Source organism: Nocardioides litoris (genome assembly GCF_006346315.1).
Taxonomy (GTDB): Bacteria; Actinomycetota; Actinomycetes; order Propionibacteriales; family Nocardioidaceae; genus Nocardioides; species Nocardioides litoris.
Genome location: NZ_VDMR01000002.1, coordinates 739,479 through 794,611, shown reverse-complemented (window position 1 = coordinate 794,611; position 55,133 = coordinate 739,479). Strand labels below are relative to the sequence as shown.

Genomic DNA, 55,133 nt, shown 5'->3' with positions numbered 1-55,133 from the left:
GCGAGTCCCGGCGTCCTGGACGCCGCGGCGGCGGGCTCGCCGATGGGTCGCCTGGCCGAGCCCGACGAGGTCGCCCAGGTGGCGGCGTTCCTGCTCAGCGACCGCGCCTCGGCCGTCACCGGTGCGGTCGTCCCTGTCGACGGCGGCGCGGGCGCCTGAGCGCCCGTCCGACCGGGCGCGGGCGGATGTTCCCGCCCCACGGCGGGGACTGCTAGGACTGACCCGTGGACGTGGGCGAGGCGTGGGAGGCGATCGAGCGGGTGCTGCGCGCCCACCTGCCCGCGGTCGCGGCGACGTTGCGCCCGCCCGCGGCGGCCGGCGACCTGGAGCGGCTGGCCGAGCAGGTCGGGCACGACCTGCCGGCCGACCTGCTCGCCAGCCTGGCCGTCCACGACGGCCAGGACAACCCGACCCGCCTCCTCGACGTCTTCGACCACCACACCCTGCTCGGCGTCGACGGCATGGCCGAGCGGCACCGGCTGCTCGACGCGGCGTTCGGGAGCGATCCCGACTCCGACGACTACGCCTGGATGACCCCCGACCAGGTGCGGACCGTCCCCAACCTGCGCGGCTGGCTACCGGTCACCGAGTCAGAGGGCACGGGGTACGCCGTCGACCTCGACCCCTTGCCCACCGGCACCGTGGGGCAGGTCATCTGGCTCCCCGTCGACGGACCGACGCCGGCGCCGGTGGCCGCGTCGTACGGCGCGTGGTTCTCCGGCCTCGCCGAGCAGCTCGCGGCGGGGGCCTTCGAGGTCGACGAGACCGGCGGCCTGTGGCTCACCGGCCGCTGAGCGCCCTCACCCGCGGACGCGCTCCTGCACGCACCGCGTGACGTCGGCCAGGTCGACGCCGTGCGTCGGCCCACCGCTGGCCGCGTACGACGCGAGGTGGTCCGCGGCGCGGTCCGCGAGCCGTTCGGCACCGACGGCGTTGCCCCGCTCGAGGTGCGTCAGGGCCACGCACAGCTGGGCCAGGCCCTGCCAGAGCTCCCGCTCCTCGGGTGGACAGCTCTTCCACTGCACCTCCAGCGCCTCGTGGGCCGCGAACGGCCGTCCCTGGTCGAGGAGCTCGCGGGCGTAGGTCAGGGTGGCGGCCGGCGGGCGCGGCGACTCGTCGATCGGTGGCACCCCCGGCGAGCCGTAGGGCAGCGGCCGACCGAGGGCGTCGCGCGGCCGCGCCTGCTCGGCACGACCCGCAGCGTCGCGGTCGCGGTCGGGTCGGGCGCTCGTCACGACCGCCACGCTACGCCCGGCCTACCGGCAGCTGCAGGTCAGCAGCACCGTCGCCGACCGCTCCCGCGACCAGGAGCAGCGCCGCCGTCGCGGCGCTGGTGGACTCGGCCCGTACCGGCGTCACGGCGGCGCCGCGACTGCCCCGCGCTCGCTCCGGCGCATGGCCGACGTGGTGAGAACCCCTCCGACGATCGGGCCTCGAGCAGGGCGAGCAGCACGCGGTCGACGAGCCCCTCGATGCTGTGCTCTAGCACGGCGTACGACCCCCGGTCGGCGATCACCAACGCATCGGTGAGGGGCCTCGAGATCGACTGGATCGTGCGCTCCACGCCCGCGTCGACGGCGACGTGCTCCGCGCCATCGAGCGTCGCAATCGCGACCGCCAGCCGGCCGGGTTCGACCGCACGCGTACAGCCCGTGTGGGGTCCGGGGACGACCTCCCCTGGAGCAGGCCGGGCGGTCGTCGGCACGGGAGCCGAACGTGCGCAGCACCGAGGACGCCCCTGCATGGGCGCGCGCCGCCCTGGGAAGATGCACCCCGTGGCATCCCTCCCCGCTCCCGGCGACACCGTCGGTCGGTACCGGCTCGACGAGCTGGTCGGGCGCGGCGGGATGGGCGTGGTCTACCGGGCCACCGACACCGCCCTCGGCCGCACGGTGGCCCTCAAGGTGATCGCGGCAGCGCTGGGTGGCCACCGCGACTTCCAGCGGCGCTTCGAGCGCGAGGCCGCCGTCCTGGCCCGGCTCGACTCGCCCCACGTCACCGCCATCTACGCCTACGGCGATCACGAGGGCGCGGCCTACATCGCCACCCAGTACGTCGCCGGGGGTGACCTCAGCGGGCTGCTGGCCCGTCGGGGGCGGCTGGCCCCGTCGGTGGCCCTGCCGCTGTGCGCGCAGGTGGCCGACGCGCTCGACGACGCCCACCGGGGCGGCGTGGTGCACCGGGACGTGAAGCCCACCAACGTGCTGCTGCGCGGGTCCACGCGGGCCGGGGGCGCGGCCGACCCCGACCTCGACCTCCACGCATACCTGTGCGACTTCGGCATCGCCCGCACCGACGACGCCCAGGCTGACGCGCTCACCGACCAAGGCGCCGTGGCCGGCACCTGGAGCTACCTGGCGCCCGAGTGCGGCCGCGGCGAGCCCGCCACCCCCGCCTCCGACGTCTACGCCCTCGGCTGCGTGCTCTGGGCGTGCCTCACCGGCCGCCCGCCGTACACCGGGAGCGAGGTGCAGGTCGCGGTCGCCCACCAGCACAGCCCGGTGCGGCAGGCCTCCGGCGACGACCCGGCGACACGGGCGGTCAACGAGGTCCTGCGCCGCAGCATGGCCAAGCGGCCCGGGGACCGCTACCCCGACGCCGGCGCCTTCCGCCGGGCGCTGCTCGCGGCCGCCACGGTGCTCGGCACCGACCGGCCGCTGACCGCCGTCCCGCTGTCCGACCCGCCCGCACCGCCCCCGCCGCCCGTGCGCCCGGTGCCGCCCGCGCACCACGGACCGCCGCCGGCGCCGGGCCCGCAGCCCGTCGGCCGACGGCGCCGCGTCCTCACCGGCCTAGCGGTCGTGGTCACGGTCGCGGCCGTGGGCGCCGGGGGCTACGCCCTCGCCGGGGCAGGGCCGGCCCCGGACCCGGGCGACGGGGCGACCGGTGCGGCCCGCCCGTCACCCTCTCCCGCCACCGGCCGGCCCGGCGGGCCCGGCGGGCCCGGCGGGGCCGGCGGGACCAGCGGCCCCGCGGTCGTGCCGGCCGCCGCGGGACCGACCACCGGCGACCTCGACGGCGACGGGCTCGGCGACCTCATGGTCGACTACAGCCCCCGCGACGCGGCCGGGACGGTGCGCAGCGCCACGTTCACCTCGAACGGCGAGGCGTTCGAGCCCGGCGGTGACCGCGAGCTCGCCCCGGCCGGCGAGGGCGACGACGTGTGGCGGCTCGCCGGCCACCTCGACCGCGACGACGCGACCGACGTGCTCACCTTCCGCCAGCCGGGCCGTACCGGTCCGGTCCGGATCTCCGCCACCCTCTCCGACGGTGGTCGGGTCGCGACGACGCTGCCCGGGGGCTCCAGGACCGAGCGCACGTTCGACGCCCTGGCCGACGTCGACGGCGACGGGCTCGACGACCTGCTCACGATCCAGGTGGCCGGCCCGGCCGGCCGGCAGCCGGTGACCGTCCGCACCTGGCGCTTCGACGGCGAGCGGCTCGGCGCCCCGACGTCCGGCGCCGTCGTACGGCTCGCCCCCGCCACCGACCGCATCCGCGCCGGCGACGTCGACGGCGACGGCCGGGCCGACCTGGTGGTCGTCGAGACGACCTCGGAGCGCAACGCCGACGGACGCCTCGACGCCACCGTCCGGGTGCTCCGGGGCGACGGCGCGGGCGGCTTCGACGCCCTGGCCGAGGCCACCACCGACCTCGGGTCGAGGGACTACGTGCTCCGCACCGGCGACGTCGACGGTGACGGTGCCGCCGAGGTCATCACCGCAGACCCCGCCGACGGCTTCTTCGACCTCGGCGTCCACGACCTGGAGGACGGCGTGATCCAGACCAGACCAGCAGCGGGCAGCCTGCGGTTGTCCGATGAGGGCGCGCTGCGGGCCGAGGTGGCCGTGGTCGACGCCGACGGTGACGGCCGCGACGACGTCGTCTGCGTCGACGCCGTCCGGCAGGGCGGCAACGCCCGGGTCACCGTGGCCCTGGCCACGGAGTCCGGCACGCTCGTCGGGCGCCGGTGGCTCATCTGGCCGCAGCGCTTCGCCGACGCCTCCGAGCCGGCCCGGTTCGAGGCCGTGGACGGTGCCCGGTGGTGAGCGCGCCGTCCCTGGCCCCCGGTGCCGCGTTCGGCCCCTACCGGATCGAGCGGGTCCTCGGCGTGGGAGGGGCCGGGGTGGTCTACCTGGCCACCGACCTGCGGCTGCAGCGCAAGGTGGCCTTGAAGACCCTGCTCTCGCTGCAGGGCGACGGGGCCGCGACGGCGCGCTTCGAGCGGGAGGCCGCGACCCTGGCCCGGCTCGAGTCGCCGCACGTCATCCAGGTCTTCGACCACGGCGTGCACGAGGGCACCGTGTTCCTCGCCATGCAGCACGCCGGGGGCGGTGACCTGGGACGGGTGCTGCGCGAGCGCGGGCCCATGCCGCCAGTGCTCGCCGCCACCCTGTGCGCGCAGGTCGCCGAGGCCCTGCGCGACGCCCACGAGGTCGGCGTGGTGCACCGCGACGTCAAGCCGGCCAACGTGCTGCTGCGTGACGACCGGCTCGACCGGCCGCACGCCTTCCTGGGCGACTTCGGCCTCGCGCACACCGCTGACGCCCCGGCCTCGATGCTGACCGCGCCCGGTGCGGTGGCGGGCACCTGGACCTACCTCGCCCCCGAGCGCGTCGCGGGCCGGCCCGCGACGGCCGCCAGCGACGTGTACGCCGTCGGGTGCCTGCTCTGGGAGACCCTCACCGGACGCCCGCCCTACGACGGCTCCGACGTCGAGGTTGCGGCGGCCCACCAGCGGGCTCCCGTCCCCCAGCTCGCCGGCGACGACGAGATGACCGTCCGGCTCAACCGGGTGCTCGCCGGGGCCCTCGCCAAGGACCCCGCCCTCCGGACGCCGTCGGCCGCCGCGCTGCGCGGCGAGCTGCGCGAGGTCGCCGGCCTCGGCTCCACGGCGTCCGGCCGGCCGCTGCCGCCCCCGGCGTACGGCCCCGCGCCCGTCGGCAGCCCTGTCGGCATCCCCGGCGCCACCTCGGTGCGCCCGCCGTCGTGGCCGCCGGGCACCCCCACCCCAGGCCGCCGGTCGGCACGGTCTCGATGGGTGCTGCCGGTCGCCACCGCCCTGGCGGTGGCGCTCGTGGCGGTCGGCATCGCGGTCGTCGTGGGCGGCGACGACGGCGATGGTGACGGCGGCACCGACCCGAGCGCCGGGACCGGCGCGTCCGGCGCTCCTGCCGACCCGCCGGCGTCGGCGGCCGCCCCGGTGACGGAGCGTCCGATCCGCGGCGACCTCGACCGCAACGGCTTCGGGGACGTCGCCCTGCTGACGCTCAGCAGCGGCCTGCAGGTGCTCCGCTCCGACGGGACCAGCTTCCGCGACCCCCGGGTGCGCCCGGCCGTCGACGTCGTCGGCCTCGTCGGTGACGTCGACGCCGACGGCCGCAGCGACGTGCTCCGGGTGCAGGGCGACCCGCCGCGGCTGAGTGTCTCGTTGGGGCTGGCCGGCTCGCCCACCTCTCCCGTCCGGCTCCCTGACAGCCCGGAGGTCCTGGGCTTGTTCGAGGTCCAGGCAGCACTCGGCGACGTGACAGGCGACGGTTTCCCTGACCTGGCCGCGATCACCCCGATCGGCGACGGCGAGCTGCAGGTCGACGTCTCGGTCGGCGACGGGACCGGGGTCTTCGCGCCCGCCGTCCCCTGGTTCACCGGCACCCACCCGGCCCACCAGGTGGCCGCGGCCGACGTCGACGGGGACGGTCGTGTCGACCTCGTGCTGCTCGACGACGGCAGCGAGGGCGAGGGCGGCGTGCGCGGCGAGGTCTCGGCCACGGTCCTGGCCTCGACCGGATCGGCGTTCGAGCCCCTCGGCGAGCCGAGCCCGGTCGAGGACGGCCTGTTCGGCATCCAGGCGATGCGCGCGGGCGACCTCGACGGCGACGGCGTCGACGAGGTCGTCGCGCTGTCCGGGGGCTACGCCCCCACCATCACGGCGTGGCGGTGGGCCGACGGCGCGTTCACCGAGGAGCCGTTCATCGCCGACGGGGAGTCCCTGGCCGACGACTCCAGCATCCTCACCTCCGAGCTCACCGTCTCCGACGTCGACGGAGACCGCCGCGACGACGTCGTCCTGGTGCTGCAGAGCAGCACGCTCGAGGGCGGGGCGTTCACCAAGCGCTTCGCCGTCTACACCTCCGACGGCCAGGCCCTGACCCGCGAGCCCAGCTTCGACCGCGAGGTGCCGGTCCCGGAGAACGAGTCGCTCAGCGTCCTCGACAACGTCGCCGGCCCCAGCTGACCGGGACGTCCACGCTGGGCGTCTCCCGGGTCTACGGCCCGCAGAAGGGCGCCGAGGAGGCGACCGTCGAGGTGCTGGAGAAGGCCCTGCTGCACCACGCCGACGTGGTCGAGGTCGTGACCGGCGCCGACGTGCGCACCGCCCCGGGCTCGGGTGCGTCCGGGGGCCTGGGCGCCGGGCTGTCGGCCCTGCTGGGCGCGACCCTGCACGTGGGGCCCGGTGAGCACGTTGGTCCAGTTGCAGGCCACGTCGAGGGTGCACTCGGCCAGCCGGGGGTCGAGGCCGTCGAGCTCGATCCGGTCCAGGCGCAGCAGCTCGCGACCCCCGGGACCGATCTCGTCGCCGTCGGCGTCGAGCAACCGGGCCCCGAGGGCCTGGGCCATGCCGGCCCCGCCGTCGCTGGTGCCGGAGTCGCCGCAGCCGACCAGGATGCGCCGGGCGCCCCGGTCGAGGGCCGCGGCGACGAGCTCACCCACGCCGCGGGTCGTGGTCTCCAGCGGGTCGCGGCGACCCGGCGGCACGTGCCGCAGACCGGCCGCGGCCGCCATCTCCAGCATGGCCGTCGGCACGGTCTCGCCCGCGAGCATCCGAAGTGGGCCTCGACCGGCTCCCCCACCGGCCCGGTCACCCGGACCGGGTGCAGCTCGCCCCCCACCGCGGCGACCAGCGCCTCGGCGAACCCCTCGCCGCCGTCGGCCAGCGGGGCCTTGCGAATCAGGGCGTCCGGCACCGCCCGGCGTACGCCGCTGGCGACGCAGTCGGCGACCTCACGTGCGCTCAGGCTCTCCTTGGAGCCGGACGGGGCGATCAGGATGCGCAGGCGCATGGCAGGGACTCCAACGTGGTCGACCGGGGTGGACGTCCACCAAGCTGTCGGGGCCGCGTGAGGCCGCCGTGAGCCGACGATGAGCGGCCTCTCACCGTCGCGCCGCACGCGGCGAGGCGCCACCGCGACGACCGTGGCCAGCCGGGCGCCCGGGGGACACCAGGCGGATGATGACCGCGTGACTCCTCGCTCTGGCCAGACGGTCGTCTTCGACATCTTCGGCGTCGTGCTCCGCGAGCAGGGGGACGCCGGAACCCAGGCGCTCGAGCGCCTGGCTGCCGGCCGGAGCGCCACCTTCTGGGACGCGTACTGGAGCGAGCGGCCCGGCTACGACACGGGCGCGCACACCGCCGCGACCTACTGGGCGGCGGTGTTCGACCGGCTGGGTCTCGTGCAGCCGCCCCTGGGCGAGCTGGTCGAGGCAGACGTGCTGACGTGCTCGGAGGACGATCCCGAGACCGTGGCCCTCGTGGAGGAGCTGGCACGGGACGGGTGGTCGCTGGCGCTGCTGTCGAACATTCCCGAGGAGATCGCTCGGCACGTCGTGCGGCGACCCTGGGTCTCGTGCTTCGGCCACGTCTCCCTGTCCTGCCGGACGGGCCTCGCCAAGCCGGACCCGGCGGTGTTCGAGCATGTCCGTGCCTCGCTCGCCGCTCGCGCCGGCGACCTCACCTTGATCGACGACCGGCAGGCCAACGTCGACGCGGCTGTGGCCGCAGGCTGGGCGGCGGTGAGGTTCGCGAGCGCTCCGCAGGCCCGGGCCGACCTGGGACCGGCCGGGCCGCGCCGCTCCTGACGCCGCGGCCCGCCCCACCCGAGTCAGCGGTCGAGCTCCCCCACCACCCGGAGGTCGCGGAGGGCGCGGAGGTAGCGGGCGGCGGCCTGGAGGTGGTCCTCGGCCAGACCACGCGCCGCCGGGTCGCGACCGGCGACCATCTGTGCGCGGTCGTGCCGGACGACGGCCTCGACGTACGCCGTCAGCGCGACCACCAGGCGCCGGTCCTGCTCGCGGCCGGGGCGGGTCGCCGGGGCGGCAGCGAGGACCCCGAGCAGGCCCTCCGCCAGGCTCGGTCGGCCGGCCGGTGCGGCCCAACGCTCCCCCCACGCCTCGAGCAGGGCGAGGGTGCGATCGGCGTCGACCTCGGAGGCCGTCCGCACCCGGTGGGCCGCCTCGCGCAGGCCGGGTGCGTACGCCGTCGCCTCGACGACGACGTGGGCCCGGCGCGAGTCCAGCGACTCCCGCAGGGCACACCGGACGTAGTCCAGGTCGGTGTCGGTGAAGGTGCGCCCGGGCACGGCCGGGGCGCTCACCGACCGATCCCCTCGGTCGGTCGCTCCGAGGCCTCGGCCCCGAGCCGCCGGGCGGGCACCTCGGCGGTGGGCAGCCGCAGCAGCCGCTCCAGGTCGCGGACCACCCGGAACGGGGTCGCCGGCTGGGGTGCCGCGAGTGCCCCGAGGAGGGCGTCGACGGACTGACCGACCGTGAAGCTCGTCGCCGCCGCGGCCCGCTCGACCGGGGAGACCGGAGGCAGGGAGAGCGCGTCGACGATGCCGCGGGCCAGGGCCTCGGCGTCGTCCGCGGCGACCAGGTGGAGCCCGCCGCACTGCGTCTCGGGCAGGCCCCCGTCGTCGGAGGCGACGACGCGCGCACCGGCGTGCTGCGCCTCGATCGAGACGATCCCGAAGGTCTCGTGCCAGTACTGGCCGTTGGACGGCATCACGACGACCTCGTGGTCGGCGACGAGCGCGGCCATCGCCTCGGACGTCACCCGCGCCGGGACCAGGTCGATGCGCGGGTGCACCCGCACCATGGCCTCGATCTCCTGCCCCTGGGGCTTGTCGGCCCCGGCGGTGGTCACCGTGAAGGACAGGGACGGGTCGTCGGCCACGAGGTCGGAGTGCAGCATCGACAAGAAGGTGTAGATGCCCTTCTCCGGGCTCAGGCGGCCGGCGTAGAGCACCCGGCGGCGGCCGTCGCGCGGCCTCGTGCGGCGCACCTCGCCGAACGCCCGCTCCGCGAAGGGGTGGACGACGTGCACGGTCGCGAGGTCCACGTCGAGGTAGCGCGCCCACAGGGCGGCGGCGTACCGGCTGGTCGCGATCGGGACGCGGTCGCGCATCCCCGCGAGCACCCCGGCTCGCCGCTCGGGACGCAGCGGGGGCGGGACGTGCAGCATCTGGTACGACGGGCGGCGCGTCGCCACGAAGGGCGCCTCGCAGACGAAGACGACGGTGGTGTCGAGGTCGCCGACGTCGGCCAGCCGGTCCAGGGAGACGAACGGCACGTCGGGGAAGTCCTCGCGACCGTCGTCGTCCCCGACCCCGATCGTCACGACCTGGGCCGCGATGCCGCGTCGGCCGAGCTCGCGCACCTGGCCCACGGTGTAGTTCTCCGAGCCGCCGGTGCCGGCGGGCAGGCGGGTGTGGGCGTCCCAGACGAAGGAGATCACCGCGATCCCCCACGAGGACCGAGCACGTGGTGGAGGGGACGCTGTCGATCGGTCACGGGGGTGCCGCCTCAGGTCGCTGCCCGCGTCGGGACGAGGGGCCGTGGAACACGGCAGGCCGTCCGACACTCGCAGTCTTGGGCCAGGGTAGCCGAGGCCGCGGCCCGCCAGGCGCTGCTAGACGTCGGAGGGGCAGCGTGGCCCGGATGCACCGGCCACCTCCGACCCTGGCTCGGGGGGCCCAGGCACCGGGAGCCCCGGCGCGAGGACGTAGCCGTCAGGGTCGGTGAAGGCACCGGGCGTCAGCATGGCCTCCGGGAACGGCCGCGGCCACACCAGCCCGTCGTCGGCGAAGTGGTGCCGCAACCGACGCACCTCCGCTCCGGAGCCGTCGAGCGCGACCCACCGCAGCAGGTAGCGGGCCCGGTCGCACTGGACGGCCGAACCCGGCGCGAGGCTCGTGGCATCGATCCCGTGGTGCTCCAACCAGGAGCCGACCAGGGACCGGTCGGTCCCGCGCATGGTCCGCAGCGGTTCGAGCAGGACCAGCGACTCGGGGGTGCACACGAAGGAGACCCGCTCGGCTCGTGGCTCGTTCGGTCGCACAGGTCCCCCCACCGGTAGCGGCAGTCATCGGGGTCCGGGACGACGTGGCTGGAGAGAGGTTACCGGTCCACCAGCCTCCTGCGCACCACGACGCCGGCCGGGTTCGGGGCAGCTCAGCCGAGGTCGCCGACCCGCCGGCGCACGCACGCCACCGCGTCGTCGAGGGCGACGCCGTACGTCGGGCCGCCCCGGGCGGCGTACGACACCAGGTGGCCGGCGGCGCGGTCGGTCAGCCGCCGGGCGCCGACGGCGTTGCCGCGCTCGTGGTGGGTCAGGGCCACGCACAGCTGGGCCAGGCCCTGCCACAGCTCGCGCTCGGAGTCGGGGCAGGACTTCCACCGCACCTCGAGCGCCTCGTGCGCCGCGAACGCGCGACCGACGTCGAGGAGCTCGCGGGCGTAGGCGAGGGTGTCGTCCGGCGACCGCGGCGTCTCGTCGATCGGCGCGACGCCGGGCGAGCCGTAGGGCAGTGGTCGGCCGAGCGCGTCACGCGGGCGGGCCTGCTCCGCACGGCCCCGCGCGTCGCGGTCGCGCCCGGGGCGGGTCGGACGCGGCGGTGTCGTCACGGCACTCCCCTCCTCGGGCACCTCGGCCTCTCCGGCCTCCTGGCCTCGGGCGAGGAACCGGGCGGTGCCCCGGGCCCGGCCGGCCACGTCCACCGTACGTCGAGCGCGCCGACGGTCGGGTCCGGGGTGGCGCGTCGGACGCGCGCGCCGAGCGCCGCCGACCAGGGTGGCTCGGCCTCACCCGCCCCCGCCTGGCGCGGGTCCCACGGGGCGCCTACTGTCGAGGAGAACCCGTCGTCCCGGACCCCGACGACCCCGCGCACGCTCGCACGCCGTGGAGGTCCTCGATGACACCCCGATCCGTCCCACCCGCCTCGTTCGCGCCGCCGGCGCCCGTTGGCAGCCGATGGCCTGGGGAGGGCCAGCCGAGCGGAACGCCGCCCGAGCCCGTGCCCAGCAACCCCGGTGCCGACGACCCCCACGACCCGCCGCCCGACAACCCGTCGGGCTCGCTGCGGGCGCGGCGTCGTGTGCCCGCCTGAGACCACCGCACCACCGAGGGAGACCCCCATGTCCGACCGCAGCACCGTCATCCGCAGCCTGCACGACGCCGGCCTGGCCGCCTGGTTCGGAGGGTCCCTCATGGGCGCCACCGGGCTCAACCACGCCGCCGGCCAGGCCCACGACCCGGCAGAGCGCACCCGGCTGTCCGCCCTCGGGTGGAAGAGCTGGGCGCCGTTCCAGGCCGGGGCCATCGCGGCGCACGGCATCGGCGGCGCCGGCCTCATCGTGGCCAACCGCCGCCGGGTCCAGCAGCACGGCGGGGCCGCTCTGAACACCTGGACCAAGGGCGCCTTGACGGTCGTGGCTGCCGGGCTCACCGCCTACAGCGGCGTGCTCGGCAAGGTCGTCGAGGCGCACCAGGACGAGGGCGCCGAGGGGGCGACCGAGCCGTCCGCCGAGGCCTCGACCGCGCTCGCCACCGCCCAGCGCAACCTCAAGGTGACCCAGTGGGCGATCCCGGCCCTGACCGGGATCCTGGTCGTCATGGGCGCTCAGCAGGGCGAGCAGCAGCGTCCCGGCCAGCAGCTGGTCGGCCGCCTGCCCGCCGCGCTCGGCGGCCACCGGTAGGACACGTCGGGCCGCCGGTAGTCCATCCCAGGCTGCGGCGCTGCGCCCACGAGCACCCCGTTGTGGTCCTCGCCCTCCGCGCACCGGTCGCCGGGGACCGGTCGCGGGGCGGACAGGCGGGGACGCGACAAGCACCCGCGAGGCACGGGTGACACCCAAGGTCGCCCCTCCCCCGCCGTATCCCAGGGTCAGGGGCTGGTTGCGAGTCCGACTGTTGGCATCGACCGTCACCAGCCGCGCACCGTCTCCTTCGACAAGCCGCGCCGAACTCAAGCTGGACGACCAGCGGAGTCAAACCGCGGCGCGCCCCGGAACGTCGCACCGAGACGGGCCGCGGCGCGGCAGGCGGCTACTTCTTGGTGTCGGTCCACGGCCGCAAGTGCTGCACGACGTCGGCGTAGAACGTCGTGCAGACAGTCTTCACCGACCCGATCAGCGTGCCGGTGCCTACGGCTCGCTTCGAGCCGAGCGGCACGTCCATGGAGACGGTGAATGACCGGATCTCGCGCTGGTCTTCCGGCAGCAGACAGGCCGGGTCCTGACGTGCTTTGCCCAGCAGGGCCGCCGTTGACGTCGACCGCGGGCCCGCAAGGTGGGCCTCGATCCGGATCGAGTCCTTGGCGTGCTCGGGCAGCTGGCGCAGCAGCCAGTTGACCCGGGTCAGGGCTCGGGTCTCACCGCGTGGCGCGGGCACCGTGATGGACGCGCTGGCGCGGTCGGCTCGCAGGTCGGCGCCGACCACCACGACGTCGACCGCGTCCGGGACCTTGAGACGACCGAAGAGCAAGCCGGAATCGGCGAGCTGCTGGCGACGGCTCGCGTGGTCGGGGGTCTCACGGGGCGAGAGCGCCTGCACCTCCACCCCGAGCAGGCCCGACAAGTGATGGCCGAGGTGCTGGACCAGCTCATCGAACCGGGCGCTGACCTCACCGGTGGCCTTGTCCGATGCGCGTGCGGTCTTCGCCTTCACCGCGTCGCGCACCTTGACCCAGCTCGGCCCCATGTCACCGAGGCCACCCATCCCGGAGCGCGCGTGCGCCATGTACCGGATGAATTCCTCCAGCACCGCGCCCTGCGTCGGGTCGGACACCCCACGGTGGCGAGCGGTGAGCACGGCCCCGGCGCGAATCTGGTCCCAGGAGAGGTGGTGCAGGGCGACCTTGCGGAGCTTGCGGCGGTCGATGGCCACGGGATGGTCGGCATCGCCGCCGGCGAGCTCGTTGCTGATGGTGATGACGGCGTCGAATCCCTTGGTCCGGGCAATCTCGACGTATCGGTCGATCTGGGTGGCGTCGAGCTTGCCGTTCGACGTCTTGACCTCCACCAGCGCGGTCCACTCCTTCTGACCACGGGTGACCCGCAGGACGCCGTCCGGTCGGTACGCCTCTTCGTCCTGGGCGAACGGCACCTCGATGAACGTCGTGAGCGCGCCGCGGGGCGCGCCGCACTTCGACGTCAGCGCGGCACCGAACTCGCGGACCATGCCCATGACCGCCAGCAACGCCGATGTGGCCCTGCGTTCTTGCTCCTCCCCGCTGCCGATTCCGGCAACGGGAAACAGTCGTGCGGGCTGCCAGTCGTTGCCGTCGGCTGCGGGGATGGAGGCGTCCCAGTCCGCCGGGAGACGAGGGGCCCGGGTCGGCCGGCGGACGGAGACCCCGCGCCTGGCAGGCGCGCCGGAACTGGTCTCGGCGGCCAGGTCCCTCTCGACCGGCACTCCCTTCTCACTCGTGGACAGACCGGCACGACCATCCAGCGCGGGCCCACTCGCCTGCGCCTCACCGCCGCCGCCGCCGCCGCCAGCGTCACTGGGTGGGGCATCGGCGTCGACGGCGCTCACCCCGTCCGTCACATCGACTCGATCAGCCGACGCGGTCTGGACGTCTGTCGAGGCGTCGTCGCCCGCGTCGGAACCACCATCACCTCTGTCGGTCTCGTTGTTGTCGTCGTTGTCGTCGGCGGCGACCTCGACGCCATGGGCCGAGACCAAGGCACCGAGACCGTCGGCGTACCCCTGGCCGACCGCACGGACCTTCCATTCGCCGTTGCGGCGGTAGAACTCACCGAACAGCAGGGCCAGTTCAGTGGTGACGTCCGTGATGTCGAAGACAAGGAGGTCGACCGCATCGGACGTGCGCTGGACCCGCATCCTGATCGCCGCAACATCCCCAAAAGTCACGCCCGCGCCGGCGTCGAGACTGGCCGAGACCACGATCCGGTCGACCTCGTCAGGCACGTCGTCGAGCTCGAGGGTGACCACGTCGGAGGACCACCCCTCCCCCGCCTCGACCGTGCCTGGCTCGGGGCGCAGCTTGTCCCGAAGGTGCACAGCCCCGCCGAGCGCGATCGGCTGGTTGTAGAACACGAAGTCCGAGCTGCTGCGCACCTTGCCGTCCGCGGCGAGCAGCAGGACGCTGACGTCGGCGTCGATCACCTCGTCGCCCTGGCCTCGGCTGTCGAGGTACACGGTGAGCCCGCCGAGCTCGGCTCCCAGCGCGGAGAGCGAGACGTTGCCGCCCTTGGTCAGTCGCGTCGGCTCGACAGTCCTGTCGTTCACCGGGCGATGGTCACACGAAGGCCCGTGACAAATGTCGAGATCCGATGTGACGACCGACCGTGCCGCCGGTCTCGCGCACCCGGGTCGATGGGTCCAACCCGATCTGCTGGGACCGCGACCCTCGACCTGGAGCAGCACGCCCAGCGCCGCGCCGACGTGGAAGCAGCAGCCCCCGTCGCCGAGCACGGCCCATCGCGACCGACCGCCTCCGGGGACCGGACCACGCTCCAGCACCAGCTGCCCTGCAAACGCCGCCACCCCCTCCGCCGGCGTCCTCGCGGCCAGGCCGGAGACCGCCTGCAGGTGCAGGTAGTCCTCGAGGCCCGCCCGCGTCGGGACCAGGTCGTCCTCGGCATCCGTCATCGCGGCCGCAATGGGGTCGCCCCGGCTCGTCCCTCCGCGGAGCGAGGCTCGCGGCGCCGGGTGGTCAGTCCTCGGTCACGCCAGGACGGCGGTGACCTCGACCTCCACGCGGGCGTCGGGGTCGTAGAGCGCCTCGACCCCGATGAGGGAGGCCGGGGGCATCGGCGCGGGGATCGCGAGCTCCTCCGCCACCGACTCGACGCCGCTCATGAACCCAGCCAGGTCGTCGGTCGACCACCGGGTGACGTAGAAGGTCAGGCGGACCACGTCGGCGTACGTCGCCCCGGCGGCCGCGAGTCCGGTGGCCGCGTTGCGCAACGCCTGTCCGACCTGGCCGGGGAGGTCGTCGGGATCCAGCTGCGCGCCGGCCCGCCAGCCCACCTGGCCGGCGACGGTGACGAACGTGGTGCCGCGGGCGACGGCGACGTGGTGGTACGCCTCCTGCTCGAGCATCCCGTGAGGGTCGAGGAGCTGGACGGTCATGGTGGTGCCTCCGGTGTCGGTCGTGCGGGAGTGGTATCTCATTGCTACCTGGTAGCCGGAGGGCACTTCAACTAGCCTAGGTGTCGTGCCCGACACCTCGCAGCGCCTCGTCCTCACCGCCGACCACCGGGAGGTGCTGGCCCAGGTGCTGGACAAGTGGTCGGTGCTGGTGCTCGAGGAGCTGTGCGAGGCCCCGCGCCGCTTCAACGAGCTGCGTCGCCTCGTCCCGGTCACCCAGAAGTCGCTGACCGCGACCCTGCGCCGGCTCGAGCGCAACGGCATCGTCGACCGAGAGGTCGTCGACGTCCGACCGGTCGCCGTCCGCTACCACATCACTCCGCTGGGCAAGACCCTGCGCGATCCCGTCGACGCCGTCCTCCGGTGGACCGTCGAGCACGGCGACGAGATCGAGCAGGCGCGCACCCGGTACGACGCCGAGCCCGCGTCGTCCGCGCCGGGACCTGAGGCCGGTCGATGACCAGCGAGCGACCTCGTCGGTGCGCCTCAGCGGGCCCGGGGCAGCACCGCGGCCAGCTCGCGGAGCGCGTCTCGCACGATGACGAGGCGGTCGCGCTCGTACCCGTCCAGGGTCTGCGCCAGGTGGGCCCGCGACGGCCCGAAGAACTGCTCGGCCCGCGACCGGGCCACTGCGGTCGCCCTCAGGCTGACGATGCGCCGGTCCTCGTGCTCGCGTGACCTCGTGACGAGACCGCGGGTCTCGAGCCGGTTGACCAGGGCGTTGGTCGCGCCGGAGGTCAGCGCGATGCGGTGGCTCAACGCGGTGGGCGACAGGGGCGCCCCCCGCTGCTCGGCGTACAGGACCTCACCCAGGCCGACGCCGTCGGGCACCGGCAGCCCCATGTGGTGGGCGAGGTCGCGCGAGGAGTCCTGGTAGGCCACCACGTAGCCGCGCAACGCCTCCAGGACCTCCGCCCCGAGCTCGTCCACCGCGCGCCTCTCCTCGTTCAGTCCTCCACCGCCGAGGGCAGACGATAGTCCGGGAGCTCCGGCTCGCCCTTGGCGCTGGTCAGGAGCGTCTTCTGGGCTCGCGTGCGCACCGGCCCCCAGGCCGCGACCCGGTGGACGGCCTGCAGCAGGCGCACCCCCAGGCGGGTCGAGGGGTGCAGGATGCGAGCACCGCCGGGCGGCAGGCCCTGGGAGCTGTCGACGTAGCGGCGGAGCAGCCGCTCGTACCGCGTGAACGCCGCGGCGACGTCCCCACGCTCCCGCTCACGGGCCAGCTCCCCCGCCAGGACGTGGGCGCCGACGAGGGCGAGCGTCGTGCCCATGCCGGTGGGGCCCGAGCCCCAGGCTGCATCTCCCACGAGCGCGACGCGGCCCTCGCTCCACGACGACACCACGACCTGCTCCATGCGCTGCACGTAGAACTCGTCCGGACGGGCCTCGAAGCCGTCGAGGATCCGCTCGGTGATCCAGCCTGCTCCCTGGTAGGTCCGCCGCAGCGCGGCGAGCTGCTGGGCCACCGGAGCGGTCTCGAAGCCCCGGTCGTCGGAGACGAAAGACAGGCTGGCGCGGGTGGTGCCGACGTTGTCGGGCCTCGTGGAGGCCACCCGCCCCCCGGAGGCGGTGAACCAGTCCCAGAAGTCGGTGTCGGCGTCGGTGCGTTCGATGGTCCCGTAGGTGATGGTCACCCCGCGGTCGCGGTGGCTGGTCTCGCCCTCGAAGAGGAGCCTGCGGGTGCGGGAGCTGCGGCCCTCGGCCACCAGGAGCAGGTCGTAGCGCTCCTCGGCCCCGCTGTCGAGCCGGACGTCGACCCCGTCGGGGTCCTGCGTCGCGGCGACCACGAAGTCTCCGAAGCGGCGCTCGACGCCGTCCGGCACCTGGTCGAGGACCAGGTCGGCCATCACGCCCCGCAGGATCTCGATCTCCGCGGTCGGGCCGTCCTCGCCCACCTGGCGAGGGAAGACGGCGTACGGCGCACCCGACCCGCGGACGAAGCGCGTGCCCGCCTCCCCGGTCAGGTTGGCCATCACGGCCTCCTCCAGGCCCATGCGCCGCAGCACCTCGCGGCCCAGGCCCCGCACATCGATGTTCTGGCCCGCCTGGCGCGGTTGCGCCGAGCGCTCGAGCAACGTCACCCGGAAGCCTGCCTCGTGCAGCCAGCGCGCGAGAGCGGGGCCCGCGATGCTCGCACCGGTGACGAAGACCCGGGGTGCGACGGAGGCAGTGGTCATGATCGGTCTCCCTGTTTCATCATGAGTAGATAACTTCATGGTGATGCTAACTGCGGCGGTCTCACCCCTAGGGGCCCGACCTGGCCGACCGTCACACGACGCCGGTGTGCTCGAGCAGGATCTTCAGGCCGATCCCGACCAGCACCAGGCCGCCGACGACCTCGGCCGGGCCGCGCCACCGCACGCCGGCGCGGTGCCCGACCAGCACCCCGACGGCCGCCAGCACGAAGGTGACCACCGTGATGAGCAGGGCGGCGCCGACGATGGAGACGTCGAGGAACGCGAACCCGACCCCCACCGCCAGGGCGTCGATGCTCGTCGCGACCCCGAGCAGCAGCAGCTCTCCCAGCGGCACCGTGCCGTCGCCCGGCTCCCCGTCCTCGTCGTCGCCGGCCACGGCGTCCCACAGCATCTTCGCGCCGATGGCGCCGAGCAGGCCGGCCGCGACCCAGTGGTCGATGCCCGTGATCTGGTCCGCGAACGTGGTCGCCACCGCCCAGCCCAGGACCGGCATGAGGCCCTGGAAGAGCCCGAAGGTCACCGCCAGGGCGAGGAGGCCGCGCAGCGAGAGCCGGCGCATCTGCAGGCCCTTGCCGAGCGCGACGGCGAAGGCGTCGGCCGACAACCCGACCGCGACGAGGAGCAACGTGGACAGGGACATCGAGGAGGGACCTCCGGTGCTCGTGGCCGAAGGCACCAGGGGTCACTTCGGCACAGGGTCAGTGCCGAAGGTCTCGTTCACCCGGAGCCGACCTACCTGGCCGGACCGGGCGGTACGCCGGGTGGCCGGAGCCACCAGCATGTCGACGTACCTCCGCGTCCCTCGAACGGGACGATGGACGGGAACTACTCCCCTTCGATGGCGACAAGGATGCCACGGCCCTGCGACTGGCGCCCATCGAGGTCGACAATCGCGCGTGGGGAGCACCCCGGACCAAGGCCCAGGAGGGCCGACCGGCCGGACCCGCAGGTCCGGCCTGCGTGGGTCCGGTCACCGAGTGCGGAACGACCAGCTCGTGCTGCGGGCGGCGACGCCGTTGAGGTCGCGGACGAGCGCCGGGCTTCCGAGCAGCCGCACCTGGTAGCGGGTCCGTGGACGGAGCGCCCGGCGGGGGTCCAGCACCCACCGGCGGCCGGCGGCCGACGCCACCCGGGTGGCCTTGACGGGTCGGCCGGTCCGCAGGTCGACCAGCTGGAGGATCGTGGCGGCGACGCCGGTGACCGGTGAGTCGAAGGTGAGCGCGACCGACGTGCCCCGTGGCGTCCGACGCGCGGACGGCGCGGGCGTGCGGGCCAGCAGCACCGGCGCGGTGGTGTCGCGTCCGAGGACGAGCACGGGCACCCGGGTCGACGCAGCCTGGTCGGCCGCGGAGAGCACCAGGTCGGTCCGGCGCTCGCCCACCTGGGTCGGCGCCGCGGTGATGCGCAGTCCACAGGACTCACCGACGGCCAGGACGGTGGTCCCGGCGACGCACGGCCGGGTGCCCTGCCCGGCCAGCGAGACGCCCGTGGCGGCCGGGGTCAGCGTCGCTCCGGTGAGCGACAGCGGCGCGGTGCCGTCGTTGGTCACCGTGACGGCGCGGGACGTCGCTCGGCCGAGCTCGACCGCGCCGAGGTCGAGGTCGGCGATGGTGGCGAAGGACGAGACGGGTGCGCTGGCCGCGAGCGGCACGATGCGCACACCGGCGGCGCTGTCGTCGCCGAAGACGAGGGAGCCGGTGATGCGCGACCCGGGCCCGGGAGCGAGCTCGACGGTGGCCGTGCACGAGGTGCCCGGCGGCAGCGACGCGGTCAGGCAGTCGGTGGCGAGCAGCGAGAGGCCCGGGTCGCCGTCGACGGCGACCGAGGTGACGGTCAGGTCGGCGGTGCCGACGTTGGTGTAGGTGACGTCGCGGACCTGGGCCGTGCTCACCGAGCCGACGTCGACGGCGTCGGGGGTGGCCACGCCCTGGGGCCCGTTGGCGAGGCGGCCCGCGACGAGGAAGTCGGTGGTCTGCGCGCAGCCATCGGCCGCGGGCTGCGCGGCGAGGGCCGGGCACGACCCCGTGAGGCCAGGTCCGGTGACCCGGACGGCGTTGAAGCCGGTCGGGGAGCCCAAGACCGCGTGGGCGATGGCCGGGTCACCGATGTACCCCTCTGGCGGCGCGGCCGGGCCGGTCCCGCCGAAGGTGTCCCAGGTCAGGAACGGTCCGATGCGGTCGCTGGTGACGACGCTCGAGACGTCCCCGCCCTCGGCCCCGCCCTCGTCGAAGGTGCACGCGGGACCACTCAGGCCGCCGAGCTCGTCGGTCGTGCAGGTGTCGGTGCCGTAGGGCCCGGTGAACGTGTACGTCGCACCGGGCACGCCGTCCCCGGTGTAGCGGGTGCGGGCGAAGACGACCTCCTGGCCCGGCCCGTCGCCGGCGTACGCCGCCTCGAGCGCGTACTCGGCGGTGAACCCGCCGACGTCGGCGGTGGCGATGGCGTAGAAGGCCTCGCCGGCCGCGCCGTTGCCCAGGAGGTCGGCCTGCGTCGAGAGGCACTTCTCGAGGCTGTCGTCGAGGCACAGCTGCAGGGCGAGGCCGTCGGTGTCGGTGTAGAAGGACGGGAACCCGGTGGCGGGATCGATGTCCCCGATCGTGCCGCCGAGGGCGGCGTCCGCGGACGGCGACCCGACGACGGGCAGCGCGAGGGCGAGGGGCAGGGCGAGCAGCGAGGCGAGCCGTCGCCGCCGCGGGTGGGGGCAGGGGGTCATGGCGTTCTCCTGAGGGGTGAGGGGTGGGAGCGGTCGGGGGGGGGCCGGCGCGACGGCATGGGTCCGTCGCGCCGGCCGGGCTGGCCGCATGGGGTCGGTCGGCCCTCCGCGGGTGGGTCGCTCCCTACCCGCCCGCGGACGAAGGGGCGGTCAGCCGGTCAGCCGGCCAGCCGCCAGACGAGGGCGACGACGGCGCCGACGGAGGCGCAGGCGGTGACGACGTCGAGCCAGCGGCGCGGCAGCAGCCACGAGACCGCCACCACCGCCGCGAGCTGGGCCCCGGCACACAGGGCGTCGACGGCCCCGACCGCCTCGGTGCGCGAGCCCGGGAGGTCGGGCACCCCGTCGCCCACGGCCCCGGGCACGGGCAGGCCGGACCCGTGGTGCCCGGTGTGGGCGGGCAGGAACGGCAGGTCGCCGGTGCGGCTCATGACGTAGAAGACGAGGGCGGCCACCGTGACCAGCGTCCCGGCGGCGACGAGGGAGGGGGCCTGCAGCCGCGACTGCACCAACCAGGCCGTCGCGAGCTGGACCATGCCGATCACGGCCATCCCCCAGCCCAGCAGCGCCCACTCCTCGAGGTGCGACCACGAGGCCACGACGTGGACCCAGCCGGCGAGCGCGAGGCAGGTCCAGGCCACGGGCCGGGCCCACCGGGCCGTGTCGTCGGTCGGGGTCGTGGTGGCCGGCGGCCTGGCCCCGCCGGCGTACCCGCGCGCGGTCCGGGCCACCACCTCGGCGCTCACAGCTCCCCCGCCGGGAGCCAGAGGCTGGGCTCGGACAGCGGGTCCGGGGCCGTGCGCTCGGGGTCGCGGATCTCGAACTGCGTCATCATGTCGTGGTCCTCGTGGACCAGGTTGTGGCAGTGCATCATGTAGCGGCCCCGCCCCCGGTCGAAGTGCACGAGCACCCGGGCGGTCTCCTTGGGGCCGAGGTAGACGACGTCCTTGCCTCCCTGCTCGTACGCCGCGGCGGGCCGGCCGTTGCGGCTGAGCACCCGGAAGTCGACGAAGTGGATGTGCACCGGGTGGAACCAGCCGCCGGATTCGTTGACCAGCTCCCACACCCGTGGCGGGTCGTTCTTCGCAGGATCGTCACGGTCGCCGGCACCGGGCAGGACGAGGGAGCCGGTCCTGACGGCGGTGACGGGGTCCTCGGACAGGCCCCGACACCGTCCGCTCCCACGACTGCTCGGTGGCTCGGGGCCCTCACCGCGCGGGAGCACCAGGTGCTCGTGGCCCTGGCCGGGGGCCGGGCCGTCAAGGACGTCGCGGTCGACCTGGGCATCACGGTCAACACGTGTCGTGGGTACGCGCAGCAGGTGCTGGAGAAGCTCGGCGCGCACAACCGCCTCGAGGCCGTCGCCGTGGCCCGCCGAGCCGGCCTCCTGGACTGACCCGTTGCCTGTGGGCGGCGGCGGGGACCCGACCACCGTTCGGGGGGCGTGGTGGCCGGGTCCGTCCGTCGGGGCCTCAGCGCCCGCCGTGCCCGCCGTGCCCGCCGTCGTCCTCGTCGAGCCCCGCCCGGTTGAGCTGGCCGGGTCCGAAGACCGGTCCGGTCTCCCAGAGCACGTCGTCGTCGACCTCGACCCCGCCCGGCAGGACCACGCCGTCGTCGGCGACCACCTCGACCCGGGTGCGCCCGTGGCGCCGGGTGATCCGGTGGATCGAACCCTGTTCGGCACCGGGGAGCCCGAGCTCGACCGCCAACCAGCTGCGGTCGGACAGCGTGGCGGCGTACAGGTCACGTCCGTCGACCGCGAGGTCGACGACGGACGTCAGCCCGTCGGCGGCCCGGCGGCAGTCACCGCGCCCGTCGCCGTCGTCGTCACCACGCGCGTCCTGGTCGTCCTGGCCGTACGGGTCGGCCGGGTCGCACACCGCGCCGCGGGCGTCGTGGTCGATGCGCCACACCTGCGCGGTGCCGGGCGTGCCCGGGAACCCGCGCAGCTCGGAGAGGTAGTAGTCACCGTCCCGCCCGACCACGACCGAGGTCGCCACACCCTCCGACGGCAGCATCGTCCCGGCCGGCGGCAACGGTGAGCCGTCGGGCGCGGTGGCCGGCAGGCCCTCCGGCACCGCCACGGTGCGAGGTCGGATGCGCGCCACCGAGCGGACGTACCCGCTCTTCCAGACACGCAGCAGCTCGTTGCCGCCCGCGTCGGCTACCAGGACCGAGCCATCGTCGAGCGCGGCCAGCCCGAACGGGTTGCTGTCTCCGGGCTCGCCCTCGAGGTCGTCGGGGTCCGGGTGCGCCTGCTGGTACGCCGCCAGGTCGGCGACCGCGCGCGGCTCGCTCCACCCGCGCCTCCACCGGTAGAGCGTGGCCATGCCGGGGCCCTCACCCTTGCCGGTGAGGACCCAGACGGTGCCGCGGCGGCCGAAGACCGCCGCGGGAGCGAAGCCGCCCGGCACCGAGCCGAGCCGGGTGACCGAGACGTCCCCTCCTCGCAGCTTCACGATGCTGAAGCTGCCGTCCGCCTCGGTCACCAGGACGCGACGACCCTGGACATCCAGTCCACGCGGACCGTCCAGCGCCGTCACCGGCTCGAGCGCCACGGTGCCGGGCGGCTCGCTCCCCCCTCGCCCCTGGCGCGCGGCCGCACCCTGTCCGTCTGCCGACGGCGCCGCGAAGGTGGCAGCCCCGAGGGCGGCGGCGACGATCAGGACGGCTTTACGACGGGTCGGACTCATGACGCTCCTCCAGGTGGCGGGAGCACCAGTGAAGAAGGGATGCCGGCAGCCGACCACCTGCATCTGCAGGGTCAGGCTCGCGACCTCGCCACCAACCTGACGACCACCCTGGAACGACACGGCGGCACCAGCTCGTGCAGCCCCTACGGCACCCGTCGCGATTCCGGTCTCACGGTCGGTGGGCCTCGGCAAGGGTGTCCAGGTCGAGCACGCGCACGGTGCCCTCGTCCTGGCGCGCGGCGAGCGACCAGATGGTGGTCCGATGGTCCGCGGACGGCAGCTGCACGACGGCCTCCCCGGCGACGTGGAAGTGGCCGTGGGCCAGGAACGCAGGTCTCACGCCGAGGACCGCCCGGGTCATCCGGGCCAGCCCCTCCTCGGCGTCGTCCAGGGAGGACTGCGGCCAGTCGCTCGGGTTGTCGTCGGCGTTGCGACGCAGGATCTCGGCGACCGGAGGCGTGCACCACGGCGCGCTCGGGCTGTCGTGCGTCAGCATCACGTCGGCGTACCCACCGGCGACGACGGCGTCGACGTGCTCGTCGAGGACGACCTCCGAGGGCCACCAGTCCACGCCCTCGGTGAGCAGGTGCCGGTTGATGGACGGGGCTCCACCGAGCGCGACGAACGTGCGCCCGCCCAGGCTCCACCGGTGACCGCGTGGCAGCAGCGTGACCCGGTCGGTGACCGCGAGCGGCGCGAGCCGCCCCTCCGCGTCCACCGACGCCGGCGCGCGCCACCGCCGGTCGAGCTCGTCCCAGTTCTCGTGGTTGCCGTTGATGCCGTACAGCTCCAGGTCGTACCTGGCGCACACCTGGTCGATGGCCGCGAGGTAGGCCTGCGGTTCGGGTCCCATCCCGAACCTCAGGTCACCGAGCTGGAAGACCACCTGCACGTCCCCGCGATTCCCGAGGGCTCGCAGCCACCGGACCGCAGCGTCGCGCTCACCTTCGAGGTCACCCACGAGTCCCACCAGCACGCCGGCCATTCTGCCCCGCGCCACCGTGTTGACTGGGCCGATGACGACGTGGAGCGGCGTGGCGGAGGCCTACCGGGTCTCTTTCGCCACCTTGTGCGCGGGCACGATCGACCGGCTGCTGGACGACACGGCCGGTCCCCGGCACCTCGACGTCGGCTCGGGCACCGGCGAGCTGGCCCGCCGCGCGCAGGCCCGTGGCCGCACGGTGGTGGCGGTCGACGCCGACCCCGAGATGGTCGCCCTGTCGAGTCAGCAGCACGCGGGGACGACGGTCCAGGCTGCCCTTCCCCACCTCCCGCTGCACTGCCGGTTCGACGCCGTGACGGCCAACTTCGTCATCAACCACACGCCCGATCCACGGGCCGCCGTCCGCGAGCTCGCTCGACTGGTACGGCCGGGGGGCCGGGTGGCGATCACCATCTGGCCTTCGGACCCGCCGGCCTGGGCTTCGCTGGTGCAGGAGGCGTTCGAGGCCGCGGGCGTCGTCTCGCCCCCCAGCCGGCGGCTGGAGCCCGGCCTCGACTTCGAGCGGTCCGTGGCAGGGCTGACGAGCCTGGCCACCTCGGCCAGGCTGGCGCCGCTCGGCGCTCGGGAGCTGCGCTGGGAGTGGCGGACAACAGTCGACGACTTCTGGAGCGGCCTCGCCGGAGGCGTCGCCACCGCGGGCCAGGTGCTCGCCGCACAGACCGCTGACGTGCGGCGTGCTGCGGAGCGGGCCTTCCGGGACCTGACCAGCGCGCTCGTGGGTCCCGACCAGGTGCTCGCCCTCCCGAGCCGGGCGGCCTACCTCCTCGCCACCCCGGCCCCGAACTCGCTCACGGGCCCGACACGACCGACGGCCGGGGACCGGACCGGCGGTGGGCGTCGAGCCCGACGATCACCGCGGAGGTGAGCACAGCGAGGAGCGCCGTACGCCGGGGGACCGAGCGGCGCGCGAAGGCGTGCCAGAAGACGACCTGGTCGAGGGCCTGCAGGTGGCCGATCGCGTCGATCGCGGCCTGGTCGCCGGTCGCGGCCCGCGCCGTCAGGTACAGGTTGCGCGTGGCGAACAGGCGCCAGCCGAGCTCGTTGGCGCCGGTGACGTCCGCGGCCGGGATGCCGAAGGAACGCTGCAGGAGCGAGGGGGCGACGGCGGCCGCGAGGCCCACCGCGCCGCCGACCCCGACCATCGCGCGCTGGGACTGCTCGGGGCTCCAGGGCACGGCCGCACCCTGCCATGCGCCGGTGCGTCCGTCGAGGTCCAGTCAAGGCTCCAGCACGATCTTGCCGACATGGGCTCGGCGCTCGAACTGCTCGTGCCCCGAGCCAGCGGCGCGCAGGGGGTGGGTCTGCGCGACGACCGGGGCGATGGCCCCCTCATTGGCCGCGGCGACCAGGACCCCGAACTGCTCCGGGGTGTGCATCGTCGAGCCCAGCAGGGCGATGCTGCGCAGGTAGAGCGAACGCAGGTCGAGCTGCACGATCGGCCCGGCGACCGCGCCGGCGACCACCCAGCGTCCGCCCGGCCGCAGGCGGGGCATCGCTGTGGCGAGGAGGTCGCCTCCGACCACATCGGCCACAGCGTCGAGCCCGGCGGGCACCAGGTCCGCGAGCTGCTCGGCGATGTCGCCTTGGCGTCGGTCGACCACGACCTGCGCCCCTGCCTGCCGTACGGCGTCGGCCTTGTCTGCGGAGCTGAGCGCGACCACGTGGGCGCCGCGGGCGGCGGACAGGGCGACAAGGGCGAGACCGACACCGCCGGAGGCCCCGCTTACCAGCACGGTCTCTCCCCGTCGTACGCGGGCGCGCTCGAGCATCCCGGTGGCGGTGCCGTAGGAGATGGGCAAGCAGGCCAGCTGCGCGGTGGTCAGGGGCGAGTCGGTGACGTCGTGGACCCGGTCGGCCCGGACCAGCACCCGCTCGGCGTACCCGCCGTCGGCTTCGCTGCCGAGCACGGCCTCGACCAGCGGCTCGGGCCCGTCGGCGTAGCGCAGCACCGGGTCGACCAGCACCCGGCGCCCCAGCAGCCCCTCGTCGACTCCGGCGCCGACCTCGACGACCTCGCCACAGACGTCGGCGCCCTGGACCCGGGGGAAGTCGATCGGACCGAGCCAGCCGGCCGGCTCGTCTGTCCCGTAGGCACCGGCCCGGGTCCACACGTCGGTGTTGTTGATCGAGACCGCGCCCACCCGGACCACGACCTCACCAGGTCCTGGGTGGGGGTCGGGGAGCTCCCGCTCCTCCAGCACCTCGGGTCCGCCGAAGCGGGTCAGCACGACGGCACGCACGCGCGTCCTCCTGGTGGTCGGGTCGTCATCCTCCCGCACGGTCGGGCGGGGGCGTTCAGGCCAGGGCGAGGAAGAGCTTCTCCATCTTCTTGACGTCGACGTTGTCGAGGCCCTCGTCGCCGGCGTCCTCGAGGCAGTGCTGGAGGCCGGTGGCGACGATGGCGTAGCCGGCGCGGGACAGGGCCTTGTTGACCGCGGCGAGCGGGGTGAGCACGGACTCGCAGTCCGAGCCCTCCTCCAAGATGCGGATGACCGAGGCGAGGTGGCCGTTGGCCCGCTTCATCCGGGTGATGATCGCCTTGATCTCGGTGGGTTCGAGCTCCATCAGTGCTGTCCTCCTGCGTCGGTCCGGGTGTCGTCGTGGGTGTCGGCGAGGGCCGCGAGGGCGGATCCGAGCCGGGCGCGTGCGTCCTCGGACACCGTGCGCAGGGTGTCGCTGGGCTCGGCGACGAACGAGGTCATCATCGCCGGGTCGAAGGCCTCGACCACGGTGGTGTGCTCGTCGACGGCGCGGACCACGACGTTGCACGGCAGCAGCGCGGCGATGGACGGCTCCGTCTCGAGCGCCTGGTGGGCCAGCTGGGGTCGGCACGCGCCGAGGATGACCTGCGGCACCACGTCGACGTCGAGCTTGGCCTTGAGCGTGGCCCGGAGGTCGATCTCGGTCAGCACCCCGAACCCGGCCTCCGCGAGCTGGTGGCGGACCGCGGCCACCGTCTCGTCGTACGGCGTCGTCGTGCTGATCGAGAGCGTGTAGTCCGCCATCGGGTCCTGCCTCTCCGTCGGTGTCCTGGTGGACACCGCCGGCAAGGCCGTCCTGCTCTCCGCGGCCACCGTGCTCGTCTCGCTGTCCGCGGTGATGCTCGTGCCGTCGCCGTCGTTCCGCTCGATGGCCGGCGGCATCATGCTCTCGGTCGTCTTCGTCCTCGCCGCCCCCGTCCTCGGGCTGACCACCGCCATGCCGCCGATCACGATGCTCCCCGAGGACGCCAGCGCCCGCGTCGGGTACGACGTCGTCCAGGACGCCTTCGGCCCCGGGGCCCCCGGCACCCTCCAGGTCGTCGCCGACGCCACCGACGCCGAGGCCACCTCCGCGGTCCTCGCCGAGGACCCCGGCATCGCCGGCGCGCTGCCGCCGCAGCCCGCCACCGACGGCTCCGGCCTCGAGCTCGTCTCTGCGGTCCCGACCGTCGACCCCTCCGACCCGGCCCTGGCCGAGACCGTGGACCGGCTCCGCGCCGACCTGCCCGACAGCGCGCTCGTCGGGAGCGCCGCGGTGGAGAACCTCGACCTCAAGACCCAGCTCGACGGGTCCACGCCCCTGGTCATCGCCGTCGTCCTCACCTGCAAGACCTGCCACAAGACCACCTGGCTCGGCTGCGGCCAGCACGTCGACCGGGTCCTCGCAGACGTCCCCGCCGCCCAACGCTTCCCCGGGCACCCCGACGAGGACCGTCGCGGACCCCTCGCCAGGCTGCTGGCCCGTCTGCACTGATCTCCACCGGATGTCATGGACCGGCCCGCCCTGGCACCGCCCTCCGCGTCGTGGCGGTGAGGCTGACCTCGGGGCACGACCCAGGAGAGAAGGCTCCTCTGGCTACTCCCGGAAGAACTTGTTGTCGCAACCGCTGCTGGCGCCGGTGTCGCAGATCGAGATGAACCACAACAAGTCGTCGTTGACGTCGTAGGTGAAGTAGTCACAGCCCTTGTCACCGCCGTCCTGGATCGTCTTCACGATCCGGGTCTGGACACCGGGGACGGTCCAGCCGAGGGTGCCAGTGACCCCCACGCCGTTGACCCGCGTGTCGCAGACCCTGAACCTGTCGCCGTCGTCGATGTGGGTCATGGTGCCGTTGCCGTTGTTGACCGTGATGTTGGCGGCGAACGCAGGCGCCGTGCCCAGCCCGAGCGCAACGATCGTTGCGGACAGGACGGCTGCCGATCGTGCGGCGCGGCGGCCGATGGCGGTGTGTGGGCGGACCGTGTGGGACATGGAGGTCGCTCTCTGAGGGTTGACGGGCACCCGAGCGTGCCCGCAGGTGGGGTGGAGCGTCGCAGGTGAACGGGGGCCGGTCAACAACCGCGCCGGTACGTCGTCGCGCCCGGCCTGCTGCTGCTCGGCACCCGCACCAGCTTCGTCTCCACGTCCGCGTGGCCTACCGGGACGGAGCGCCCAGGTCAGCGGAGCGCCGGCGGGTTCACCTCGACAAGCACCACTCCAGCCGTAGTCCGGTGGCTCGCCGGGGGTTCGGACACGGCCGGCCCTGACTGGCCACGATCGGTCAGTGCCAGGCACGGACGTGCTCGGCCGGCAGGTCCCCGGGCTGACCCCGCTCGTCGACGCCTTGTTCATCGAGGGCATGCAGCTGGGCTGCACCGCGCGACGGGCCGAATGGCGCCGGAGCCGACCCGGGCTCGCCGCCGTCGCCAAGCACGGCCGGGTCCGTCGTGGGTCATAGCGGTCGGCGGGCGGGGCGAGGAGTGCGGCGAGCGCGCCGACCAGACGATGAAGAAGGCCCGAGCTGCGGCCTGGGTGTGGAAGTCCGAGCAGTCCTTGTCGGCGCGAGTGATGGGGGCGGCACCGGCGGGGCAGCCGTCGCGAGATGAGCGCGCAGAGCGAGGGCGAGCAGGGTGATGAGGAAGGTGGGGGTGCGGTTCACGGCGGGGACGCTAGGCGGGGCCCGACACGTCGCTGCGGTTCGGCGGAGCCGACGACATCTCAGCCACCTGCGCGCCCATCGGGCATCGGCCTCACGACAGGTGGCTACCGGCATCTTGGGCCACTTGGCCCGGGTGAAGTGTCACTCGCGGTGTGACCCAGGAGGCGGCACCGCTCCAGCCGGCGGGCCGTCTCGCTGCGGCACCCTGCCTACAGCTGGTCGGGAAGGCCGTACGCGACCGCCCAGGCAATGGCTTCCGAGCGTCGCTGGACGCCGACCCTGGTGTAGGCGGAGCGGAGGATGGCCTTGACCGCGACGATCTCAGGGTCCATGTGTTCGACGAGCACGGCGTTGCTGCATCCGTTCGCGAGCAGGGTGGGTGTCAGGCCCGCCGGCGGGCCATCGCGACCCCAGCCGCGGCCGCGATGCAGGTGACCGCCAGCGCACTCGGGCCCGACGCGGAGCCGCCCGCCACCTCAAGGCCGTGACGGCTCCACCACCACTGACCTGACCGACGAGAGCACCGCGCACGGCGCGTGCCGGGGCCGCCGGTCGGGTTGGACGACCGCCAGCGGTGCCGGAGTGTCGACGGCCGCGAGGGAGACGACGCCCACACCGCGCTCGACGTGGCGCCGGCTCCACCAGTCGACAGCACCGACCCCTTCTCGGTCGCCATCTGCCGCAAACGAGCACCACCGGTCGGACCGCGCGCTAGTTTGTGTCGGTTCGTCGCGAGGTGCGCTTGCGCACTGACCGGTCCGCACCTCGACCCTTCGGAGCCCCCATGGCCACGTCTGACCAGGACCTGCACGACCGCCTTGCCGCCATCCCGCTCTTCGCCGGTCTCAGCAAGAAGCAGCGCGGCCGACTGCTCGACGCAGGTCGCACCGTCGTCCACCACGACGGTCACGAGATCTCCCGCGAGGGGGAGGGAGCGCTCGCCCTGCACGTGGTGCTCGACGGCAAAGCGGTCGTCTCCGTCGGCGGTGAGGTCCGCCGTGCCTTGGGCCCTGGTGACTACTTCGGTGAGATCAGCCTGATCGACGGGCGGCCTCGATCGGCGAGCGTCGTCGCCGACGGGCAGCTGCAGACCCTCGCCGTGCCGTACGTGGCCTTCCAGTCGCTGCTGGATGCGGACCCAGGCGTGGCCCGGGCGCTGCTGGTGCTCCTGTGCGAGCGGTTGCGCGAGGCCGAGGCGCGAGCCTGACCGGTCCAAGTCAGCCGGGAGCGCTGTCCGACCCGACCGCGCCGGTCTCCCCGGGCGAGCCCAGCGCCGCGTCGAGGTCGCCGAGCGCGGCTGCGGCGCCCAGCTGCCGGTAGGTCTCACGGGCCCCCTGGCTGAGCAGGTGGGAGTCTGCCGTCCGGCCCTGGCGGTGCAGCCATCGACCGAGCTCGTCCTTCGCCCTCGCGAGCAGGTACGGCGCGCCGTAGGACTCGTGCCGCCGCACGGCGTCGCGCAGCACGGCCTCCGGGTCTTGACCCCGCGCCGCGGCGATCATCCCTCGCAGCCGGGCGACCTCCGCGTGGGTCAACGGCTTCCACCGTGCGCTCGGCACCCCGTCGGCGACGTCGAGGAGGCGTTCGGCCCCATCGATGTCGCCGGCACGCAGCTGGAGCTCGACCGCGGGCGTCAGCAGGACCTCGAGGTCCTCGTCGGTGAAGCCGGTGCCGAACACCTCCAGCGCCGCACGGCGCGCGCGCTCGGCAGCCGTCCGGACCTGGCCGGCGGATGCCTCGACGAGGGCCCGGGTGATCTCGTTGCCCGCCTGCTCCCAGGGGTCTCCGCTGTCGAGCAGCACGAGCTCGGGCAGCTCGGATCCACGGGCCAGCTGCACCTCGATCTGCTTGAGCCGCAGCGGGCCCTCCCCGCCCGTGGCCTCGCGGCCCTCGAACCACTCACCGAGCTCGAGGAGCAGTCGGTCCCAGTCCCCCGCGAGCCACCAGGCGAAGGTGGCGTTGGTGAGGGCCACCTCGGTCAGGTAGCTGTCCCCGGCGCGACGACACACCTCGACCGCCTCGCTCGCTTGCTCGCGGGCGCGGTCGAGGTCGACGGCGTAGGTGCCCGAGGCGAGGTTCGACAGGGAGCGACCGAGCTGGGGCAGCTGGTGGTGCTCGCGGGCCATGGTCACGCAGGACTCGAGCAACGCGGTGTACGCCGCCGACGACCCGGCGTCCGCGAGGAGGACCGCCAGGCGGTTGATGGCACGGATCAGGCCGCCGGGCTCACCCCTCAGCTCGGAGAGCCGCAGCACCTCCACGGCGAGCGCCAGCTTGTCGGGCAGCTCCTCGGTGGAGCGGGTGTTCAGCTGGGCCGCCATCAGGTCGATCCGGACCGCCACGTCGTCCTCGGGTGCCAGGAGCTCGAGCCCAGCCCGCCCCAGGGCCACCGACTCCTCTGGTCGCCCGAGGACGACCGCGATCCAGGCCTGGACCGCCATGACCCGGGCCACACCGACCCGGTCCCCCGCGCCCTCGTGGCCGGCCCTCGCCGCCGCCGCCAGGACCTCGGCCTGGGAGGTCTCGCCGGCACGCAGGGCCACACGCGCGGCTCGCTCCTGGAGAGCGGCGACCTCCGCGGGACCACCACCCAGGTCGAGCGCGGCCTGGGTGGACCGCAAGGCCTCCCGGGGGGACCCGAGAGCCTCGGCGCGTTCGGCTGAGGAGACGAGCCGACCACGGGCGCGGACGGCCACGGCCTGGCGGTCGGTGTCACCGACCGCGCTGGCCGCGAGGGCGTCGAGCAGGTGCTGGGCGATGACGCCGTCGAAGGAGCCGGACACCTCCGCTCCCACGTCCTCCAGGTGTGCTGCTGCCGCGAGGTGCCGTGCCTTGCGGTCGCGACGGGCCAGGGTGCCGTAGGCGACCTCGCGCACCAGGGACTGCAGGAACCGGTACTGACCCCGCTCGGACGACTGCCGGTCGCTCTGGAGCTCCACCACGCCCTTGCGCACGAGCCCGCTCAGGGCGCGGTCGAGCTCGTAGCCGCTGACGTCGGCGAGGGCCATCAGCCCCTCGTGGGTGAAGGACAGGCCCAGGAGACTGGCGTCCTGGGCCGTCCGCCGCTCCACCGGCGTCAGCGCGTCGAGACGAGCCGCGATGAGCGTCTGCAAGCTGGTCGGGGCGGTCAGTCGGTCGAGATCGACCCGAGCATGGTCGTGGTCCACGAAGACATGGCGCGCCCCGTGCACCTCGACCGCCCCGTGGTCCACCAGGGCCCGCACCGTCTCGACGGCGTACAGGGGGATGCCCTCGGCGCGGGCCACGATCGCCGATCGGGCCCGGGGCGGCAGGTCGCGCACCAGCGCGTCGACCAGGGTCCCCATCGTGTCGTCCTCGATCGGGTCGAGGACGACGACGCTCGCCCGCCGCCCGGAGGCGAGGGACGGTCGGTGCTCGAGCAGCTCGGGACGGGTGAGCGCGACGACGAAGAGCGCAGCGCTGCAGGTCTCGAGCAGGTGCTCGAGGAGGTCGAGAAGAGCGGCGTCGGCGTGCTGGAGGTCCTCGACGAGGAGCGTGACCGGGGATCCGTCGGCACCGATCCGGTCGAGGAAGGTCGTCCATGCGGCGAAGAGGTCCGGGCGCTCGAACCCGGTGCCGTCCCCGGTGCCGAGCAGCGCCTCGAGCCGCGGCCGGAGCCAGTCCGCCTCGGCCGGGGTCGAGGCCCAGCGGTCCAGTCCGTCGACGACCTTCTGGCTGCTGGAGCCCTGGTCGTCGCTGCCGAGGATGCCCAGACGCGCACGCACCATCTCGGCGAAGGCCCAGAAGGCGACGCCGTCGCCGTAGGAGAGGCAACGGCCCCGGTGCCACCACACGCCGTCGCTGAGCCCGTCTGCGTACTTCTCCCACTCCCAGCCGAGGCGGCTCTTGCCGATGCCCGCGACCCCGGTCACCAGGACGACACGGCTGCGCCGATCGGCCTGGGTGGCGTGGAAGAGCTCCTTGACCTGGCGCAGCTCCTCGTCACGCCCCGCCATGGGCGCCTCGAGGCCGTCCACCCGCTGGGCACCGCCGACTGCGGCGATGACGGCCTCGGCCCGGAAGAGCCGGGCGGGCTCGGCCTTGCCCTTCATCACGTGCTGGCCGACGTCGGCGTAGGAGACCGCCGCAGCGGTCAGGCCGCGGGTCTCCTGGTCGACCCACACGGTGCCGGGGGCTGCCGCGGCCTGGACGCGCGCGGCGGTGTTGACGGCGTCGCCCGCGACCATGCCCTGGTGCACCGCACCGAGGGTCACGGCCACCGAGCCGGTCGTCACACCGACCCGCATCGCCAGGTCGGCGGCACCGATCCGCCGGCCGAGGGCGGTGACCTCGGTGACCAGGTCGAGCCCCGCCCGTACGGCACGCTCGGCGTCGTCCTCGTGCGAGACCGGGACGCCCCACACCGCCATGACCGCGTCGCCGATGAACTTCTCCACGGTGCCGCCGTAGCGGTGCACGACGGTGCGGGCGACCCCGAAGTACTCGCTCAGCAGCTCGCGGACGTCCTCCGGGTCGCGCGACTCCGACAGCGACGTGAACGAGACCAGGTCGCCGAACAGCAGGGTCGTCGTACGCCGTTCGGAGACCGGTGGTCCGCCGACCGGGGGCATCGGCGAGGCCGGGACGCCGCCGGCGAGTGCCTCACCGCACTCGGCACAGAACTTGGCGCCGTGCGGGACCAGATGGCCGCACGACGCGCACCGACGGGAGAACGGGGCACCGCACTCGACGCAGAACTTCGCCCCGGGCGGGCTCACGTGGCTGCATCCCGCGCACTGCGGCATCGGCGGCGGCTCCTTCGGTCCCCGGGTTCGCCCGCCCGTGACGGGGCTGAGCGCGCCGCGACCCTACGCCGGTCGCGGTCCGGGGGTCCGCAGAACAGCAGAACCGCGGTGGCGGTCGCCGGGTCCGCCGGACACCGGCTGGGGTGATCATCCCGGTGCCGGTCGTCGGTGCGCTGGTCGGCGGGGTCGGCCAGCACGGCGCCGCCATGGTCGTCCAGGGAATCCAGCTGGCAGTCCTGGCCCGCGACACCTCGAGCGCATCGCCGCCGAGCACGACACCGGCGTCACCCGCCTCGCCGGCCGAGTTCGAGACCTTTCATGGACGACCCGCTCGCCAACCTCGTCCGCGACCTCGGCGGCCCCGCCCGACAGCTCGCCGGGCCCCCGAACACGACCGGGGACGACCGGCCACGACTGGTCAGTGCTGGGAGCTTCACCGGACGCGGGCCCTTCCGGGCCTCGACTGACGAAGCCCCGACCGCGTTCCCGCAGGTCATCGGCTGGTGGTGGAGCCGCCTGTCGGAATCGAACCGACGACCTGTTCTCCGAAGGCGGGGTTGACGAACAACCCAGGCGCCATCGGCTCGATAGGCCGCTGACCTGCGCAAACGCGTCTGCACAATCTGTCTTGGGTACCGACGACGACCGACTCTGACCGGCCTCTACTGGGAGTTTCACCGGACTTTCACCGGACTCCTGGCGGAGACGAGGCCGGCGTCGACACCCTGCGTCGTCGCGCCCGGCCCATCGGGACTGGGCGGGGCCGGTCCGGTCGGGTGCGCCAGAGCGGACCGGTGGCGACCTGCACGTCAGTGGATCAACGCAGGCCCAACCACCGGGGCGCGGCGTCACGAACCTCATGGACTCGTACAGACGACGTTCCGGAGCGTCCGCCATCAACGTCACGTGGGGCTCCCCCGGTGCCGCCGCAGCGATCTGCGCCAGCAGGTCGGCGAGCACCCGGCGTCCCAGGCCTCGGCCCTGGTGCTCGGGCAGCGTCGCCATGTCAGCGATGTGGAAGACCAGCCCCCATCGCCGATCACCCGGACCACGCTCGAGCGCCAGCTCCCCACCAGTGCGGCTGCTCCCTCCGCCGACGTCCTCCGCGTCAGCCCGAAGACGGCTCGCAGGTGCAGGTGGTCCTCGAGGTCCGGAGGCGTCCGGACCACGTCATGCTCGGCGTCCGTCACCGCGGCCGGACTAGAGGTCGACCTGGCTCCCCCCTCCCAGGGTGCGACGCTGCCCGGCCAACCACCTGAGGCACCGCGCCGGGCGCGACCTCGCGACCGCGCTCGACCCGTCAGCGCGTCCCGGGTGCCCCTGCCCTGACCCGACGTACGGCGTCGGTGAGGGCCTCGAGGTGCTCGACCGCCTCGGTGAGCACCGCCACGACGTCCATCGGTTCGTCGGCCCGGAGCTGCTGGGTCACCCGGTCGGAGAACGCGTCCGCTCGGGCGGCGATGGCGGTGGCGTCCGGGTCGGTCTCGTCGTAGCTCACGGGTCTCCTGCTGCGGGTCTCCCGAGCAGGCCCCCTCGTGGGGCAAGCAGGGAGAGGCACGGGTCTCGGCGTGAGGGCACACCGCCGTGCCGCGAGGCCGGGACGGCGGGGTGCAGCTCCTGGGTGTGAGGCCCGGAACCGGCCCCGGCACTACCTGTGTCGAGCCGGGCCTCTTGTTGCGCGACTGCGCCACCGTCGACCGGGCCACGAGTCGTGCCGCCGGCCAGCTCTCGTGGTCCAGGGGCCCGAGGCCCGGCTGGGTTCGAGGAGCCACCGGCGACCGGCGGCCGACACCACCCGGGAGGCCATGACCGGTCGGCCCGCGGTCACGAAGAGACCTCCGCAGGCGGCTGGTCGTGGCGGCGGTGGGTGTCGAGCCCGATGATGACGGCAGAGGTGAGCGCGGCGAGCAACGCCGTACGGCGCGGGACCGAGCGGCGGGCGAAGGCGCACCAGAAGACGACCTGGTCGAGCGCCTGGAGGTGTCCGATCGCCGCGACCGCGGCCTGGTCGCCGGTCGCCGCGCGGGCGCTCAGGTACAGGTTGCGGGTGGCGAACAAACGCCAGCCGAGCCGGTTGGCGCCCGTGACCTCCTCGGCCGCGATCCCGAAGGACCGCTGCAGCAGCGAGGGAGCAGCGGCCGCCGCGAGACCGACGGTGCCGCCGATGCCGATCATGGCGCGCTGAGAGTGTCGGGGGGTCCACGTCATGGCAGCACCATGCCGTGCGGCCACCGCGGAGGACAGTGTCGGAGCTGCGGACGGGGACGAGGTCGGCGCGGGACTGGTCGACGACGCCGCGGCGCCTCAGGCAGATTGGCACCGTGGCGCTCGTCAGCATCGACGGCGCCACCCGCGGTCAGTACAACGTCGTGCGACCGCCATCCACGTTCAGCAGGGCGCCGGTGGTGTAGGTCGCACCGTCCCCCGCCAGGTACCGCACGGCTCCCACGATCTCCTCCGGTCGCCCCATCCGTCCGGCTGGCAGCCTGTCGATCGTGCGGGAGACGAGTTCTTCACCCCACCCAGAGCTCATGTCGGTGGCGAACGCCCCCGGCAGCACGGCGTTGACCCGGACCTGGGGCGCGTACTCCTGCGCGAACGCCATCGTCAGGGCATTGAGCCCGGCTTTCGCGGCCGCGTACGTCGCCTCCCCGTTGCTGGGTCGTTGCGATCCGATGCTGGAGATGTTGATGATCGATCCCCCGCCCCGAGCCTTCATGCGGGCGCCCACCAGCGCCATGAGCCGGAAGGGGCCCTTCAGGTTGATCTCGATCGTCTTGTCGAACAGCGCCTCGGTCTGTTCGGCGAGGGTGGTCGACCCGGGCGCGATGCCGGCGTTGTTCACCAGTACGTCGATGGGCCCGACGTCAGCCTCGACACGATCGAGCACGGCGTCGATCTCGTCCCAGTGCCCGACGTGCATCGGGATGCCCCACGCCCTGCGGCCGGTGCGACGAGTGATCTGCTCAGCGACGTCCTCGCACGCCGCCTGCTTGCGGGACGCGACCACCACGGTCGCTCCGGCGTCGGCCAGGCCGCTGCAGATCGCACGACCCAGCCCACGTGACCCGCCGGTGACGAGGGCGATCTTTCCGCCGAGCTCGGTGGACGTCACGCGAGCCCCTCAGACCGCTGCGCCGAGACCCAGGCGATCCGCCAGTGCCTCGCGGTGGTGGCGGGGCGAGCCGAACAGCAAGGACGAGGAGTGGGCTCTCTTGAAGTAGAGCTGGGCGGCGAACTCCCACGTGAAACCCATGCCGCCGTGTATCTGGATGCACTCGCGCGCGGCGAGCTCGTACGTCTCCGAGCAGTGCGCCTTGACCATGGCGGCCAGGACCGGCACCTCCTCGGGCGCGTGGTCCACCGACCAGGCCGCGGCGCGCACCGCGGAACGAGCCGCGTCCAGCTCCAGCAGGACGTTGGCGCACTTGTGCTTGATGGCCTGGAACGAGCCGACCGGCCGCCCGAACTGGATCCGGGTCTTGGCGTGCTCGACGCTCATGTCGAGGCAGCGCTGCGCACCGCCGACCTGCTCGGCAGCCAGGGCGATGGCCGCGAGGTCCAGGACCTCGCCGATGACCGCCGCCGCCGGCCGGGTGCAGGTGACCTTGCGGGCGGGCGTCCCGGTGAAGGTCAGTCGTGCCTGGTGCCTGGTCAGGTCGACGGTGTCGAGCGGATCGGCGACCAGTCCGGTCGCCCCGCCGCCGACGACGAAGAGCTCCGGCCGGCCGTCCAGCAGCGCCACGACGACGATCGTGTCGGCGACAGCGCCGTCGAGCACGAAGCAGGCCTCACCGGTGAGGCGCAACTCCTCGCCGTCGTGGCTCGCCTCGACCTGGGTCACCTCGGGACTCCAGGCGCCGCCAGCAGCGCTGAGTGCCAGGGTCCCGAGGCTCCCTCCGCTCGCGAGGGCCTCCACCTCTCTGCGCACACCCGGGTCGCCCGAGCGGATCAGGGCCTCTGCGGCCAGGACCCGGCTCGCGAGCAGCGGGCTGGGCAGGAGGGCCGCCCCCACCTCCTCGAGGACGACGGCTAGCTCGGCGAAACCGAACCCTGCTCCCCCCAGGTCCTCGGGGATGCCGATGGCGGCCACGCCGAGCTGCTGGGCCAGGGCTTGCCAGGCGGTGCGGTCGAACCCCGCGGGGGTGTCCATGGCCCGCCGGACGTCCTGCTCCGTACCGCTCTTGTCCAGGAACGTGCGCACGCTGTCGCGGATGCTGGCGTGGTCTGGGTTGGTCGAGAAGTCCATGGGGTCTCCTAAGGACGTCGTTCAGCGAGGAAGGCCGAGCAGGCGCTCAGCGATGATGTTGCGTTGGATCTCCGACGTGCCGGCCGCGATCGTCTCCCCGAGGGTGCTGAGGTGGACCTTGACCCACGACGAGACGGACCCGGGGGGCATCCCCGGTTCGTCGCAGAGGAAGTAGCTCGCCGGGTCGGGGCCGGCGTACGTGGTCGCCTCGTCGCCCAGCACCCGGCAGGCCAGGGCGGTGATGGTGCCGTGCAGCTCGCTCCACAGGAGCTTCTCCAGCGAGGACTCCGGTCCGATCGGCTGTCCCTCGCTCCACCGGGACAGGTTGTTGAGACCGCTCAGCCGCATCAGCTCCACCCGTGTCCAGCACCGCGCGAAGTCGTCGCGGACCGCCGGGTCGTCGAACCCACGACGGGAGTCGATGAGGCGACGCAGCCGGTCCAGCTCGACCCCAAACCGCACCGGCAGGGTCGCCGTGGTTTCCCCACGCTCGAAGGTGAGCAGCCCCGTGGCCGCCCGCCATCCGCCCCCGACCCCACCCACCTCGAGGCCCACCTGCGTGCGTGCACCGGAGAAAAACGTCTCGCAGAACTCCGCGGCTCCGTTCATCATCGTGATCGGACGACGCTCCACGCCCGGCTGGTCGAGCGGCACCAGGAGCAGCGTCAGCCCGTCGTACCTGCTGGTGTCCTCCTCGCCGGTCCGGCAGAGGACGAAGATCCAGTTCGCCGTCAGGGCGTTGGACGTCCAGATCTTCTGGCCGTCGATCACCCACTCGTCGCCGTCTCGACGGGCGCGGGTGCTCACCCGGCTCAGGTCGCTCCCGTGGTCGGGCTCGGAGAACCCCTGGCAGAAGACGTAGGTCCCGTCGATGATCCCGGGCAGGAACCGCTCCCTCTGGGCCTCGGTGCCGACCGCCAAGATCGTGTTGCCGATCATCTGGATGCTGAAGGGGTCGTTCGTCCCACCCCGCGGGACCCCCACGCGGGCGAACTCCTCCGCGACCACGGCACTCTCGGCCGGCGTGTGCCCACCACCGCCGTACTCCCGCGGCCAGGCCGGTGCGATCAGGCGGTGCTCGGTGAGCAGCGCGCGCCACGCGAGGCGGAAGGCGGCGTAGTCCGCCGGCGAGAGCCCCCCCACGCCCTGCCAGTCCGGCGGTAGGTGAGAGTCGAGGAAGGCGACCACCTGCTCACGGAAGGGCTTGCTCCGACCGGGGCCGGGCTCGGTGCGATCGGTCACGGCGCACCCTGGGCAAGGGCAGGCTGGGCTTCGCGCTGGGCGCGTCGCTCCTTGACCGCGGCTCGTAGTGCTCGGCCGTCCGCGTACTCCTCGAGCCGGATGATGCGGCCCGTGTCGTCGATCGTCGCCACCACGCACGCCTCGACGTCGACGTCGAGCTCGAGGAACCGCGCCCGGTGCTGCTCGCAGAACGTCAGGCCGTCGACGATGCGGCGCACGTCGGTGTACTCCCACGGACCCGCGAGGTCACGCAGCTGCTGCCAGCTCTCGACCAGGCCGTCGGTGCCGCTCGAGACCGAGCCGGGGTGGGTCGCGACCGTGGCGTGCGGGGCCAGCAGGCCGTGCGCCGTGGCCCAGTCCCCGGACGAGGTGGCGACGAAGAACGCCTCCGCCACCTCGCCCGCGTCCAGGCGCACCGATCCGACCCGCGGCAGGACGGTGCCGCGGCCGAGGGGTGCGAACGCGGCGGGGCGCCGGTCGAGGAAGCTCTGCACACCCTCGGCGAAGTCGGCCCCGGCGAGGGAGGCTTCGACCAGTGGCAGGGTCTCCAGCTCGGCCTCCATGAACTGGAGGGTCGCGTGCCGGGTCACCTGGTGCTTGATGGCCGACATCGCGGCGGGCGAGCACGACCGCGCGAGGGCCCGTGCGTACTCGGTGGCCGCGGCGAGTAGCTCGTCGCCGGGCACGACGCGATGCACCAGGCCGATCTGGTGTGCCTCGTCCGCGTGCACCCGTCGGGCGGACAGCAGAAGGTCCAGTGCGACTCCCCGGCCGACCACCTGGGGAAGCAGCCACGAGACCCCGTGCTCGGCGACGAGACCGCGTTGGGCGAACGACGTCGTGAAAACCGCCTCCTCCGAGGCGAAACGGATGTCGCTGAGCAGGGCGTGAATGAAGCCGATGCCTGCCGCGGACCCGTTGACGGCAGCGACGAGCGGCTTCGGGAAGTCCATCGGCTCCAGGAACGACTCCGACGCCAGCTCCGGCGGCAGCTGCTCACCAGCCAGGATCGCGTCGAGCAGCGCCATGTCGGCCCCGGCGCAGAAGTGCCGGCCGGCGCCGGTGACGACCACTGCTCTGACGTCGTCGTCGGTGGAGAGGTCGCGCAGCGCGGCGAGGTAGGCGACGTGCAGCTCGGGGGACCAGGTGTTCGCGGCCTCAGGCCGGTTGAAGGTCAGCACGGCGACTCCGTCGTCGACCGAGCGGAGCAGGGGCTGGGTCACGGGTCGTCCTCTCGAAGTTGACACCAGAATCAGATCACTCTCTCTGACCATCAGTCAATATTTCTGGCTAAGATCTGACCAATGGTCAATTCTGGAACTCACCCCGAGACACGCGCCACGGGCAAGGCTGTTCGTACGCGTCAAGCGCTGGTGGCGGCCACGCTCGAAGTGGTCGCCGAGACCGGGGAGTTCACCGGTGAGCAGGTGGCCGCCCGGACCGGCGTCTCCACCGCCACGTTCTACGCGCACTTCGAGACCAAGGACCATGCCGTGCACGCGTGTCTCCAGCGGGCGTTCGAGGACTATCGGCTTCGGATGCAGGAGGTCGAGTCGATCGAACGCCTCCTCGACGTCGGGCTGCGCGAGACCATGACGGCGATCGTGCGCACGATCACCGCGATCAACGACGAGTACCGTTCGCTGCTCCGCCTGGCGAGGGCGCGGGTGCGAGCCAGCCCGCTGCTGCGGGAGCAGTCTCGGGTCGAGGAGCGCCGCGCCTTTGCGGCGTCGCTCCGGCTCGTCGTGCTCGGTCAGGCCGCCGGGATGATCCGGCGTGCCGACCCTGAGGTCCTCACGGCCACCGTGCGCACCCTCGTCGAGGGCCTGGACGCCTGGACGGTCCGCAGCCACCCGGCCGTCGCCGAGACCGAGATCCCCGAGCTGCTCACTACCTACCTCAGCCCCACCCCGACGCTGTACCCGACGCCCATTACGACGGAGCATCCATGACCGACTCCCCCGTGCTCGTCGAACCCCTCGGGGGCGACCCGCGCATCACGCTGATCACCTTGAACCGGCCCGATCGGAAGAACGCCTACACCGAGTCGCTGTGCGCCGAGCTGTGCTCGGCCCTGCGCCGGTTCGAAGGCGACGACGCGGCCCGGGTAGCGGTGGTCACCGGGGCGGGCGACGCCTTCTGCGCCGGTGGAGACGTGCGGTCCTCGGAGGAGGTCGACAAGGGCGAGGCGCATCCGTTCGGCCACGGCTTCATCATGCGTGACACCGCGCACGCCGTGGTCAGGACACTGGTCGGGCTGTCGAAGCCGGTGGTCGCCGCTGTCAACGGCGCCGCGGTCGCGGGAGGTCTCACATTCGCGTTGGCCTGCGACCTGCGCATCGCCACCGCGAGCGCGAGGCTCGGGGACACCTCGGGTCGACTCGGTCTCCTCCCCGACGAAGGCGGAGCCTGGTTCTTCCCCCGAGCCATGGGCCTCGAGGCGGCGCTGAGGATGAGCCTGCTCGGAGAGGTCTACTCCGCGGAACAGGCCCGGGAGCTGGGGCTGGTCGGCGAGGTGATCGCCGACGACGAGTTCCCGCGAGCGGTGACGGAGCTCGCCACCCGGCTCGCCGACGCGGCGCCGCTCGCAGCGTCGTCAGTCAAGCGCATCATGCGGCGTGCCCTGGTGGCGCCGCTCGACCACACCCTCGAGGAGCTCGCGATGGCGGTCGACGTCGTCAACAGCTCCGAGGACGTCACCGAGGGCGTCGCGGCGTTCCTGGAGCGACGCCCGGCCCGGTTCCGCGGGGCTTGAGCGAGCGCGCTGACCGGTTCGCGCCAGGCCCTACGTGGCGTCGCGCTGCCGCAGGACGTGCTTGATGATCTTCCCGCTGCCGCTCTTCGGGAGCGCGTCGGTGAACTCGATGACCTTGGGGCACTTGTAGCGCGCCAGCCGGCTGCGGGCGTGCGCCAGCACGGCGTCCTCGTTGAGGGGAGACCCGGGGACCCGCACGACGACGGCCTTGACCGACTCCCCCCACCGCTCGTCCGGCACGCCGTACACGGCCGCTTCGACGATGTCGGGGTGCGCGGTGAGCGCACTCTCGACCTCGACGGAGTAGATGTTCTCCCCGCCGGAGATGATCATGTCCTTGAGACGGTCCTTGAGGTAGAGGTAGCCGTCGGCGTCGAGCACGCCGACGTCACCGGTGCGGAACCAACCGCCGTCGACGAAGTTCGCCGCCGTCTCCTCCGGCCGGTTCCAGTAGCCCTGGGCGTTCTGGGTGCCCCGCAGCCACACCTCGCCGGCGGTGCCCCTCGCAACCTCCTGGCGGGAGTCGGGGTCGACGACGCGGATCTCGTAGTTGGCGGTCGCCTGCCCCACGGTGCCAGGACGGTCGTCGGCGTCCCCGTGGCGGCGCAGCGGCGCCGCCGAGACGCCGCCGGTGGTCTCGGTGAGGCCGTATCCCTGGGTGAACCCGCACGACGGCAACAGGGCCATGGCGTCCTGGACGAGGGTCCCTCCGGACGGGGCGGCCCCGTAGACGAGGACCTCGAGCGAGGACAGGTCGTACTGCGCCAGGGACGGCTCGCGGACGAAGGCGGTCAGGACGGTCGGCACCAACGCCGAGTGGGTGATGCGTCGCTCGTGGATGGTACGCGCGATGGACTCCGCGGACGCGTCGGCGAGGAGCACCACCTCGCCACCGACGAAGAGCCCCGTGAAGACCGCTCCGGTGCCGCTCACGTGGAAGAACGGAAGCACGTTCACGAAGCTCATGCCGGGGCGCATCAACCACTGACGACTCATCTCCCGGAGCATCTGGTTGACGTTCCGCTCGGAGATCATCACGCCCTTCGGCTGCCCCGTGGTGCCCGTGGTGTAGAGCATCATGAGGATGTTGTCCTCATGGCTGCGATCAACGGCGGGGGTGCCGGCTCCGGCCGACAGCCATTGCTCGAGACCTGGTTCCGGGCCGTCGAGGACCACGGTGGTGACCTCGGAGGAGTCCGGGAGGAGCCCACGCAGGTCGTGGTCGACCAGCACGAGCCGAGGGGTGGCGTCGCGGAGGATGGCGCCGACCTCGTGCGCGGACAGACGCCAGTTGATCCCGACCAGCGTCACCGCGGCCCGGGAGCAGGCGAAGTGCATCGCGAGGTAGGCGCTGCTGTTGGCGGCGACCACGGCCACCCGATCACCGGGCTCGAGGCCGGAGGCCACGATCGCCGCCGCGAACCTGTCGACGTCGGCGCGGAGGGTGGCGAAGGTCGCGGTGCGGCCGCCGGCCGTCACGGCCGGCACGTCGGGGCGCACGACCGCGTGCTCGTCGACCAGCGCGGAGAGGGTCCTGGCCCTCACCTCAGCGGCGTGGTCCTTCGGCTGGTGCGTGGTCATGAGGTCCTCCTTCGACGTGTTCACCGTGCCGTCCATCCGCCGTCGACCACGATGGACTGACCTGTGCAGAAGCTGGAGGCGCCGGAGGCCAGGAAGAGCAGGGCTCCGTCGAGCTCGGCGACGTCCCCTGATCGGCGCAGCAGGGTGTTGCGGTGGACCCAGGCGGTGGCCGACTCGTCGGCGAACAGCTCGGCCGTCATCTCGGTCCGGAACCATCCCGGGACCAGCGCGTTGCACCGGACGGACCGCCTGGCCCACTGGCCGGCCAGCTCGCGGGTGAGCCCCAGCAGCCCGGCCTTGGACGCGGCGTACGCCGCACCGCCCACCGGCGCACCGGTGACGATGCCGAGCACGGACGCGACGTTGATGATGGACAAGCCCTCGCGGCCGGCTACGGCCGCGGCTCGTCGCGACAGGTCGTAGGCCGCCACGAGGTTGAGGCCCAGGACCTCCGCAAAGGCGTCCGCGTCCTCGTCGTCGGTGCTGACGCTGCCCCCGGTGGCGGCGTTGTTGACCAGGACGTCCACCGCGCCACCTGCTGCCTCGATGGCTCGGGCGCGGTCGCCGGGCACGCCGACATCCCCGGTCACGCAGACGACCCGGCTGTCACGTCGCGCCAAGTCGTCAAGACGCTCCTGACGGCGGGCGACGGCGACGACCCGGGCGCCCCCGGCCGCCAGCACCAGGGCCGCGCGTTCCCCGATCCCGCTCGAGGCGCCGGTCACCACGGCCGTGCGGCCCGAGACGTCGAATATCTCGGGGGCCGTTCGGACCTCGCTCACCGGCGCACCTCGCTCCACGACGCGCCCCGGTCCGTACGGGGCTCGGAGGGCAGCCCGAGGATCCGTTCCCCGATGATGTTGCGTTGCACCTCGTCGGTGCCTCCGGCCACGCTGTAGCCGATCGACCCGAGGACGTGGTCGCCCCAGACGTAGCTCCCGGGACGTCCGGTGTCGGCGACGAGGCTGTCGCCCAGGACCTCGGTGACAGCGTCGGCAATCTCCCGCATCAGGGCAACCCACTGCAGCTTCCTCAACGAGCCGGTGGCACCGACGTCGACACCCTCGCTGCGGCGCGCGGCGTCGGCGGCGGCGCTCAGGTCGTTCAGCACGGTTCGCGTGTAGATCCGAGCGAGTCGCTGACGGACCAGCGGGTCGGAGCCAGCGCCGGAGGACTCGGCGAGGTCGCGGACCTGCTCCCACGACCCGCCGACGCCCGCGCTGCCGTCGCTCACCTCCCGTTCGAACCCGAGGGTCGCGAGCGCGACGGACCAGCCGTCGCCGACGGCGCCGAGTCGCGCCTGGTCGGAGACCCTCACCTCGTCGAGGAAGACCTCGGCGAAGGACGAGCCTCCGGACATCTGCCGGATGGGGCGCACCTGGACACCGGGGGTGTCGAGCCTGACAAGGAACGCCGTGATCCCGGCGTGCTTGACGACGTCCGGGTCGGTGCGGGCAAGGAGCAGGCCCCAGTCGGCGAACTGCGCCCCCGAAGACCAGATCTTCTGGCCCGAGATGACCCAGGAGTCGCCTTCCCGCCGGGCTCGAGTCGCCAGGGACGCCAGGTCGGACCCGGCGCCGGGCTCCGAGAAAAGCTGGCAGCACAGCTCGGAGGCGTCGAGGAAGCCGCTCAGCAGCTCCTCCTTCTGGCGGTCCGTGCCGAAGAGACGGACCGTCGGGGCGACCAGCTTGACGGTGACCATCACCAGCTCGTGGCCGACCGGCGCGCTGTACTCGTGCTCGAGGTCGGCGACAATCGTCTCGTAGCGCTGGTCGAGTCCCTGGCCGCCGTCGGCAGTCGACCAGCCGAGGGCGCCGAAGCCGGCCGCGGTCTTGGACTGCTGCCAGGCTGCTTCACGGCGCACCAGCTCCCGCTCGTGCTTCTCGTCGAGGTTCTTGAACACGGCGACGTCGAGGTCGGCGCCATCGTCGTCCACCTGGGGCACGTGGGTGCTGATCCAGGCGCGGGCCGCGCGCTCGAACTCGTCGAGTGTCGGCGAGGTGTCGGTGGTCATGCGCTCTCCAAGGTCGTGAGGCCGCGTCGAGCCAGCGGGGCGACCCAGCCCCCTCGATCGGCCATCCGGGGGTCGCTGGACTCGCCGCGCGCGAAGCGGTCGTAGAGCTGTTGCAGGATGATGGCGGTCCGCCAGCAGCCGAGGGCCTCGTACCAGCTGACGTGCTCGACGTCGAGGCCGGTCCGGCCGGCGTAACGCTGGACAATCTCGCTCTTGCTCGGCAGTCCCAGGTTCTCCAGACCGGGTACGGCCATCGCGTGGTCGTCCGTGTCGCTTGCGTCGGAGGGCCAGTAGTTGAGTAGGGTCCCGAGGTCGGCCAGGGGGTCTCCGAGGGTCGCCATGTCCCAGTCGAAGACGGCGGTGACCTGGTCGGGCTCGCCGGGCTGGAACTGGCAGTTGTCGATCTTGAAGTCGTTGTGCAGGATCGCGGGGCGTTGCGAGGTCGGCTGCTGCTCTCGAAGACGGCGGCCCAGCTCTCGCACCGGGTCCTCCTCGGCCTCGGGACGGACTCGCTCCCACCGCTTCGCCCACCCGTCCAGCTGGCGGTCGAGGAAGCCGACGGGCCGGCCGAGGTCGGTCATGCCGAGCGCCTTGTGGTCGACACGGTGCAGGTCGGCGAGGGCGTCCAGGGCAGCCAGGCCGATCCGCCGTCCGGCGTCCGGGAGGTGGCGCATGCTGCTCGGCACGGCGCCCCACACGACGATGCCGGGGCGGTACTCGACCACGATGAACTCGGCTCCGGCCACGTCGTGGTCCGCGCAGTGGTGCAGCGCCCGGGGCGCGCGTCCGTAGCCCCGCCACAAACGGGACAGGGCGCGGTACTCGCGGCCCATGTCGTGCCCGCCTGCGGCGATCTCGCCGAAGGGTGGACGTCGGAGCACCAGCAGCCGGTCGCCGAAGCCGATGCGGTAGGTGAGGTTGGCCGAGCCGTGGGGGAACTGCTCGACCGTGAAGGCGCCCGTGACGTCGAGGTGGTCGCGGAGGTAGGACTCGATCCGGCGCCAGTCGAGGTCCTCGCCGTCCCGGACCGGTGCGACCTCGACCGGGTCGGCGGTGGGCTGTTCCGGCATCAGTGGGCCCCTTCGGGTCGCAGGGCGCGCTTGAGGACCTTGCCGCTGCCCGTCTTGGGAAGCTCCGAGACGACCTCCACGACGCGCGGCCGCTTGTACCTGGCGAGTCGACCGTCGAGCCAGGAGGCCAGCTGGCGGTGGTCGAGGGCCTCTCCTTCACGGAGCACGAGCACAGCCCGGACCGACTCGCCCCATCGAGGGTCCGGCTCGCCGACGACGGCCACCTCGAGCACCGCGGGGTGGGCGAGGATCGCGTTCTCGACCTCCACGGAGTAGATGTTCTCTCCCCCGGAGATGATCATGTCCTTCAGGCGGTCGCGGACGTAGAGGAACCCGTCCTGGTCCAGCGCCCCGATGTCACCGGTGCGGAACCACCCGTCGTCGTCGATGGCCGCTGCCGTCAGCTCCGGGTTGCGCCAGTACCCAGGAGTGAGCTGGGGCGTCCGCAGCAAGATCTCGCCGGCGTGTCCCGGTGGGGCGCCCTCCCCCGTGTGGACGTCGACGATGCGGCACTCCGCCGTGGGCAGCAACCGCCCGACGCTTCCCGGGTGCAGGTCGGGCTGACCGAACCTGAGGATGGGAGCGATGGCGACGCCGGCGCAGGTCTCGGTGAGACCGTAGCCCTGGGAGAAGCCGACGGTCGGCAGCATGGACATCGCCTCGTCGATGAGGGAGCTGCCGCTCGGAGCCGAGCCGTAGATGACCACGCGGAGGCAGCTGAGGTCCCACCGCTCGGCGGCCCTCTCAGCCACGAGGCTGGTCAGCACGGTGGGGACGAGCACGGTGTGGGTGACGCTGCGCTCGACGATCGCCGAGGCGATCTCCGCCACGGTGGTGCCCGCGGGGATCACGACCTCGCCACCGGTGAAAACGGCGCACATCGCCGAGCTCATCCCGCTGACGTGGAACAGCGGGAGGCAGGCGAGGAACCGGGTGCCGTCCCCCATCTCCCACGCCTCGGTCGCGGTGAGGCACATGTGCCACAGCCCCTGCTCGGTGAGCTGGACCCCCTTCGCGCGACCGGTCGTGCCGGTGGTGTAAAGCAGCAGGGCGACATCCTCCGCGCCCTGGTCTGCCCGTCGGGGTCGGTCCGGTGCGCCCCCGGCGTACCACTGGGCGAACCCCCCGTCGGGACCATCGAGGACGGTGACGTCTCGCCCGGGCACCAGCGGCAGGAACTCGTCCTGCGTGAAGACCAACGACGGTTCGCTGTCGTCGAGCACAGCGGCGATCTCGTCCCGCTCCAACCTCCAGTTGAGGCAGACCAGCGACACCCCCGACCAGGAGGCGGCGTAGACCAGCTGCACGTAGGGCAGGCCGTTGCGGGCGAGGACCGCGACCCGGTCGCCGGGCTGCAGGCCGAGGCTGTCGAACCGGTCCGCGATGCGCGCGACATCCGAGCTCAGCTCGCGATGGCACCGGGTCCCCTCCGGTGCGGTGACCGCCCGGTCGTGCGGGAGCGCCCGGCCGTTCCGCTCGAGGGTCGCGGCCAGTGTCGTGAACTGCTGTCGTTCATCCATGGGACGCACCTCCTCAGGCCCTAGGGGCGGTCTCGGTCATCTCGTCGCTCGGGCCGAGCCACCCGCCCGCGGCGTCGATCACGTCGGAGTACCGGCGCATCGCTGCGGCTCGCCGGGTGGGCAGGTGCTGGGAGGGGAACACTCCCTCCTGGGGCTCGTACTCCGACAGCACACTCCTCGCGACAGCCACCTTGTGGATCTGGGTCGGCCCGTCGGCCAGGCCCATGTGGAAGGACTCCAGCACCATCGAGCTGAACGGCATCTCGTTCGAGACACCGAGGGAGCCGTGGACCTGCAGGGCTCTGGAAGCCACGTCGTGCAGGACCTTGGGCATGGCCGCCTTCACGGCGGAGATGTCGCGTCGCACCATCGCGTAGTCGTCGTACCGATCGATCTTCCAGGCCGTCTGGAGCACCAGGAGCCGGAACTGCTCGAGCTCGATCCACGAATCGGCCACCATCTCCTGCACGAGCTGCTTGCGCGACAGGTCCTCGCCCTTGGTGCGGCGGGACACCGCGCGCTCGGCCATCAGGTCGAGCGCCTGCCGCACCAGGCTGATCGTGCGCATCGCGTGGTGGATGCGTCCCCCTCCCAGTCGACTCTGCGCCACCGCGAAACCCGCCCCACGGTCGCCGAGCAGGTGGTCGGCGGGGATCCGCACGTCGGTGTAGCGGACGTAGGCGTGGGTGCCTTCGTTGTCCGGGTGCCCGTACAGACCGACGTGCCGGACGATCTCCACGCCGGGGGTGTCGGCCGGGACGACGAACATCGACATCCGCTGGTGGGGTGGGGCGCTCGGGTCGGTGACGGCGAGGACAATCAGGAACGAGGCAAACCGTGCGTGGGAGCTGAACCACTTCTCGCCGTTGACGACCCACTCGTCGCCGTCCAGCGCGGCCTGCGTGACGAACTGCAACGGGTCCGAGCCGCCTTGGGGCTCGGTCATCGAGAACGCCGAGACGATGTCCCCGTCGGTCAGAGGGTCCAGGTAGCGCTTCTTCAGTTCCTCGTTGCCGAAGCGGGCGAGGATCTCACCGTTGCCGGAGTCGGGTGCTTGGCACCCGAACACGATGGGACCGCAGTGGCTGCGTCCCAGGATCTCGTTGAGCAGCGCGAGCTTCACCTGGCCGTAGCCCTTGCCTCCGACCTCGGGACCCAGGTGTGCAGCCCAGAGGCCACGGTCCTTGACCACCTGCTGCAGCGGGGGGATGAGCGCCTTGCGCACCGGGTGGTCCACGTCCCAGGCGTGCCAGACGACGTGGTCGAGCGGCTCCACCTCTTCGGCCACGAACTCGGCGACCCAGTCGAGCTCCTTCTGGAACTCGGGGTCCGTCTCGAAACTCCAGCTCATGTCGTTCTCCTCGTGGTTCAGCGGGTGAGGACCGTGCAGGCTGAGATGCCTGGCGCTCCGTAGACGTGGGTGAAGGCGGCGCGCGGATGGCCGGGCACCTGCCGTGGTCCGGCATCGCCGCGCAGCTGCAGGACGTTCTCGTAGACCTGGCGCAGGCCCGAGGCGCCGATGGGCTCGCCGTTGGCGATGCACCCGCCGTCGGTGTTGACCGGCAGGCGACCGCCGATGCGGGTCTCTCCGTCCTGCACCAGTCGCTCCTGGTCGCCGTCGGAGCAGAACCCTGTCTCCGCCAGGTGCATGACCTCAGCCCCGGCCTCGGTATCTTGGAGCTGCGCGAGGTCCATGTCCTCCGGTCCCACGCCGGCTGCCTCGAAGGTCGCCCGAGCCGCGTCCACGCTGGGGCTCACCCCTCGCTCAGCGGACAGGCCAGGGGAGAAGACCTCGAAGGAACCGAACCTGCGGGACCGGAGCCGGACGGCCCCGATGCGGATCGGCTTGGTGGTCAGGCGTCGGGCGACCTCGTCGCGACAGATGACGAGGGCCACCGCGCCCTCGCCCGGGGAGCACCACATGTACTTCGTCAAGGGGTCGCTCACCATCGGCGAGGCCAGGATCTCCTGCTCGGTCAGGGGCGAGCGTCGCCACGCGTTGTTGTTGAGCGCCCCGTTGGCGAAGGCCTTCTCGGCCACCTTCGCCAGCGTCGAGGCGCTGATGCCGTGATGGTCGGCGTACCGCTGGATCTTCATGGCGAAGAACTGGGTGGTGAGCATCAGACCCGACTCGCCGTACCAGTCGCCCAGCGAGTACTCGGACGGTCGGGCGTTGAAGGCGCCCGGGGGGTGCTTGTCGTAGCCGACGACCACGCCGATGTCTCCCGCGCCCGCCAGGATCGCTTGCACACCCAGCGTGATGGCCGATCCCCCGGTGGCACACCCGTTCCTGACGTTGACGAACGACAGGCCGGTGAGCCCCAGGTCGGAGACCATGGTGTCGGGGTTCCCGGCAGCGTCGCTCCCGCCGAACGCGAACTGCACCTGGTCCCAGGTGACTCCGGCGTCGTGGAGCGCGCGGCTGACCGCGACCACCCCCTGCTCCTTGCCGGTGAGACCGTGGCGCCCGAACGGGTGCATGCCGATGCCGACGATCGAGACGCTCATGAGGTCACCTCGTCCCACTAGGGGCGAAGGCGTAGGTCATGACGTCCGCCCCGTCGCCGTCGACGTGGTTCACGACCAGGGTCAGCTCCATCGGGCGTCCGATCCACAGCTCGTCCGGGTCCGCGGTGGTCAGCCGCCCCTCGACGATGCACTCCCCGGGGAGCTCGACGTAGCCGACGCCGTAGGGGACGAACTCGGCGGGACCGCGGTAGGGCGCCTTGGGCGCGAAGCGCTGGATCGTCCAGCTCCACAGCACCCCCGCCGGCGGCAACCAGTGGTCGACGACGGATCGACGTGTGCACCGAGGGCACCCACCCTGCCGCGGGAAGGTCACGACCTCGCAGGCCTCGCACCGGCCGGCCAACAGCCGGGGGACGGGAGCGTCGGTGAAGACACCATCCGCGATCGGGCGGGACGTCATGCGACCTCCTAGTTGAAGTTGACGTCATAATCATATGTGACGACGATGGTCTTGTCACCCGGCGCGGCAACGTCTGCGGCTTAGGCTTCGTCCCGGGCCGATCGAGCCTCAAGGGGAGCCATGACCACCAGCACTGATCCCGGCAAGCAGCTGACCGCTCGCGGCCTTCGGACCCGCAAGCTCCTGCTGGACGCCGGCCGGCGGGTGTTCGAGCGCGACGGCTTCGCCGCCGCCCGGATCACCGACATCGCCGACCTCGCCGGCGTCGCCCACGGCACCTTCTACACCTACTTCGAGTCCAAGGACGTCATGTTCGTGGAGCTCATCGACTCCGTGCGCGAGGAGATGCTCGCCGGGTCCGCGCACACCGTGATCCCGGAGGCCGAGGAGGGCGAGGAGCCGTGGCAGACCATCGCGCGAGCCAACCGTCGTTACCTCACCGCCTACCGGGAGAACGCACAGCTGATGGTCATCTGGGAACAGGCGGCGACGATGAACGACGCCTCGCGAGAGATGCTGACCGACTCGCGTCAACGGTTCGCCGAGCGTTCGGCCAAGGCGATCCGCCGCTACCAGCAGGCCGGGGTCGCCGACCCTGACCTCGACCCCACGTTCGCCGCGGTCGCCCTGGGGGCGATGGTCAGCCGCTTCGCCTACATCTGGTTCGCGGGCCGCGAACCTCATGACTTCGAGGACGCCGTCACGCAGCTGACGGTCCTGTGGTGCAACGCCATCCGCATCCCCCGGGGCGCCTCTGCGTGAACCCGGAGGGCCGCCCGCGCAGGCCGGCGCAGCCCAGGCCCTCAGCCTCGTCCTGCTGGACCGGCCCGCCGACCCTCCCGGCCGTCCGAGGCTCACAGACGTCCCGAGACAGTGGGAGCCGTCCCTCCTGGTCCAGCCTGGTCGCCTCCCAGCTCGATCTCGCGGATGGCGGCCTCCGCGCCGGCTCCAGTGGCCGGCCCTTCGTACAGCTTGTGGCCGAGTGACATCACCGCGATCCGATCGGCCACGGACGCCGCCCATCCGACGGCTTGCTCGACAAGCAGCACGGCCATTCCCTCGTCGCGCAGCTGGGCGATGGTGTCGTAGACCTCTCCCACGATGGCCGGGGCGAGACCGGCGGACGGCTCGTCGAGCAGCAGCACACCCGGACGACGCATCAACGCCTGGGCGATGCTCAACATCTGCTGCTGCCCACCGCTCAGCGAACCCGCTGCGTCGTGACGCTTGTCCCGGAGCACCGGGAAGCGCCCGTAGGCCTCCTGCAGACGTTCGCCCAGCGCCCTCGACTTGAGCCGCTCGGTGTAGGCGCCGAGGACGAGGTTCTCCTCGACCGTGCGTTGACGGAAGACCCGCTTGCCCTCCTGGACGAAGGCGAGTCCCCGGGTCACGCGCTTGTACGGCGGGAGCGAGCCGATCGGTTCGGCGTCGATGACGACCTCGCCCGCGTCGGTGCGCAGCAGCCCAGAGATCGCCTTCAGGGTCGTCGTCTTGCCGGCACCGTTGCGCCCCAGCAGGGCGAGCACCTGCCCCGGCTGGACGGAGAGGGAGACATCGCGGACCACGGTGATGTCCCCGTAGCCGCAGACGAGTCCTCTGGCCTCGAGCATCATCTGGGTCACTCCGTTCCGAGGTAGGCGTCGACGAGGTCGGCGCGCTTGCGGTCGACCGGTCCGGACCCGAGGTAGGTCTGACGGACCTTGTCGTCCTGAGCGATGTCGAGCGGGCCCCCTGAGGCAAGCACGGCGCCCTCGGCCAACACGTAGACGGTGTCCGAGACCGAGGTGATGAGGTCGAAGTTGTGCTCGACGAGCACGATCGTCGCCCCGGCCGTGCGCAACCGCCCGATGACACCGGCGAGCTCGGTGACCTCGTCCTCGTCCAGTCCGGAGGCGACCTCGTCGAGCAGCAGGACGGCGGGCTCGGAGGCGAGGGCCCTCCCGAGCTCGACCAGGCGTCGCGTGCCGAGGGGCAGGGCCGCGGCTTCGTCGTCCGCGCGGTCGGAGATGCCGAGGGCAGCCATGATCGCCTCGGTCTCAACCGCTGCGTCACGCTGGCGTCGGTGGTAGGACGGGAGCCTGAGCACGGTCGCGAGCAGTCCGACCTCCTTCTTGAGCGCGCCGGTTCGGATCGTGTCGAACACACTCAGGTCAGGCGGGATGGTGGGGGTCTGGAACGTGCGCCCGATGTGGCGCCGGGCTCGACGCGAGGCCGAGAGCTGTCCGACCTCGTCGCCGTTGATGCGCAGCTCGCCCTCGTCGGCGAGGTAGTAGCCGGACACCACGTTCAGCAACGTGGTCTTGCCCGACCCGTTGGGTCCAATGAGCGCGGTGATCCGACCCGGCTCGGCGACGAGCGAGACGCCGTCGACGGCTCGGTTGCCTCCGAAGGCCTTGACGACCGCGCTGACGTCCAGGCGCCCGCCCGCGACAGGCGCGAAGCGGCCCGACCCATGCTGTGTGCTGGTGGAGACTGGGCGCCCCGGCTGCAGGCGGGCAAGGAGGTTGCGCAGCAGGGGCGTGATGCCCCGGGGGAGGAACACGCCGCCTATCAGCAGGAACGCTCCGAAGGCGACGGTGGAGTAGTCCTCGAAGGCACTGGAGCTCATCGGGCCCAGGGTCAGCAGCGCAGCGCCGAGCAGTGCGCCGTAGATCGTGTGCATGCCTCCCAGGACGCTCGCGGCCAGGACCAGGAGAGCCGTGTGCAGACCGAACGAGGTGGAGGACACGTAGCCGTCGAGGTAGGCGAACATCGCGCCCGCCAGGCCGGCGGGCACGGCGCCGATGGCGTAGGCCTTGAGCTTGAGCCGGTAGGTCGAGACGCCGAGCGAGGAGGAGAGCGTCTCACCGGCGCTGAGCACGCGGAACTCGGCCCCCCGGGGCGACATGACGAGGTTCCGGAACAGGGCGAACCAGGCACCGGTCACCACCACGACGACGACGTAGAAGTAGTACTGGTCAAGCTCGACGCCGAGCAGCTGCGGCAGCGGGATGAGGGACAGGCCCTCGTAACCGCCGAGGGGCTCGCCGATCAGGTTGACGAAGTCCGGGACGAGCAGCACCAGGAAGAACGATCCGATCGCGAGCATCCACCCGCCGAGCCTGATGCCCGGGGCTCCCGCGACGACACCGACAAGCACCGCAACGCATGCCGCGACGAGCATCACCAGGACGACGTCGTTCACGAGGTTCTTCGCCACGTAGCCGGCCGCGTAGGCGCCGGCGGCGTACACCGCTGCTTGCCCCAGGGCCAGCTCGCCGGCGTAGCCGAACGTGAGGTTCAGGCCCGAGACCACAAGGCCGAGCATGGCCACCAGCATCAGCTGGCGCATCCAGAACAGGTCCAGCCCCAGCCAGGGGAGCGCCGCCACGAGGGCGACGACCCCGGCGTAGCCGATTGGGCGGAGCCGCGTCATGAGCTGGGGGTTCATACGGTGCGTCCTTCCTTGGTTCCGAACAATCCCTGTGGTCGCACCAGCAGGACGAGCATGAAGACAACGAAGACCATCAGGCTGCGGTAGTCCGAGCCGAGCCAGCGGGCGGTCATCACCTCGCCCACACCGAGCGCCAGGCCGCCGACCAGGGCACCCACGTGGCTGCCGACCCCTCCAAGGGTGAGGGCGACGAAGCCCTTGATCGCCAGCACGAGGGCGAGGCTGACCACGGCCAGGGTCTTGGCGCCGACGATCACGCCCACCCCCGACCCGAGCGCTCCGGCGATGACGAAGCCCGCCGAGGACAGGAGGCGGACGTTGACGCCCTGCAACATGGCCGCGTCGCGGTCCTCGCTCTGGGCCAGGCTCGCCAATCCCAGCCGGCTGCGCTGGGTCCACACGTGGAGCACGAGCCCGAGCATGAGCGCGGTGCCGATGACCAAGAGGTCGGACTTGCGGACCTCGCCGCCGAGGAACGAGACCCGGCGGTCGTCATCGAACAACGGGACCTGGATCGGGTCGGACCCCCAGATGATGTAGGCGAGCCCGGTCACGATCGTTGAGGCGCCGACCGTCGTCACGAGCTCGCCGTGGCCCACCCCGCCGCCTCGTCGAAGCCGGAACGACTTCAGCGGGGCGACGGCAGTGAGCTCCACGACCAGACCGAGCACAGCCCCGACGAGGACGCACACGACGATCACCAGCGGGACAGCCAGCCCCAGGCTGGTCAAGGCCCAGGCAGCGACGAAGGTCCCGATCATGGTCATGTGCGCGTTGGCGAAGTTCAGGACTCCCGCCGTGGTGACGGTCAGGTTGTAGCCGTAGGCGATGATCGCGTAGATCGCGCCGATCGCGAGTCCGGCAAGGACGAGCGTCATCGACATGGCCGTTCTCAGCC

The 55,133-nt window shown here is 72.9% G+C and carries 55 protein-coding genes and 3 pseudogenes (2 of these 58 cut by a window edge); 16 read left to right on the top strand and 42 right to left on the bottom strand.

Translation table 11 applies throughout. The features are described 5' to 3' along the window. Together FJQ57_RS11835 and FJQ57_RS11830 are read left to right on the top strand one after the other, a co-directional pair. Positions 1-159, top strand: partial view of an SDR family NAD(P)-dependent oxidoreductase gene (locus tag FJQ57_RS11835; RefSeq protein WP_139980393.1) — the end only. The gene continues 648 nt to the left of window position 1, outside the view; the window shows 159 of its 807 coding nt (coding positions 649-807); its start codon lies off the left edge, out of view; its stop codon occupies positions 157-159. 65 nt (positions 160-224) lie between these two features. After that, complete coding sequence (locus tag FJQ57_RS11830) at positions 225-794, top strand: SMI1/KNR4 family protein (RefSeq protein WP_139980391.1); 570 nt, start codon at positions 225-227, stop codon at positions 792-794. A gap of 6 nt (positions 795-800) precedes the next feature. Here FJQ57_RS11830 and FJQ57_RS11825 read toward each other — a convergent pair whose 3' ends face one another. Continuing rightward, positions 801-1,235 (bottom strand): DUF309 domain-containing protein, encoded by a 435-nt coding sequence (locus FJQ57_RS11825; protein WP_139980389.1) that lies wholly within the window; start codon positions 1,233-1,235, stop codon positions 801-803. 540 nt (positions 1,236-1,775) lie between these two features. Between FJQ57_RS11825 and FJQ57_RS11815 the strand changes: the two genes are divergently transcribed. From FJQ57_RS11815 to FJQ57_RS23795, 3 genes and pseudogenes are all read left to right on the top strand, one after another. After that, positions 1,776-4,049 (top strand): protein kinase domain-containing protein, encoded by a 2,274-nt coding sequence (locus tag FJQ57_RS11815; RefSeq protein WP_170219401.1) that lies wholly within the window; start codon positions 1,776-1,778, stop codon positions 4,047-4,049. Continuing rightward, a complete protein-coding gene (locus tag FJQ57_RS11810) occupies positions 4,046-6,235 on the top strand; it encodes a protein kinase domain-containing protein (protein WP_139980383.1) in 2,190 nt (729 codons plus the stop codon). Before FJQ57_RS11815 ends, FJQ57_RS11810 begins: the two co-directional genes overlap by 4 nt. Before the next feature lie 71 nt (positions 6,236-6,306). Continuing rightward, positions 6,307-6,390, top strand: a pseudogene (locus tag FJQ57_RS23795) (hypothetical protein); the annotation flags it as partial. Between the two features lie 24 nt (positions 6,391-6,414). On the opposite strand, the pseudogene FJQ57_RS23790 reads toward FJQ57_RS23795, so the two are convergent. Both FJQ57_RS23790 and FJQ57_RS23785 read right to left on the bottom strand, forming a co-directional pair. Further along, positions 6,415-6,792, bottom strand: a pseudogene (locus FJQ57_RS23790) (glycerate kinase); the annotation flags it as partial. Positions 6,793-6,875: 83 nt separating this feature from the next. Beyond that, a pseudogene (locus tag FJQ57_RS23785) lies at positions 6,876-7,061 on the bottom strand (glycerate kinase); the annotation flags it as partial. 79 nt (positions 7,062-7,140) lie between these two features. Between FJQ57_RS23785 and FJQ57_RS11800 the strand changes: the two are divergent. Further along, a complete protein-coding gene (locus FJQ57_RS11800) occupies positions 7,141-7,857 on the top strand; it encodes an HAD-IA family hydrolase (RefSeq protein WP_139980381.1) in 717 nt (238 codons plus the stop codon). Between the two features lie 23 nt (positions 7,858-7,880). On the opposite strand, the gene FJQ57_RS11795 is transcribed toward FJQ57_RS11800, so the two are convergent. The 4 genes from FJQ57_RS11795 to FJQ57_RS11780 all read right to left on the bottom strand — a co-directional run bounded on the left by FJQ57_RS11795 (position 7,881) and on the right by FJQ57_RS11780 (position 10,680). Then, positions 7,881-8,372, bottom strand: coding sequence for a hypothetical protein (locus FJQ57_RS11795; RefSeq protein WP_139980379.1), 492 nt, complete (start codon positions 8,370-8,372; stop codon positions 7,881-7,883). Further along, the gene (locus FJQ57_RS11790; RefSeq protein WP_139980377.1) at positions 8,369-9,511 is read right to left on the bottom strand and encodes a glycosyltransferase family 4 protein; all 1,143 of its coding nucleotides are present in this window, start codon (positions 9,509-9,511) and stop codon (positions 8,369-8,371) included. The genes FJQ57_RS11795 and FJQ57_RS11790 overlap by 4 nt, the downstream gene beginning before the upstream one ends. A 174-nt stretch (positions 9,512-9,685) precedes the next feature. Then, positions 9,686-10,075 (bottom strand): hypothetical protein, encoded by a 390-nt coding sequence (locus FJQ57_RS11785; RefSeq protein ID WP_139980375.1) that lies wholly within the window; start codon positions 10,073-10,075, stop codon positions 9,686-9,688. 152 nt (positions 10,076-10,227) lie between these two features. Next, the gene (locus tag FJQ57_RS11780) at positions 10,228-10,680 is read right to left on the bottom strand and encodes a DUF309 domain-containing protein (protein WP_139980373.1); all 453 of its coding nucleotides are present in this window, start codon (positions 10,678-10,680) and stop codon (positions 10,228-10,230) included. Positions 10,681-11,190: 510 nt separating this feature from the next. On the opposite strand from FJQ57_RS11780, the gene FJQ57_RS11775 reads away from it, so the two are divergent. Continuing rightward, entirely contained in the window at positions 11,191-11,751 is a 561-nt protein-coding gene (locus tag FJQ57_RS11775; RefSeq protein WP_139980371.1) for a hypothetical protein, read from the top strand. Between the two features lie 349 nt (positions 11,752-12,100). Here FJQ57_RS11775 and FJQ57_RS11770 read toward each other — a convergent pair whose 3' ends face one another. Together FJQ57_RS11770 and FJQ57_RS11765 are read right to left on the bottom strand one after the other, a co-directional pair. Further along, entirely contained in the window at positions 12,101-14,308 is a 2,208-nt protein-coding gene (locus FJQ57_RS11770; RefSeq protein ID WP_170219400.1) for a TerD family protein, read from the bottom strand. Between the two features lie 438 nt (positions 14,309-14,746). Then, on the bottom strand, positions 14,747-15,154 hold the full coding sequence (locus FJQ57_RS11765) for a RidA family protein (RefSeq protein ID WP_139980367.1): 408 nt from the start codon (positions 15,152-15,154) through the stop codon (positions 14,747-14,749). Positions 15,155-15,239: 85 nt separating this feature from the next. On the opposite strand from FJQ57_RS11765, the gene FJQ57_RS11760 reads away from it, so the two are divergent. Beyond that, positions 15,240-15,632 carry a winged helix-turn-helix transcriptional regulator gene (locus FJQ57_RS11760; RefSeq protein WP_139980365.1) on the top strand — a complete coding sequence of 131 codons (393 nt, stop codon included), beginning with the start codon at positions 15,240-15,242 and terminating at the stop codon, positions 15,630-15,632. A gap of 26 nt (positions 15,633-15,658) precedes the next feature. Here FJQ57_RS11760 and FJQ57_RS11755 read toward each other — a convergent pair whose 3' ends face one another. The 6 genes from FJQ57_RS11755 to FJQ57_RS22505 all read right to left on the bottom strand — a co-directional run bounded on the left by FJQ57_RS11755 (position 15,659) and on the right by FJQ57_RS22505 (position 21,149). Continuing rightward, positions 15,659-16,102 (bottom strand): MarR family winged helix-turn-helix transcriptional regulator, encoded by a 444-nt coding sequence (locus FJQ57_RS11755; protein WP_211348865.1) that lies wholly within the window; start codon positions 16,100-16,102, stop codon positions 15,659-15,661. 17 nt (positions 16,103-16,119) lie between these two features. Further along, on the bottom strand, positions 16,120-17,349 hold the full coding sequence (locus FJQ57_RS11750; protein ID WP_139980363.1) for an FAD-dependent monooxygenase: 1,230 nt from the start codon (positions 17,347-17,349) through the stop codon (positions 16,120-16,122). A gap of 91 nt (positions 17,350-17,440) precedes the next feature. After that, entirely contained in the window at positions 17,441-18,010 is a 570-nt protein-coding gene (locus FJQ57_RS11745) for a manganese efflux pump MntP (protein WP_139980361.1), read from the bottom strand. Positions 18,011-18,340: 330 nt separating this feature from the next. After that, positions 18,341-20,083, bottom strand: coding sequence for a choice-of-anchor D domain-containing protein (locus FJQ57_RS11740; protein WP_139980359.1), 1,743 nt, complete (start codon positions 20,081-20,083; stop codon positions 18,341-18,343). A 158-nt stretch (positions 20,084-20,241) separates the two neighbouring features. Continuing rightward, a complete protein-coding gene (locus tag FJQ57_RS11735) occupies positions 20,242-20,829 on the bottom strand; it encodes a hypothetical protein (RefSeq protein WP_139980357.1) in 588 nt (195 codons plus the stop codon). Beyond that, positions 20,826-21,149 carry a multicopper oxidase domain-containing protein gene (locus FJQ57_RS22505; protein ID WP_170219335.1) on the bottom strand — a complete coding sequence of 108 codons (324 nt, stop codon included), beginning with the start codon at positions 21,147-21,149 and terminating at the stop codon, positions 20,826-20,828. The genes FJQ57_RS11735 and FJQ57_RS22505 overlap by 4 nt, the downstream gene beginning before the upstream one ends. Here FJQ57_RS22505 and FJQ57_RS23600 point away from each other — a divergent pair. Next, entirely contained in the window at positions 21,096-21,479 is a 384-nt protein-coding gene (locus FJQ57_RS23600) for a LuxR C-terminal-related transcriptional regulator (protein ID WP_170219416.1), read from the top strand. The genes FJQ57_RS22505 and FJQ57_RS23600 overlap by 54 nt on opposite strands. Positions 21,480-21,555: 76 nt before the next feature. On the opposite strand, the gene FJQ57_RS11725 is transcribed toward FJQ57_RS23600, so the two are convergent. Together FJQ57_RS11725 and FJQ57_RS11720 are read right to left on the bottom strand one after the other, a co-directional pair. Further along, complete coding sequence (locus FJQ57_RS11725) at positions 21,556-22,776, bottom strand: ScyD/ScyE family protein (protein ID WP_170219399.1); 1,221 nt, start codon at positions 22,774-22,776, stop codon at positions 21,556-21,558. A gap of 169 nt (positions 22,777-22,945) precedes the next feature. Beyond that, positions 22,946-23,761 carry a metallophosphoesterase gene (locus FJQ57_RS11720; RefSeq protein WP_246081774.1) on the bottom strand — a complete coding sequence of 272 codons (816 nt, stop codon included), beginning with the start codon at positions 23,759-23,761 and terminating at the stop codon, positions 22,946-22,948. A 31-nt stretch (positions 23,762-23,792) separates the two neighbouring features. On the opposite strand from FJQ57_RS11720, the gene FJQ57_RS11715 reads away from it, so the two are divergent. Next, on the top strand, positions 23,793-24,644 hold the full coding sequence (locus FJQ57_RS11715) for a class I SAM-dependent methyltransferase (RefSeq protein ID WP_139980351.1): 852 nt from the start codon (positions 23,793-23,795) through the stop codon (positions 24,642-24,644). On the opposite strand, the gene FJQ57_RS11710 is transcribed toward FJQ57_RS11715, so the two are convergent. Genes FJQ57_RS11710 through FJQ57_RS11695 form a run of 4 tightly spaced genes read right to left on the bottom strand, consistent with a single transcriptional unit; the run spans position 24,568 to position 26,784 of the window. After that, positions 24,568-24,954 (bottom strand): hypothetical protein, encoded by a 387-nt coding sequence (locus FJQ57_RS11710; protein WP_139980349.1) that lies wholly within the window; start codon positions 24,952-24,954, stop codon positions 24,568-24,570. The genes FJQ57_RS11715 and FJQ57_RS11710 overlap by 77 nt on opposite strands. A 42-nt stretch (positions 24,955-24,996) precedes the next feature. Continuing rightward, positions 24,997-26,019, bottom strand: coding sequence for a zinc-binding dehydrogenase (locus FJQ57_RS11705; protein WP_139980347.1), 1,023 nt, complete (start codon positions 26,017-26,019; stop codon positions 24,997-24,999). A 55-nt stretch (positions 26,020-26,074) separates the two neighbouring features. Next, positions 26,075-26,344, bottom strand: coding sequence for a metal-sensitive transcriptional regulator (locus FJQ57_RS11700; RefSeq protein WP_139980345.1), 270 nt, complete (start codon positions 26,342-26,344; stop codon positions 26,075-26,077). Continuing rightward, on the bottom strand, positions 26,344-26,784 hold the full coding sequence (locus tag FJQ57_RS11695; RefSeq protein WP_139980343.1) for a DUF302 domain-containing protein: 441 nt from the start codon (positions 26,782-26,784) through the stop codon (positions 26,344-26,346). Before FJQ57_RS11695 ends, FJQ57_RS11700 begins: the two co-directional genes overlap by 1 nt. A gap of 28 nt (positions 26,785-26,812) precedes the next feature. Here FJQ57_RS11695 and FJQ57_RS11690 point away from each other — a divergent pair, with 28 nt between their 5' ends. After that, on the top strand, positions 26,813-27,514 hold the full coding sequence (locus FJQ57_RS11690; protein WP_246081755.1) for an MMPL family transporter: 702 nt from the start codon (positions 26,813-26,815) through the stop codon (positions 27,512-27,514). A 102-nt stretch (positions 27,515-27,616) separates the two neighbouring features. Here the strand turns inward: FJQ57_RS11690 and FJQ57_RS11685 are convergent, their stop codons facing one another. After that, the gene (locus FJQ57_RS11685; protein ID WP_139980342.1) at positions 27,617-28,012 is read right to left on the bottom strand and encodes a hypothetical protein; all 396 of its coding nucleotides are present in this window, start codon (positions 28,010-28,012) and stop codon (positions 27,617-27,619) included. 292 nt (positions 28,013-28,304) lie between these two features. On the opposite strand from FJQ57_RS11685, the gene FJQ57_RS22495 reads away from it, so the two are divergent. Both FJQ57_RS22495 and FJQ57_RS11680 read left to right on the top strand, forming a co-directional pair. After that, positions 28,305-28,478 carry a hypothetical protein gene (locus FJQ57_RS22495; RefSeq protein ID WP_170219397.1) on the top strand — a complete coding sequence of 58 codons (174 nt, stop codon included), beginning with the start codon at positions 28,305-28,307 and terminating at the stop codon, positions 28,476-28,478. A 985-nt stretch (positions 28,479-29,463) separates the two neighbouring features. Then, entirely contained in the window at positions 29,464-29,886 is a 423-nt protein-coding gene (locus FJQ57_RS11680) for a cyclic nucleotide-binding domain-containing protein (protein ID WP_139980340.1), read from the top strand. A 10-nt stretch (positions 29,887-29,896) separates the two neighbouring features. Here the strand turns inward: FJQ57_RS11680 and FJQ57_RS11675 are convergent, their stop codons facing one another. The 8 genes from FJQ57_RS11675 to FJQ57_RS11640 form a co-directional block, all read right to left on the bottom strand. Then, complete coding sequence (locus FJQ57_RS11675; protein WP_139980339.1) at positions 29,897-33,442, bottom strand: adenylate/guanylate cyclase domain-containing protein; 3,546 nt, start codon at positions 33,440-33,442, stop codon at positions 29,897-29,899. Between the two features lie 147 nt (positions 33,443-33,589). Continuing rightward, on the bottom strand, positions 33,590-34,468 hold the full coding sequence (locus FJQ57_RS23780) for a GNAT family N-acetyltransferase (RefSeq protein ID WP_425465421.1): 879 nt from the start codon (positions 34,466-34,468) through the stop codon (positions 33,590-33,592). Between the two features lie 274 nt (positions 34,469-34,742). Beyond that, positions 34,743-34,940 carry a hypothetical protein gene (locus FJQ57_RS11665; protein WP_139980337.1) on the bottom strand — a complete coding sequence of 66 codons (198 nt, stop codon included), beginning with the start codon at positions 34,938-34,940 and terminating at the stop codon, positions 34,743-34,745. A 326-nt stretch (positions 34,941-35,266) separates the two neighbouring features. Next, positions 35,267-35,650 (bottom strand): hypothetical protein, encoded by a 384-nt coding sequence (locus FJQ57_RS11660; protein ID WP_139980336.1) that lies wholly within the window; start codon positions 35,648-35,650, stop codon positions 35,267-35,269. A 148-nt stretch (positions 35,651-35,798) separates the two neighbouring features. Beyond that, a complete protein-coding gene (locus FJQ57_RS11655; RefSeq protein WP_139980334.1) occupies positions 35,799-36,557 on the bottom strand; it encodes an SDR family NAD(P)-dependent oxidoreductase in 759 nt (252 codons plus the stop codon). Between the two features lie 9 nt (positions 36,558-36,566). Next, entirely contained in the window at positions 36,567-37,691 is a 1,125-nt protein-coding gene (locus FJQ57_RS11650; RefSeq protein ID WP_139980332.1) for an acyl-CoA dehydrogenase family protein, read from the bottom strand. A gap of 21 nt (positions 37,692-37,712) precedes the next feature. Beyond that, the gene (locus FJQ57_RS11645; RefSeq protein ID WP_170219396.1) at positions 37,713-38,933 is read right to left on the bottom strand and encodes an acyl-CoA dehydrogenase family protein; all 1,221 of its coding nucleotides are present in this window, start codon (positions 38,931-38,933) and stop codon (positions 37,713-37,715) included. After that, on the bottom strand, positions 38,930-40,156 hold the full coding sequence (locus tag FJQ57_RS11640) for an enoyl-CoA hydratase-related protein (RefSeq protein ID WP_211348861.1): 1,227 nt from the start codon (positions 40,154-40,156) through the stop codon (positions 38,930-38,932). The genes FJQ57_RS11645 and FJQ57_RS11640 overlap by 4 nt, the downstream gene beginning before the upstream one ends. Before the next feature lie 81 nt (positions 40,157-40,237). Between FJQ57_RS11640 and FJQ57_RS11635 the strand changes: the two genes are divergently transcribed. Both FJQ57_RS11635 and FJQ57_RS11630 read left to right on the top strand, forming a co-directional pair. Beyond that, positions 40,238-40,885 (top strand): TetR/AcrR family transcriptional regulator, encoded by a 648-nt coding sequence (locus FJQ57_RS11635; protein ID WP_139980328.1) that lies wholly within the window; start codon positions 40,238-40,240, stop codon positions 40,883-40,885. Next, on the top strand, positions 40,882-41,688 hold the full coding sequence (locus FJQ57_RS11630) for an enoyl-CoA hydratase/isomerase family protein (protein ID WP_139980326.1): 807 nt from the start codon (positions 40,882-40,884) through the stop codon (positions 41,686-41,688). Before FJQ57_RS11635 ends, FJQ57_RS11630 begins: the two co-directional genes overlap by 4 nt. A 30-nt stretch (positions 41,689-41,718) precedes the next feature. On the opposite strand, the gene FJQ57_RS11625 is transcribed toward FJQ57_RS11630, so the two are convergent. Genes FJQ57_RS11625 through FJQ57_RS11590 form a run of 8 tightly spaced genes read right to left on the bottom strand, consistent with a single transcriptional unit; the run spans position 41,719 to position 50,802 of the window. Beyond that, positions 41,719-43,269 (bottom strand): class I adenylate-forming enzyme family protein, encoded by a 1,551-nt coding sequence (locus FJQ57_RS11625; protein WP_170219395.1) that lies wholly within the window; start codon positions 43,267-43,269, stop codon positions 41,719-41,721. Positions 43,270-43,289: 20 nt separating this feature from the next. Beyond that, positions 43,290-44,051: an SDR family NAD(P)-dependent oxidoreductase gene (locus FJQ57_RS11620; protein WP_139980323.1), complete on the bottom strand. Its 762-nt coding sequence runs from the start codon at positions 44,049-44,051 to the stop codon at positions 43,290-43,292. Then, positions 44,048-45,283 (bottom strand): acyl-CoA dehydrogenase family protein, encoded by a 1,236-nt coding sequence (locus FJQ57_RS11615; RefSeq protein WP_139980321.1) that lies wholly within the window; start codon positions 45,281-45,283, stop codon positions 44,048-44,050. Before FJQ57_RS11615 ends, FJQ57_RS11620 begins: the two co-directional genes overlap by 4 nt. After that, on the bottom strand, positions 45,280-46,353 hold the full coding sequence (locus FJQ57_RS11610) for a phosphotransferase family protein (RefSeq protein ID WP_139980319.1): 1,074 nt from the start codon (positions 46,351-46,353) through the stop codon (positions 45,280-45,282). Before FJQ57_RS11610 ends, FJQ57_RS11615 begins: the two co-directional genes overlap by 4 nt. Beyond that, positions 46,353-47,873, bottom strand: a complete 1,521-nt coding sequence (locus tag FJQ57_RS11605) for a class I adenylate-forming enzyme family protein (protein ID WP_139980317.1) — start codon at positions 47,871-47,873, stop codon at positions 46,353-46,355. The genes FJQ57_RS11610 and FJQ57_RS11605 overlap by 1 nt, the downstream gene beginning before the upstream one ends. 13 nt (positions 47,874-47,886) lie before the next feature. Next, the gene (locus FJQ57_RS11600; RefSeq protein ID WP_139980316.1) at positions 47,887-49,224 is read right to left on the bottom strand and encodes an acyl-CoA dehydrogenase family protein; all 1,338 of its coding nucleotides are present in this window, start codon (positions 49,222-49,224) and stop codon (positions 47,887-47,889) included. 17 nt (positions 49,225-49,241) lie between these two features. Then, positions 49,242-50,381 (bottom strand): thiolase family protein, encoded by a 1,140-nt coding sequence (locus FJQ57_RS11595; protein ID WP_139980314.1) that lies wholly within the window; start codon positions 50,379-50,381, stop codon positions 49,242-49,244. A 4-nt stretch (positions 50,382-50,385) separates the two neighbouring features. Then, entirely contained in the window at positions 50,386-50,802 is a 417-nt protein-coding gene (locus tag FJQ57_RS11590; RefSeq protein WP_139980312.1) for a Zn-ribbon domain-containing OB-fold protein, read from the bottom strand. Between the two features lie 120 nt (positions 50,803-50,922). On the opposite strand from FJQ57_RS11590, the gene FJQ57_RS11585 reads away from it, so the two are divergent. Next, complete coding sequence (locus FJQ57_RS11585) at positions 50,923-51,564, top strand: TetR/AcrR family transcriptional regulator (protein ID WP_139980310.1); 642 nt, start codon at positions 50,923-50,925, stop codon at positions 51,562-51,564. 92 nt (positions 51,565-51,656) lie between these two features. Here the strand turns inward: FJQ57_RS11585 and FJQ57_RS11580 are convergent, their stop codons facing one another. The 4 genes in view from FJQ57_RS11580 to FJQ57_RS11565 are tightly spaced (at most 8 nt apart) and all read right to left on the bottom strand, a layout consistent with a single transcriptional unit that may run on beyond the window. Further along, positions 51,657-52,415 carry an ABC transporter ATP-binding protein gene (locus tag FJQ57_RS11580; RefSeq protein ID WP_139980641.1) on the bottom strand — a complete coding sequence of 253 codons (759 nt, stop codon included), beginning with the start codon at positions 52,413-52,415 and terminating at the stop codon, positions 51,657-51,659. A gap of 5 nt (positions 52,416-52,420) precedes the next feature. Continuing rightward, entirely contained in the window at positions 52,421-54,232 is a 1,812-nt protein-coding gene (locus FJQ57_RS11575) for a branched-chain amino acid ABC transporter ATP-binding protein/permease (RefSeq protein WP_139980308.1), read from the bottom strand. Further along, a complete protein-coding gene (locus FJQ57_RS11570; protein ID WP_139980306.1) occupies positions 54,229-55,119 on the bottom strand; it encodes a branched-chain amino acid ABC transporter permease in 891 nt (296 codons plus the stop codon). The genes FJQ57_RS11575 and FJQ57_RS11570 overlap by 4 nt, the downstream gene beginning before the upstream one ends. Before the next feature lie 8 nt (positions 55,120-55,127). Further along, a protein-coding gene (locus FJQ57_RS11565; RefSeq protein WP_139980304.1) for an ABC transporter substrate-binding protein crosses the window boundary here: on the bottom strand, positions 55,128-55,133 show its 3' portion. It continues 1,224 nt past the right edge of the window; the window shows 6 of its 1,230 coding nt (coding positions 1,225-1,230); its start codon lies off the right edge, out of view; the stop codon is at positions 55,128-55,130.

Excerpts from the sequence above, each read along its gene's own strand:
- FJQ57_RS11775 (WP_139980371.1), top strand. The coding sequence starts at position 11,191 with ATGTCCGACCGCAGCACCGTCATCCGCAGCCTGCACGACGCCGGCCTG.
- FJQ57_RS11695 (WP_139980343.1), bottom strand. The coding sequence starts at position 26,784 with ATGGCGGACTACACGCTCTCGATCAGCACGACGACGCCGTACGACGAG.
- FJQ57_RS11650 (WP_139980332.1), bottom strand. The coding sequence starts at position 37,691 with ATGGACTTCTCGACCAACCCAGACCACGCCAGCATCCGCGACAGCGTG.
- FJQ57_RS11610 (WP_139980319.1), bottom strand. The coding sequence starts at position 46,353 with ATGCCGGAACAGCCCACCGCCGACCCGGTCGAGGTCGCACCGGTCCGG.
- FJQ57_RS11740 (WP_139980359.1), bottom strand. The coding sequence starts at position 20,083 with ATGACCCCCTGCCCCCACCCGCGGCGGCGACGGCTCGCCTCGCTGCTC.
- FJQ57_RS11605 (WP_139980317.1), bottom strand. The coding sequence starts at position 47,873 with ATGGATGAACGACAGCAGTTCACGACACTGGCCGCGACCCTCGAGCGG.
- FJQ57_RS11675 (WP_139980339.1), bottom strand. The coding sequence starts at position 33,442 with ATGCCGCAGTGCGCGGGATGCAGCCACGTGAGCCCGCCCGGGGCGAAG.
- FJQ57_RS11630 (WP_139980326.1), top strand. The coding sequence starts at position 40,882 with ATGACCGACTCCCCCGTGCTCGTCGAACCCCTCGGGGGCGACCCGCGC.
- FJQ57_RS11765 (WP_139980367.1), bottom strand. The coding sequence starts at position 15,154 with ATGACCGTCCAGCTCCTCGACCCTCACGGGATGCTCGAGCAGGAGGCG.
- FJQ57_RS11680 (WP_139980340.1), top strand. The coding sequence starts at position 29,464 with ATGGCCACGTCTGACCAGGACCTGCACGACCGCCTTGCCGCCATCCCG.
- FJQ57_RS11595 (WP_139980314.1), bottom strand. The coding sequence starts at position 50,381 with ATGAGCGTCTCGATCGTCGGCATCGGCATGCACCCGTTCGGGCGCCAC.
- FJQ57_RS11700 (WP_139980345.1), bottom strand. The coding sequence starts at position 26,344 with ATGGAGCTCGAACCCACCGAGATCAAGGCGATCATCACCCGGATGAAG.
- FJQ57_RS11585 (WP_139980310.1), top strand. The coding sequence starts at position 50,923 with ATGACCACCAGCACTGATCCCGGCAAGCAGCTGACCGCTCGCGGCCTT.
- FJQ57_RS11580 (WP_139980641.1), bottom strand. The coding sequence starts at position 52,415 with ATGATGCTCGAGGCCAGAGGACTCGTCTGCGGCTACGGGGACATCACC.
- FJQ57_RS11720 (WP_246081774.1), bottom strand. The coding sequence starts at position 23,761 with ATGGCCGGCGTGCTGGTGGGACTCGTGGGTGACCTCGAAGGTGAGCGC.
- FJQ57_RS11660 (WP_139980336.1), bottom strand. The coding sequence starts at position 35,650 with ATGACGTGGACCCCCCGACACTCTCAGCGCGCCATGATCGGCATCGGC.
- FJQ57_RS11590 (WP_139980312.1), bottom strand. The coding sequence starts at position 50,802 with ATGACGTCCCGCCCGATCGCGGATGGTGTCTTCACCGACGCTCCCGTC.
- FJQ57_RS11635 (WP_139980328.1), top strand. The coding sequence starts at position 40,238 with ATGGTCAATTCTGGAACTCACCCCGAGACACGCGCCACGGGCAAGGCT.
- FJQ57_RS11745 (WP_139980361.1), bottom strand. The coding sequence starts at position 18,010 with ATGTCCCTGTCCACGTTGCTCCTCGTCGCGGTCGGGTTGTCGGCCGAC.
- FJQ57_RS11570 (WP_139980306.1), bottom strand. The coding sequence starts at position 55,119 with ATGTCGATGACGCTCGTCCTTGCCGGACTCGCGATCGGCGCGATCTAC.
- FJQ57_RS11750 (WP_139980363.1), bottom strand. The coding sequence starts at position 17,349 with ATGACCACTGCCTCCGTCGCACCCCGGGTCTTCGTCACCGGTGCGAGC.
- FJQ57_RS11685 (WP_139980342.1), bottom strand. The coding sequence starts at position 28,012 with ATGTCCCACACGGTCCGCCCACACACCGCCATCGGCCGCCGCGCCGCA.
- FJQ57_RS11615 (WP_139980321.1), bottom strand. The coding sequence starts at position 45,283 with ATGACCACCGACACCTCGCCGACACTCGACGAGTTCGAGCGCGCGGCC.
- FJQ57_RS11800 (WP_139980381.1), top strand. The coding sequence starts at position 7,141 with ATGAGCGGCCTCTCACCGTCGCGCCGCACGCGGCGAGGCGCCACCGCG.
- FJQ57_RS11625 (WP_170219395.1), bottom strand. The coding sequence starts at position 43,269 with ATGACCACGCACCAGCCGAAGGACCACGCCGCTGAGGTGAGGGCCAGG.
- FJQ57_RS11715 (WP_139980351.1), top strand. The coding sequence starts at position 23,793 with ATGACGACGTGGAGCGGCGTGGCGGAGGCCTACCGGGTCTCTTTCGCC.
- FJQ57_RS11725 (WP_170219399.1), bottom strand. The coding sequence starts at position 22,776 with ATGAGTCCGACCCGTCGTAAAGCCGTCCTGATCGTCGCCGCCGCCCTC.
- FJQ57_RS11575 (WP_139980308.1), bottom strand. The coding sequence starts at position 54,232 with ATGAACCCCCAGCTCATGACGCGGCTCCGCCCAATCGGCTACGCCGGG.
- FJQ57_RS11600 (WP_139980316.1), bottom strand. The coding sequence starts at position 49,224 with ATGAGCTGGAGTTTCGAGACGGACCCCGAGTTCCAGAAGGAGCTCGAC.